The 56,687-nt window shown below is 60.6% G+C and carries 54 protein-coding genes (2 of these 54 running past the window's edge); 37 read left to right on the top strand and 17 right to left on the bottom strand.

All coding sequences use genetic code 11. From position 1 onward, the window contains the following. Window positions 1–291, top strand: the end of a protein-coding gene (yrfG, locus tag J3P90_RS01485) for a GMP/IMP nucleotidase (RefSeq protein ID WP_434649255.1). Its footprint begins 372 nt before the window's first position; the window shows 291 of its 663 coding nt (coding positions 373–663); the start codon falls outside the window, past its left edge; the stop codon is at window positions 289–291. 111 nt (window positions 292–402) lie between these two features. Here yrfG and lysM read toward each other — a convergent pair whose 3' ends face one another. After that, window positions 403–843, bottom strand: a complete 441-nt coding sequence (gene lysM / locus J3P90_RS01480) for a peptidoglycan-binding protein LysM (protein ID WP_434608346.1) — start codon at window positions 841–843, stop codon at window positions 403–405. 135 nt (window positions 844–978) lie between these two features. Between lysM and J3P90_RS01475 the strand changes: the two genes are divergently transcribed. From J3P90_RS01475 to J3P90_RS01460, 4 genes are all read left to right on the top strand, one after another. Beyond that, entirely contained in the window at window positions 979–1,866 is an 888-nt protein-coding gene (locus tag J3P90_RS01475) for a LysR family transcriptional regulator (protein ID WP_420766422.1), read from the top strand. Between the two features lie 93 nt (window positions 1,867–1,959). After that, window positions 1,960–2,799, top strand: a complete 840-nt coding sequence (gene fdhD, locus J3P90_RS01470; RefSeq protein WP_420766423.1) for a formate dehydrogenase accessory sulfurtransferase FdhD — start codon at window positions 1,960–1,962, stop codon at window positions 2,797–2,799. Next, complete coding sequence (locus J3P90_RS01465; protein ID WP_434561194.1) at window positions 2,796–5,144, top strand: FdhF/YdeP family oxidoreductase; 2,349 nt, start codon at window positions 2,796–2,798, stop codon at window positions 5,142–5,144. Before fdhD ends, J3P90_RS01465 begins: the two co-directional genes overlap by 4 nt. 237 nt (window positions 5,145–5,381) lie before the next feature. Next, window positions 5,382–5,864 carry a glycine zipper domain-containing protein gene (locus J3P90_RS01460; RefSeq protein ID WP_420766425.1) on the top strand — a complete coding sequence of 161 codons (483 nt, stop codon included), beginning with the start codon at window positions 5,382–5,384 and terminating at the stop codon, window positions 5,862–5,864. Between the two features lie 72 nt (window positions 5,865–5,936). Here J3P90_RS01460 and J3P90_RS01455 read toward each other — a convergent pair whose 3' ends face one another. From J3P90_RS01455 to J3P90_RS01425, 7 genes are all read right to left on the bottom strand, one after another. Next, window positions 5,937–6,356 carry an acyl-CoA thioesterase gene (locus J3P90_RS01455; RefSeq protein ID WP_420766426.1) on the bottom strand — a complete coding sequence of 140 codons (420 nt, stop codon included), beginning with the start codon at window positions 6,354–6,356 and terminating at the stop codon, window positions 5,937–5,939. A gap of 46 nt (window positions 6,357–6,402) precedes the next feature. Continuing rightward, a complete protein-coding gene (locus tag J3P90_RS01450; protein WP_434675736.1) occupies window positions 6,403–7,629 on the bottom strand; it encodes a 3-hydroxyacyl-CoA dehydrogenase NAD-binding domain-containing protein in 1,227 nt (408 codons plus the stop codon). A gap of 729 nt (window positions 7,630–8,358) precedes the next feature. Further along, on the bottom strand, window positions 8,359–8,592 hold the full coding sequence (locus tag J3P90_RS01445) for a DUF7683 domain-containing protein (RefSeq protein ID WP_434561200.1): 234 nt from the start codon (window positions 8,590–8,592) through the stop codon (window positions 8,359–8,361). Then, a complete protein-coding gene (locus J3P90_RS01440; RefSeq protein ID WP_434675735.1) occupies window positions 8,589–9,788 on the bottom strand; it encodes a colicin E3/pyocin S6 family cytotoxin in 1,200 nt (399 codons plus the stop codon). The genes J3P90_RS01445 and J3P90_RS01440 overlap by 4 nt, the downstream gene beginning before the upstream one ends. Window positions 9,789–10,018: 230 nt before the next feature. Then, entirely contained in the window at window positions 10,019–11,563 is a 1,545-nt protein-coding gene (locus J3P90_RS01435; protein ID WP_420766430.1) for a phosphoenolpyruvate carboxykinase, read from the bottom strand. Window positions 11,564–11,741: 178 nt separating this feature from the next. Next, on the bottom strand, window positions 11,742–12,644 hold the full coding sequence (hslO, locus tag J3P90_RS01430; RefSeq protein ID WP_434675734.1) for an Hsp33 family molecular chaperone HslO: 903 nt from the start codon (window positions 12,642–12,644) through the stop codon (window positions 11,742–11,744). Between the two features lie 258 nt (window positions 12,645–12,902). Continuing rightward, window positions 12,903–13,307 (bottom strand): RNA-binding S4 domain-containing protein, encoded by a 405-nt coding sequence (locus J3P90_RS01425; protein ID WP_420766432.1) that lies wholly within the window; start codon window positions 13,305–13,307, stop codon window positions 12,903–12,905. A gap of 295 nt (window positions 13,308–13,602) precedes the next feature. Between J3P90_RS01425 and J3P90_RS01420 the strand changes: the two genes are divergently transcribed. Together J3P90_RS01420 and rimK are read left to right on the top strand one after the other, a co-directional pair. Then, window positions 13,603–14,025, top strand: a complete 423-nt coding sequence (locus J3P90_RS01420) for an ATP-dependent zinc protease family protein (protein WP_230633425.1) — start codon at window positions 13,603–13,605, stop codon at window positions 14,023–14,025. Next, on the top strand, window positions 14,022–14,927 hold the full coding sequence (gene rimK / locus J3P90_RS01415; protein WP_215003541.1) for a 30S ribosomal protein S6--L-glutamate ligase: 906 nt from the start codon (window positions 14,022–14,024) through the stop codon (window positions 14,925–14,927). The genes J3P90_RS01420 and rimK overlap by 4 nt, the downstream gene beginning before the upstream one ends. Window positions 14,928–15,057: 130 nt before the next feature. On the opposite strand, the gene J3P90_RS01410 is transcribed toward rimK, so the two are convergent. Beyond that, window positions 15,058–16,371: an ATP-binding protein gene (locus J3P90_RS01410; protein ID WP_039592640.1), complete on the bottom strand. Its 1,314-nt coding sequence runs from the start codon at window positions 16,369–16,371 to the stop codon at window positions 15,058–15,060. A gap of 111 nt (window positions 16,372–16,482) precedes the next feature. Then, a complete protein-coding gene (gene ompR, locus J3P90_RS01405; protein ID WP_003196691.1) occupies window positions 16,483–17,223 on the bottom strand; it encodes an osmolarity response regulator transcription factor OmpR in 741 nt (246 codons plus the stop codon). A gap of 356 nt (window positions 17,224–17,579) precedes the next feature. Between ompR and J3P90_RS01400 the strand changes: the two genes are divergently transcribed. The 7 genes from J3P90_RS01400 to tauD all read left to right on the top strand — a co-directional run bounded on the left by J3P90_RS01400 (window position 17,580) and on the right by tauD (window position 25,842). Continuing rightward, window positions 17,580–19,904, top strand: a complete 2,325-nt coding sequence (locus tag J3P90_RS01400) for a Tex family protein (protein WP_434649252.1) — start codon at window positions 17,580–17,582, stop codon at window positions 19,902–19,904. Further along, a complete protein-coding gene (locus J3P90_RS01395) occupies window positions 19,904–20,287 on the top strand; it encodes a PaaI family thioesterase (protein ID WP_420766434.1) in 384 nt (127 codons plus the stop codon). The genes J3P90_RS01400 and J3P90_RS01395 overlap by 1 nt, the downstream gene beginning before the upstream one ends. A gap of 269 nt (window positions 20,288–20,556) precedes the next feature. Then, window positions 20,557–22,140, top strand: a complete 1,584-nt coding sequence (gshA, locus tag J3P90_RS01390; protein WP_434675733.1) for a glutamate--cysteine ligase — start codon at window positions 20,557–20,559, stop codon at window positions 22,138–22,140. A 183-nt stretch (window positions 22,141–22,323) separates the two neighbouring features. Then, a complete protein-coding gene (gene tauA, locus J3P90_RS01385) occupies window positions 22,324–23,301 on the top strand; it encodes a taurine ABC transporter substrate-binding protein (RefSeq protein WP_434675732.1) in 978 nt (325 codons plus the stop codon). Window positions 23,302–23,320: 19 nt separating this feature from the next. After that, entirely contained in the window at window positions 23,321–24,115 is a 795-nt protein-coding gene (tauB, locus tag J3P90_RS01380) for a taurine ABC transporter ATP-binding subunit (RefSeq protein ID WP_434675731.1), read from the top strand. Further along, window positions 24,112–24,951: a taurine ABC transporter permease TauC gene (gene tauC / locus J3P90_RS01375; RefSeq protein ID WP_434675730.1), complete on the top strand. Its 840-nt coding sequence runs from the start codon at window positions 24,112–24,114 to the stop codon at window positions 24,949–24,951. The genes tauB and tauC overlap by 4 nt, the downstream gene beginning before the upstream one ends. Window positions 24,952–24,999: 48 nt before the next feature. Continuing rightward, the gene (gene tauD / locus J3P90_RS01370) at window positions 25,000–25,842 is read left to right on the top strand and encodes a taurine dioxygenase (protein WP_420766439.1); all 843 of its coding nucleotides are present in this window, start codon (window positions 25,000–25,002) and stop codon (window positions 25,840–25,842) included. A 186-nt stretch (window positions 25,843–26,028) separates the two neighbouring features. Here the strand turns inward: tauD and mgrA are convergent, their stop codons facing one another. Both mgrA and J3P90_RS01360 read right to left on the bottom strand, forming a co-directional pair. After that, a complete protein-coding gene (gene mgrA, locus J3P90_RS01365; protein WP_434561220.1) occupies window positions 26,029–27,066 on the bottom strand; it encodes an L-glyceraldehyde 3-phosphate reductase in 1,038 nt (345 codons plus the stop codon). A 206-nt stretch (window positions 27,067–27,272) separates the two neighbouring features. Beyond that, on the bottom strand, window positions 27,273–28,163 hold the full coding sequence (locus J3P90_RS01360) for a LysR family transcriptional regulator (protein ID WP_434561222.1): 891 nt from the start codon (window positions 28,161–28,163) through the stop codon (window positions 27,273–27,275). Between the two features lie 125 nt (window positions 28,164–28,288). Here J3P90_RS01360 and J3P90_RS01355 point away from each other — a divergent pair, with 125 nt between their 5' ends. After that, on the top strand, window positions 28,289–29,029 hold the full coding sequence (locus J3P90_RS01355) for an SDR family oxidoreductase (RefSeq protein ID WP_434675729.1): 741 nt from the start codon (window positions 28,289–28,291) through the stop codon (window positions 29,027–29,029). 120 nt (window positions 29,030–29,149) lie between these two features. Here J3P90_RS01355 and betT read toward each other — a convergent pair whose 3' ends face one another. Further along, window positions 29,150–31,111, bottom strand: coding sequence for a choline transporter BetT (gene betT, locus J3P90_RS01350; protein ID WP_434611683.1), 1,962 nt, complete (start codon window positions 31,109–31,111; stop codon window positions 29,150–29,152). 389 nt (window positions 31,112–31,500) lie between these two features. Between betT and J3P90_RS01345 the strand changes: the two genes are divergently transcribed. The 12 genes from J3P90_RS01345 (at window position 31,501) to J3P90_RS01290 (ending at window position 43,598) form a co-directional block, all read left to right on the top strand. Then, window positions 31,501–32,493, top strand: a complete 993-nt coding sequence (locus J3P90_RS01345; RefSeq protein WP_434675728.1) for a D-cysteine desulfhydrase — start codon at window positions 31,501–31,503, stop codon at window positions 32,491–32,493. Window positions 32,494–32,696: 203 nt separating this feature from the next. Further along, the gene (tcyJ, locus tag J3P90_RS01340) at window positions 32,697–33,497 is read left to right on the top strand and encodes a cystine ABC transporter substrate-binding protein (protein WP_434608375.1); all 801 of its coding nucleotides are present in this window, start codon (window positions 32,697–32,699) and stop codon (window positions 33,495–33,497) included. Next, entirely contained in the window at window positions 33,497–34,162 is a 666-nt protein-coding gene (gene tcyL, locus J3P90_RS01335; RefSeq protein ID WP_420766445.1) for a cystine ABC transporter permease, read from the top strand. The genes tcyJ and tcyL overlap by 1 nt, the downstream gene beginning before the upstream one ends. Before the next feature lie 3 nt (window positions 34,163–34,165). Beyond that, window positions 34,166–34,927, top strand: a complete 762-nt coding sequence (gene tcyN / locus J3P90_RS01330; RefSeq protein ID WP_420766446.1) for an L-cystine ABC transporter ATP-binding protein TcyN — start codon at window positions 34,166–34,168, stop codon at window positions 34,925–34,927. A gap of 436 nt (window positions 34,928–35,363) precedes the next feature. Then, entirely contained in the window at window positions 35,364–36,125 is a 762-nt protein-coding gene (locus tag J3P90_RS01325) for a hypothetical protein (protein WP_434675727.1), read from the top strand. Between the two features lie 250 nt (window positions 36,126–36,375). Beyond that, the gene (locus J3P90_RS01320) at window positions 36,376–37,617 is read left to right on the top strand and encodes an SfnB family sulfur acquisition oxidoreductase (protein ID WP_434675726.1); all 1,242 of its coding nucleotides are present in this window, start codon (window positions 36,376–36,378) and stop codon (window positions 37,615–37,617) included. A 23-nt stretch (window positions 37,618–37,640) separates the two neighbouring features. Beyond that, entirely contained in the window at window positions 37,641–38,834 is a 1,194-nt protein-coding gene (locus J3P90_RS01315; RefSeq protein ID WP_434608381.1) for an SfnB family sulfur acquisition oxidoreductase, read from the top strand. After that, complete coding sequence (locus tag J3P90_RS01310; RefSeq protein ID WP_434675725.1) at window positions 38,834–40,222, top strand: LLM class flavin-dependent oxidoreductase; 1,389 nt, start codon at window positions 38,834–38,836, stop codon at window positions 40,220–40,222. Before J3P90_RS01315 ends, J3P90_RS01310 begins: the two co-directional genes overlap by 1 nt. Before the next feature lie 109 nt (window positions 40,223–40,331). After that, on the top strand, window positions 40,332–41,141 hold the full coding sequence (locus J3P90_RS01305) for a MetQ/NlpA family ABC transporter substrate-binding protein (protein ID WP_420766451.1): 810 nt from the start codon (window positions 40,332–40,334) through the stop codon (window positions 41,139–41,141). A 2-nt stretch (window positions 41,142–41,143) separates the two neighbouring features. Beyond that, window positions 41,144–42,268 (top strand): methionine ABC transporter ATP-binding protein, encoded by a 1,125-nt coding sequence (locus J3P90_RS01300; RefSeq protein WP_434628075.1) that lies wholly within the window; start codon window positions 41,144–41,146, stop codon window positions 42,266–42,268. Further along, a complete protein-coding gene (locus tag J3P90_RS01295; RefSeq protein WP_434561238.1) occupies window positions 42,258–42,902 on the top strand; it encodes a methionine ABC transporter permease in 645 nt (214 codons plus the stop codon). Before J3P90_RS01300 ends, J3P90_RS01295 begins: the two co-directional genes overlap by 11 nt. Before the next feature lie 69 nt (window positions 42,903–42,971). Continuing rightward, complete coding sequence (locus J3P90_RS01290) at window positions 42,972–43,598, top strand: class I SAM-dependent methyltransferase (RefSeq protein ID WP_434561240.1); 627 nt, start codon at window positions 42,972–42,974, stop codon at window positions 43,596–43,598. Window positions 43,599–43,783: 185 nt separating this feature from the next. On the opposite strand, the gene J3P90_RS01285 is transcribed toward J3P90_RS01290, so the two are convergent. Further along, window positions 43,784–44,350, bottom strand: a complete 567-nt coding sequence (locus J3P90_RS01285; RefSeq protein WP_434675724.1) for a transporter substrate-binding domain-containing protein — start codon at window positions 44,348–44,350, stop codon at window positions 43,784–43,786. Window positions 44,351–44,481: 131 nt separating this feature from the next. Between J3P90_RS01285 and J3P90_RS01280 the strand changes: the two genes are divergently transcribed. Further along, entirely contained in the window at window positions 44,482–44,907 is a 426-nt protein-coding gene (locus J3P90_RS01280) for a DUF4399 domain-containing protein (protein WP_420766456.1), read from the top strand. Between the two features lie 194 nt (window positions 44,908–45,101). Here the strand turns inward: J3P90_RS01280 and serA are convergent, their stop codons facing one another. Beyond that, window positions 45,102–46,331, bottom strand: a complete 1,230-nt coding sequence (gene serA, locus J3P90_RS01275) for a phosphoglycerate dehydrogenase (RefSeq protein WP_039592617.1) — start codon at window positions 46,329–46,331, stop codon at window positions 45,102–45,104. Window positions 46,332–46,535: 204 nt separating this feature from the next. Between serA and J3P90_RS01270 the strand changes: the two genes are divergently transcribed. The 4 genes from J3P90_RS01270 (at window position 46,536) to J3P90_RS01255 (ending at window position 50,822) form a co-directional block, all read left to right on the top strand. After that, window positions 46,536–47,930, top strand: coding sequence for an FAD-binding oxidoreductase (locus J3P90_RS01270; protein WP_434675723.1), 1,395 nt, complete (start codon window positions 46,536–46,538; stop codon window positions 47,928–47,930). 42 nt (window positions 47,931–47,972) lie between these two features. Further along, a complete protein-coding gene (locus J3P90_RS01265; protein ID WP_420766458.1) occupies window positions 47,973–48,638 on the top strand; it encodes a fumarylacetoacetate hydrolase family protein in 666 nt (221 codons plus the stop codon). A 222-nt stretch (window positions 48,639–48,860) separates the two neighbouring features. Next, on the top strand, window positions 48,861–49,787 hold the full coding sequence (locus J3P90_RS01260; RefSeq protein WP_434561246.1) for an SdiA-regulated domain-containing protein: 927 nt from the start codon (window positions 48,861–48,863) through the stop codon (window positions 49,785–49,787). Window positions 49,788–49,907: 120 nt separating this feature from the next. Then, window positions 49,908–50,822, top strand: coding sequence for an SdiA-regulated domain-containing protein (locus J3P90_RS01255; protein ID WP_434608395.1), 915 nt, complete (start codon window positions 49,908–49,910; stop codon window positions 50,820–50,822). Window positions 50,823–50,875: 53 nt separating this feature from the next. Here J3P90_RS01255 and rpiA read toward each other — a convergent pair whose 3' ends face one another. Continuing rightward, the gene (gene rpiA / locus J3P90_RS01250; protein WP_181290264.1) at window positions 50,876–51,550 is read right to left on the bottom strand and encodes a ribose-5-phosphate isomerase RpiA; all 675 of its coding nucleotides are present in this window, start codon (window positions 51,548–51,550) and stop codon (window positions 50,876–50,878) included. Between the two features lie 251 nt (window positions 51,551–51,801). On the opposite strand from rpiA, the gene ilvA reads away from it, so the two are divergent. From ilvA to J3P90_RS01230, 4 genes are read left to right on the top strand one after another with little or no spacing between them, the layout of a single operon-like run. After that, a complete protein-coding gene (gene ilvA / locus J3P90_RS01245) occupies window positions 51,802–53,316 on the top strand; it encodes a threonine ammonia-lyase, biosynthetic (RefSeq protein ID WP_420766461.1) in 1,515 nt (504 codons plus the stop codon). A 37-nt stretch (window positions 53,317–53,353) separates the two neighbouring features. Beyond that, window positions 53,354–53,767 (top strand): DUF2269 family protein, encoded by a 414-nt coding sequence (locus J3P90_RS01240; protein ID WP_434675722.1) that lies wholly within the window; start codon window positions 53,354–53,356, stop codon window positions 53,765–53,767. 15 nt (window positions 53,768–53,782) lie between these two features. Beyond that, complete coding sequence (locus J3P90_RS01235) at window positions 53,783–55,039, top strand: SDR family oxidoreductase (RefSeq protein WP_434675721.1); 1,257 nt, start codon at window positions 53,783–53,785, stop codon at window positions 55,037–55,039. After that, a complete protein-coding gene (locus tag J3P90_RS01230) occupies window positions 55,036–55,503 on the top strand; it encodes a DUF2269 family protein (protein ID WP_420766464.1) in 468 nt (155 codons plus the stop codon). The genes J3P90_RS01235 and J3P90_RS01230 overlap by 4 nt, the downstream gene beginning before the upstream one ends. A gap of 39 nt (window positions 55,504–55,542) precedes the next feature. On the opposite strand, the gene J3P90_RS01225 is transcribed toward J3P90_RS01230, so the two are convergent. Next, entirely contained in the window at window positions 55,543–56,199 is a 657-nt protein-coding gene (locus J3P90_RS01225) for an HAD family hydrolase (RefSeq protein ID WP_420766465.1), read from the bottom strand. 143 nt (window positions 56,200–56,342) lie between these two features. Here J3P90_RS01225 and J3P90_RS01220 point away from each other — a divergent pair, with 143 nt between their 5' ends. Next, on the top strand, window positions 56,343–56,687 hold the 5' portion of the coding sequence (locus J3P90_RS01220) for an RNA pyrophosphohydrolase (RefSeq protein WP_003186867.1). The gene runs 135 nt beyond the window's last position; 345 of the gene's 480 nt are visible here — the first part of the coding sequence; the start codon lies at window positions 56,343–56,345; the stop codon falls past the right edge of the window.

The following is a 56,687-nucleotide window of genomic DNA, read 5'->3' as shown; positions in this document are numbered from 1 at the left end:
AAGCTGGAGCGTATCGAGCTCGCCCCGTATTTCGAGCGTTTGATCAGCTCTCACGATTACGGTTTCCCCAAGGAGAACCCGCAGTTCTGGGATGCCTTGCAAGCCGACCTGGACTTCGACCCCGCTCGCAGCCTGTTCATTGACGATACCTTGCCAGTCTTGCGCAGCGCCCGTGATTTTGGCATCGCGCATCTGCTGGCGGTCAGCGAACCGGACAGCCGCAAGGGGCCGAAGGATACCGGGGAATTCGAAGCGGTCGGGGATTATCGGGATTTGATTGCCGGGCTTTGAACCGCGCTGCCTTCATCGCGAGCAAGCTCGCTCCCACAATGGTTTCGCCGCGAACCAAAGCCTCTGTGGGGGCGAGCCTGCTCGCGATGAAGGCGCCGCAAATGCGGCAGTCTATTCCGGAATACGCAGCACCTGCCCCGGATAGATTTTGTCTGGGTGCGAAAGCATCGGCTTGTTGGCTTCAAAGATCTTGTTGTACTTGTTGGCGTCACCGTACTCGGCCTTGGATATGGCGCTGAGCGTGTCACCCTTCTTCACGGTTACGAAACGTGCGGCCTGCGCTACCGGCCCAGTCACGGTGATCTGATCGTCAACACTGCCGACACCTTGGATATTGCCCACAGCCAGCAGGACCTTTTCTTTTTCCTCCTGGCTCGAGACTTCACCGGTCACGATGACTTTGTCACCTTCAACGGTCGCTTGGATATTGGGGTTGCCCAGCCCGACTTTACTGATGTGCTCCTTCAATTGCTCACCGGCATTGGCATTACCGGGGGTCAGGAGATCGATAAGTTTCTCACCCGCCTCCTTCACAAAACTAAAAAGACTCATGGCGCTTGCTCCTTGGAATTGAATGTCCAGACACAAAGCCTAGACCAAGCCCACCGAGCCCGCCTTCCAACCGACCAATGACCCCAACACGCCCAAAGCGCTAGAATCCCAATCTTCCCGCGCCAAGGAGTGAAGATGGACATCAAGCAGCTGAAATTTCTCATCGCGCTCGACGAAACCCGCCACTTCGGCCAGGCTGCCGCCCGTTGTCACATCACCCAACCCACCCTGTCGATGCGTTTGCGCAGCCTGGAAGAAGAGCTGGGCCTTCCGTTGGTCAACCGCGGCCAGCGTTTCGAGGGTTTTACCGCGCCAGGCGAACGGGTGCTGGCTTGGGCACGCACAGTGCTGGCGGCCTATGACGGGCTTCAGGCCGAAGCGGCGGCCTGCCGTGGCAACCTGGTGGGTACGCTGCGCCTGGGCGTGGTGCCGCTGTCGGATTTCGACCCGCTGTCGATGATGCAACGCCTGCACACCGAGCACCCGAGCCTGCGCTTCGAATTATCGTCTTTGAGTTCGGAGCGCATCCTCGAACAATTGGCGAACAACCGCATCGACCTGGGCATTTCCTACATGGAACGCCTGGATAACGAGCGCTTCGAATCCTTGCCCTTCAGCCACACCCGCATGGGCCTGCTGTACGACCAGCGGTTTTTCTTTTTTGGCGAAGAACCGCTGAGATGGGAATCACTGGTTGAACTGCCCCTGGGCATGCTCACCAGCGGCATGCATTTTCGCCAATCCATCGATCACGCGTTTCATAGCCGAGGCCTTGCACCTCAACCGTTGCTGCAAACCGACGCCGTGCATCAATTGCTGCAAGCGGTGCATGGCGGATTGTGCTGCGCGGTGGTCCCATTGGACAGCGGACTGAACGTCATGACCGAGGACTTGCGCATCCAGCCCATCGAAAACGCCCAAACCCTTGTTCCGCTTGGGCTGATCATGCGGCGCGGGGCTCCGCGCTCGGCGTTGGCGGAGGCTTGTTTCGCCCTTTACCAGAAATCAATAACCTTTCCTTGATCGACGTCATCTATTGAAAGATCAGTAATAGCGATTAGACGTGGCAGATTGCCGCATTTAGTCTTAGCACTATTCCTACTTTCAGTGATGCCCATGAACGACAAGCCTCAGGCCTGTCCAGTGCCTGACGTGGAACCTTCCACGCCAGCCGCCAGCCAGAGCTATCGCTACTGCAACCTGGAGCACTTCGAATCGGCCAGCGCCGCGCTGGCCGAGGAAGTGGCGTTGGCCATTGCCTATAACGGCATCAGCCAAGCGGTGATGCTGGTCACGCCAACCGATCTCGAGGATTTTATCGTCGGGTTCAGCCTGGGCAGCGGCATCATCGAGGATCCAGCGGACATTTACGACTTGCAACTGAGCGGCGCCGGTTCGGCCCAATATGCCCAGGTCACCATCGCCAATCGCGCCTTCTGGAATCTCAAGGAGCAACGTCGCCAAATGGCCGGCACCAGTGGCTGCGGACTCTGTGGCGTGGAAGCCGTGGAACAGGCGCTGCCCGACCTCAAGTCGCTGCCCGGGGCACCCTTGCCACCAGCGCAATGGCTCGATGGCCTGCGTCAACGCATCAGCCAGTTCCAGCCCCTGGGCCAACACTGTGGCGCCGTCCATGCGGCATTGTTCATGAACGCCAACGGCGAGTTGCTGATGGGCCGCGAAGACATTGGCCGGCACAACGCTCTCGATAAATTGATCGGCGCGTTGATCCGTCAGCAAATCCCGGTGGCTGGTGGCGTGGCAATCGTCACCAGCCGTTGCAGTCTCGAATTGATCCAGAAAGTACTGCGCGCCGGCATCCAGACGTTGGTCAGCCTGTCGTCGCCCACGGGCCTTGCCGTGCAATGGGCCCGCCAACACAACCTCAACCTCATCCACCTGCCGCAAAAAAGTGCGCCGCGGGTCTATAGCCCTGCGATGGAGAAACAAGCGTGAGCAATTATCAACAAGCCAACCAGAAACCCGCACCGCGCTACAAACCCTACAAGGGCCCAGCCGGTGGTTGGGGCGCGCTGATCAGCGTTGCCCAGGCCTGGCTGACCAGCGATAACGCGCTGAAAAACATCCGCATGATGCTCAAGACCAACCAGAACGGCGGCTTCGATTGCCCTGGCTGCGCCTGGGGTGATTCGCCAGAAAGCGGCATGGTGAAGTTCTGTGAGAACGGCGCCAAGGCGGTGAACTGGGAAGCGACCAAACGTCGTGTCGACGCCGCTTTTTTTGCCAAGCACAGCGTCACGTCATTGCTCGAGCAGAGTGACTACTGGCTTGAATACCAGGGGCGCCTGACGGAGCCGATGCAATACGACGCGCAAACCGACCGCTACAAGCCCATCAGCTGGGATGCGGCATTTGCGTTGATCGGCAAGCATCTGCAGGGACTGTCCAACCCGAACGAGGCCGAGTTCTACACCTCGGGCCGGGCCAGCAACGAGGCAGCCTATCTGTATCAATTGTTCGTGCGCGCGTACGGCACCAACAATTTCCCCGATTGTTCGAACATGTGCCATGAGGCCAGCGGTGTAGCCCTGTCCCAGAGTGTGGGTGTCGGCAAAGGCACGGTGACATTTGACGACTTCGAGCATGCCGACGCGATCTTCGTCTGGGGCCAGAACCCCGGCACCAACCACCCACGGATGCTCGAACCGCTGCGCGAAGCCGTGAAGCGCGGCGCCCAGGTCGTATGCATCAACCCGCTGAAAGAGCGTGGCCTGGAGCGCTTCCAGCATCCGCAACACCCGCTGGAAATGCTTACCAACGGTGATAAACCCACCAATACCGCGTATTTCCGTCCAGCCCTGGGCGGAGACATGGCCGTGCTGCGCGGCATGGCGAAGTTCCTGCTGCAATGGGAGCGTGAAGCACAGAACAGCGGCGGCCCCGCAGTATTCGACCATGGGTTCCTCAACGAACACAGCGTCGATGTCCTGGAATACCTGGCGGTCGTCGATGACACCCCATGGGAACAAATCGCCGAACAATCAGGCCTGACCCTGGCCGAGATCGAGCAGGCCGCGCGCATGTACGCCAAAGCCAGCAACGTGATCATGTGCTGGGCGATGGGCATTACCCAGCACCGCCATTCCGTCGCGACCATCCAGGAAATCGCCAACCTGATGATGCTGCGTGGCAACATCGGCAAGCCAGGCGCGGGGCTTTGCCCGGTGCGAGGGCACAGTAATGTGCAGGGCGACCGGACCATGGGCATCAACGAGCGTCCGCCCGTTGCGTTCCTCGACGCGCTGGAGCGGCGTTTCCAGTTCAAGGTGCCGCGTGAAAACGGCCATAACGTAGTCGAGGCGATCCACGCCATGGCCGAGGGCCGGGCCAAGGTATTTATCGCCTTGGGCGGCAATTTCGCCCAGGCTACTCCCGATAGCCACCGCACCTTCCAGGCCCTGCGCAATTGTGACCTGACCGTACAGATCAGCACCAAGCTCAACCGCAGTCATCTGGCCCACGGGAAAGATGCGTTGATCCTGCCGTGCCTCGGTCGCACCGACATCGACCTGCAAGCCGAAGGCTCCCAGGCCGTGACCGTGGAAGACTCGTTCAGCATGGTCCACGCCTCCAATGGCCAATTGCAGCCGTTGTCGAACCAGATGCGTTCGGAGCCGTGGATCATCGCCGGCATCGCTGCCGCCACGCTGGGCAGCCGTCCGGTGGATTGGAACTGGCTCGTGGCCGATTACAGCCGCATCCGCGACCTGATCGCCGAGACCATCCCCGGCTTCAAGGACTTCAACCAGAAACTCAAGAATCCCGGTGGCTTCTATCTGGGCAACAGTGCCGGTGCCCGTCGCTGGAACACACCGTCGGGCCGCGCCAACTTCAAGCCCAACCGGTTGCCGACCGACCTGCTCCACGAGCGGACCCGAGCCACAGGGCAATTGCCGGACCTGATCCTGCAATCCATGCGCTCCCACGACCAGTACAACACCACCATCTACGGCCTCGATGATCGCTATCGCGGTGTGAAAGGCCAGCGTGACGTACTGTTCGTCAACGAAGCGGACATCATCCGACTGGGCTTCAAACCCGGGCAAAAGGCCGACATCGTTTCCCTGTGGGACGACGGACGCGAGCGGCGGGTCAAAGGGTTTACCTTGCTGGCCTTCGACATCCCGGCCGGACAGGCCGCCGCCTACTACCCGGAAGTGAACCCGCTGGTACCCTTGGAAAGTACCGGTGACGGCAGCCACACCCCGACCTCGAAGTTCGTGGCGATCCGTCTGGAAGCGGCGAGCGAGAACGGGCTGATCATGGCCAAATCGGCCTGAGTCAATCCTGGCGTTGTACTGGCCTTGCCGGGCACTTTCAGACGCCCATGAAAAAGGCCGTTTTCCAGTGAAAACGGCCTGTCTGAAGTAGCTAAAGACCGGCAAAATCTACTTAAGTTCCGCTATGAAAACAGTAACTTAGCGAATTGTGCACAAGTCGTGTTACTCGTCGGATTTCGATTGTAACCAAGCGAAGCCAGCCTCAGGATCGCGCCGTCATCCCTTTGAGGCTCCTCTATGAAGTTCTCCTCCATTCTCTTGTTGTCCCTTGGCCTGGTCAGTGGCGTCGCGTCTGCCGGCGGTACCGCCGAAGCAGGTGTAGGCGGCGCATTGGGCGGGGTTTTGGGTTCGGTCGTCGGCCAGTCCCTGGGCGGCAACACCGGCTCCACTATCGGCGCGGCCCTGGGCGGCGCGGGCGGTAGCGCAGTCGGCGCAGACAAACATAGCCGCGGCGAAGCGGCAATCGGCGGCGCACTGGGTGCAGCCGGCGGTAACGTGGTCGGCCGCAGCGTGGGCGGCTCCACGGGCAGCCTGATCGGTGCCGCAGCGGGCGGTGGCGCCGGTGGCGCACTGGGTAACTACATGGGCAAGGACGACGATGACGACCGTTACGAAGGTCGCCGTAGCGATCGCCGCTACTACCGCGATGGCCACCGGGGCCGCGGTCATGCCTACGGACATCGCAAGCACAAGCACAAGCATCGCTATCACGACGATTGACGGCCGGTTTGACCCGTACCGTTAGATGATCGCAGCCTTCGGGAGACTGACCGGAGGCTGCGATTTTTCGTTTCAGGGTACCAATCGTTCCAATGCCTCGCGTAGCCGACCCGGGATCGGCACTGGCTGATTCGACATCCGGTCCACGAACACATGCACGAAGCGCCCCGCCGCGCAGGCCTCCTGCTCGTTCTCCTTGAACACCGCCAGCTCGTATTGCACCGAACTGTTGCCCAGCTTGGCGACCCGCAGGCCGATCTCGATCCGGTCCGGAAATGCGACCGATGCAAAATAGTCGCAGGCTGAACTCACCACGAAACCCACTACTTCGCCGTCATGGATATCCAGTCCACCGGCCTCGATCAGGTAGGTATTCACCGCCGTATCGAAAAAGCTGTAGTAGGTGACGTTATTGACGTGACCGTACACATCGTTGTCGTGCCAGCGCGTAGTCACCGGCTGGAAATGAAAGTACTCGGTGCGCTGGGGCATCTCTTGTCCTTGGTTGTGCAGTGTTGTGGGGAAGACAGGCTGTCGGTTATCGCTGCGAGAAACCCTTGCCTTGCGCCGCCAACTCTCCGATCAGGCGAGCAGGCTTCCATTGATCCCCCTGCTTCGTCTCAAGGTCCACCAAGCGTGCATGGATGTCCGCAAGGCCTTGCTGATCAGCCCAGGCCATCGGGCCGCCCCTGTCAGCCGGGAAGCCATAGCCGTTGAGATACACCAGGTCGATATCGTGGGACGACTCGGCAATGCCTTCCTGGAGAATCTTCGCACCTTCGTTGACCAGCGCCAGCAAGCAGCGTTCGAGGATCTCATCGGCGTCGATGTCACGCCGCTGGAAACCCAGGTCCTCGCTGACCCGCTGCACCAGCGCATCGACTTCTACATCGTGTTCAGCCTGCCGGCTGCCCGGCTCATAGTGGTAATAACCGTTGCCACTTTTCTGGCCGAACCGACCCAACTCGCACAAGCGGTTGTCCACCTGCACCTCGGGGGCATCCTGCCCTTGGCCCGCCAGCTCCCGCGCGCGCCACTCCAGATCGATACCGACCACGTCGTACATGCGAAACGGCCCCATGGCGAAACCAAAGCCCTGCAGCGCCGCATCCACCTGATGGGGGAACGCACCCTCCAACAACATCTTTCGCGCCTCCAGCACATAGGGATGAAGCATTCGGTTGCCGATGAAGCCGTGACAATTGCCCGACACCACGCTCACCTTGCCCATGCGCTTGCCCAGCGCCAGGGCAGCGTCCAGCACAGCCTTGGCCGTTTGTGCGCCGCGCACGATCTCCAACAACTTCATGATGTGCGCCGGGCTGAAGAAGTGCAGGCCCAGCACTTGCGTTGGCCGACGCGTGGCGGCGGCAATGGCATCGATATCCAGCGCCGAGGTGTTACTTGCCAGGATCGCCTCGGGCTTGAGCATGCCGTCCAGCTCGCGAAATATCTTCTGCTTGAGTTCGAGGTTCTCGTAGACCGCTTCAATGACCAGGTCCACGTTGCGGATCGCCGCGTAGTCCTGCGCCCGCGCAATACGGGCGATCCTGGCGTCGGCTTCGCTTTGTTCGAGTCGGCCCTGGCGTACGTTATGGGCGTAGGTCTCGGCCACCGTGGCCAGCGCCTGCTCCAGCATTTGTGGATTGTTATCGACCCACTGCACCGTAACGCCAGCGTTGGCCAGGCACATCACGATGCCCCGCCCCATGGTGCCTGCGCCGACCACGGCGGCGCGCTGGATATCGAAGGATGTCTGGCTCATGTTTGCTCTCTTGTTGGCGATCCAAAGACTGCTTCACCTTAGTCAGCCATCGACATTTTTTGAAATTTATTCGTGTGATGGAGGGCATTCAGCGGATGGATGGAGCTCAGAGTTGCGCCAGGGTCCACCGACGAATCTCGGCGTATGGTTACTCTTCCAGCGCGGCAAATCCCCGGATCGTCCGGGCCTTCAGCTTGGTGAAGAGCGGCACACTGATGCCGCAGAGAAGCCGGGCGGTGTGCTACTCATGCTTGTATCGAGCAAAGGTAGGGGATGAAAAACGATACCGGATGATACAACCCGGAAGCCTTCTTCTTTTGCCACAGGGCGATACAAATCAGGGCTCTTTGATGTCTCGTCTCTGCTTCCTGGCCGCGTTAAGGTGCGCCGTCATGCTGGGAAATATTCCCCGTGCCAGACGAGCAGGACGCCCGTTACTTTGGAATTCAAGAAGGAAAGATAGTCATGTCGTACAAACTGACATTGCCCGCCGCCCTGATCATGTTTCTCTTACTGGGTGGATGCATGAGGCTACCCGAAGTGCCCCCGATGCTAGCGGGAGGCGAAACGCCGCTCGCGGCGTCTGGGACCTGCTGATTTATCGAACCACCCAAACCTTATTTCACCTATACAACCTCGCTTTCCTTGAACAAAGCCTAGTACCTTGAGTTCTTAGGACTTCGAGCGGGGTAATCATTCATGGTGTCGCACCTCGCATAAGTCGGCCTATCAATAGTCATTACAAGTGATTTGAAAAATACAGCTAGAACGGTAGATTTCTTTACCTAAAATCTCCTCGAACTTACTAAGCTGGGCTCTCGTTAGATTATAGCCCTCCCAGCCTTCCTGCTCGTTAGCCCATCCCATGATCTGCTTTGTACGTTCTTCCTGACCTTCAGGTATTTTTTCTTCAAAATCCAGGAATCCGGTTTTCCGATCGAAAGCTTCAATCATATAAATCATGGCTCGACACTCCTGGTTTTGTCTGCGGGTTTAGTTTGCTCTCCCGTGATCGGACTGTACTCGCCGAGATGTTGTCCACGCTTGGTATACATTTCGACTGTTCCGTGTTGAGAGTCCCATTCCAAAATAATTCCTTTTAGGGTCTTCCAGCGTTTCCTTAGGGCGCCCCCGCCCTTGACCCGAGTTTTACGATCAGCGCGCAATGCGTCTGGAAAAGCGATCAGCACCTCCGGAGCTTTATGATACTTGTGGTCCCCAGGAACACTGAGTACGACGTAGATCGGCGAAACCCCAGACCCCACCGGAAACACAAGAATGAAATCCTTGTATTCCGGTGGATAAATCGGATTGACGATAATGCTGTCCGCCATGGGTGTCGGCGGGAAGATCCAGATACGCGGCGCCTGTGGCGCAGCCTCCAAAGCTGGGATGCCCAACGTCGCGCAAGGGTCCACCGCCGGCGTCCAGATCAACTCGACCCCATCGCCAAAATCTGCCACTTGCTGCTCGCCACGCGCCTGGAATGTCACCACCGGGATCATCTCCCAGTCGCGTCTTGACTGGGTGTTGTAGCCATACCCTTTCAGCGTCCCGTCGGCCTGGGTTTCGACATGTAGGCGAACCCGGCTGCGCGCTTTTTCAAGGGACCTTAGTTGCTCTTCGGTGTACAGCGAACCATCGCCCAGGTTCGAAGGCATCAGCAGCCCCACCAACCCCACCAGCGCGCCGGCCGCCACGGGTGCCGTGACCGTCGCGCCAGCGCCAAGGGAGGCCAAAGCGGTCCCACCCAGTGCGAGCGTGCCAAAACTCGCCGGTAACGCTCCGCTGATGGTCTTCAGCGGTACGCAGCCTGACGCGTCAACCTCCCGACCGCCCAACAATTTGAACGCACCATAGGCGCTCAGCAGTTCCGTCGGGATGTAACCGGTTGGATTGTGATAGTCGATGATTGCATCGGGCAGTTCGCAGGATTTGGCGAACACACAGCCCTTGATGCTCGGTGCATCCCTCTGGCTTGTCTGGCCCAGCCGCTGGCTCATGTATTGCTCTTGCCGAGCGAGCATGTCCTCATGGGCTTTAAAATCGGCGTCTCTTTTTGCCAGCTCGCCCGGGGTCATGTCCCGCAGGACTCTGTAGCGCCTTTCGCCACCGCGGTACTCCCAGACTTGGGGGATATCGCTTTTACCTTTCGCCATGCTTCGTCCTTGCTCGGTCAGCGCCGGCTCAATACAAGCGGCGCGGCGAACCTTACCGAGTAAGCAAGGAAGTGATCACCAGACGGTTCCGAGACTGACGTGAGACTTTTCTTTTTGTTGGGATACGATTTCGCCCTCTACTTTCCAGGGATAAACAGGCGCTGGAAGAAAAATAGTCACCCACAAAAAAGCCGCCCTTAAAGGGCGGCTTTCTCATGTATCGGCAAGCCTTACAGCTGTGGACCTGCCGCCTTGATCGCGTCGCTCACTTCGAACTTCTTGAAGTTTTCGATGAACAGACCGGCCAATGCCTTGGCCGCTTCGTCGTAGGCAGCCTTGTCGGCCCAGGTGTTGCGTGGGTTCAACAGGCCAGTCTCGACGCCTGGGACGGCCAGCGGCACGTCCAGGTTGATGATGTCCAGGTGTTCGGTTTCAGCACCGATCAGCGCGCCGCTCTGGATCGCTGCGATCACCGCACGGGTGGTCGGGATGTTGAAGCGCTTGCCGACGCCGTAGCCGCCGCCGGTCCAGCCGGTGTTGACCAGGTAGACCTTGGAGCCGAAACCACGGATGCGCTTGATCAGCAGCTCAGCGTATTCACCGGCTGGACGCGGGAAGAACGGCGCGCCGAAGCAGGTGGAGAAAGTCGACTTGATGCCGCTGCCCGAACCCATTTCGGTCGAGCCCACCAGTGCGGTGTAGCCGGACAGGAAGTGGTAGGCGGCTTGTTCTTCGCTGAGGATCGACACAGGTGGCAGTACGCCGGTCAGGTCGCAGGTCAGGAAGATCACGGCGTTTGGCTCGCCACCGAGGTTTTTTGGTGCGCGTTTTTCGATCAGCTCACGCGGGTAGGCGGCGCGGCTGTTCTGGGTCAGGCTGTCGTCGGCATAGTCGGCTTTCTTGGTGACCGGGTCCAGGACCACGTTTTCCAGTACGGCACCGTGCTGGATGGCTTTCCAGATGACCGGCTCGTTCTTCTCGGACAGGTCGATGCACTTGGCATAGCAACCGCCTTCGATGTTGAAGACCACGCCCACGCCCCAACCGTGCTCGTCGTCACCGATCAGGTAGCGGCTTTCATCGGCGGACAGGGTGGTCTTGCCAGTGCCCGACAGGCCGAAGAACAGGGTCACGTCGCCTTCTTCGCCCATGTTCGCGGCGCAGTGCATCGGCAGCACGTCGGCGGCCGGCAGCAGGAAGTTCTGCACGGAGAACAGGGCTTTCTTCATCTCGCCGGCATAGCGCATGCCTGCAATCAGCACTTTCTTGGCCGCGAAGTTGATGATCACGGTACCGTCGGAGTTGGTGCCGTCGCGCTCAGGCTCGCAGACGAAGTTCGGCGCGTTGAGGATCTGCCATTCGTCCTTGCCGCCGGCGTTGTATTGCTCGGGGTTGATGAACAGGCAGCGGCCGAACAGGTTGTGCCAGGCAGTCTCGGTGGTCATCTTGACCGGCAGGTAGTGCGCAGGATCGGAACCTACATGCACGTGGGAGACAAAACGCTCGCGCTCGCCCAGGTAGGCTGCGACGCGGTTCCACAAGGCATCGAACTTGTCAGCCGGGAACTTGCGGTTGATCGGGCCCCAGGCAATGGCGTGCTGGGTGGTTGGCTCTTCCACAATGAAACGGTCCACTGGCGAACGACCGGTACGATGACCGGTACGTACAACCAGCGCGCCAGTATCGGCAAGCTCGCCTTCACCGCGATTCAGGGCTTCTTTAACCAGATCATCGACACTCAGATCGGTGTACACGGCGTTATTGGCTTGCGTCATGAGATTCCCCGTCGGCCCGTGGCCGAGTGCTCCAAACGTTTTGTAGTAGGAAGTCGCGCACTACTACCCGAAAAAAGTGGGCCGGATTATGCCAGAAAAGCCCAAAAAGAGTAGGGCCCTCCCGTCAGTACGGCGTAAATCCGGCGTTTGCCAGGAGATTTACCTGCGCTGAACCGATTTAGTGACGAGTATCTGACGGTGTGTCGACACCCGCACCGGCGAACAATTGGGCGATGTCCGCGGCATCGAACAGGTAGCGCTCATTGCAAAACTGGCAATCGATTTCGATGGCGCCGCCATGCTCGATCACCAATTGCTGCGCATCTTCCAGACCCAGACTGACCAACGCATTGCCGGAACGTTCACGGGAGCAACTGCATTTGAAGCGTAACGGCTGGCCTTCGAACAGGCGAACCTGTTCTTCGTGGTAGAGGCGATGCAGGATGGTTTCGTTGTCCAGGCCCAGCAGCTCATCGGCGCTCAAGGTGCTGGCGAGAGCGGTGACGTGTTGCCAGCTGGCATCACGTTCTTCCGAATCACGAATGCGGTCGGCCGGCAATTGCTGCAACAGCAGGCCGCGGGCACGCCGCCCGTCGGCGTACAGCCAGAAGCGTGTGTTGGTCTGCTGGGACATGACGAAGTAGTTGGTGAAGCACTCGGCCAGCGTTGCGCCGTCGAGATCGACAATGCCTTGGTAGCGCTTGCCATGGCTCGGGTCGACCGTCAGGGCCAAAACGCCATTGGGCATCAGGTCGGCGAGTGTCGCGTCGGGGGCGATCTGCTCGGCGTGATAACGGGCCAGGCCTCGGATCTCACGCTCGCTCGAACACTCGATCATCAACAATGGCACCGGGCCTTCGGAGCGGGCCTGGAGAATCAACAAGCCATCGAATTTCAAGGTACCCACCAGCAGCGCCGCGGCGGCCATCAACTCGCCGAGCAACTGCGCGACCGGCTCCGGATAGGGGTGCTTGGCGAGGACTTCGGCGTAGCTACGCTCCAACGCTACCAGCTCGCCACGGGCGTCGCTGTCATCGAAGATGAAACGTTGGGTGTAGTCGGTATCCGGTAAATCAGTCATAGGAGTCTGGTTCTGAGGTGATGGCAATGGATGGCTGGCATTTTATGGGCATTCAGGATGGGTTCCAAGCAAGCCATGATTTTGCTTTGTGGGAAGACTGAGCATCTATCCGCATGTGCAGCGCTGTTGTGGCGAGGGAGCTTGCTCCCGCTCGGTTGCGTAGCGACCGCAAGATTCTGGGGCCGCTACGCCCGAGGCGTCGGACCGGCCCAGCGGGAGCAAGCTCCCTCGCCACGGGTTACCGGTGTGGCCGATGCTTTACTCGCTGTTGCTACCATGGAACTTGAACAGGTCTCGCCGTTGTTTCTTGCTGGGCTTGCCATCGGTGCTCACACCCAGGGCACCGGCCTTGCGTTGGGCGGCTGCCGCTTCGCGCTTGGCGACGCTGGCTTCGGTCTCGCGGTATAGCGTTTGAGCCTGCGGCGCGCCGCGACGCACGATGGACAAAGCTTCGACGACCACCGTTTTTTCGTCGAAGCCTGTTCGAATGACGTATTCATCACCGATACGTGGCTCTTTGCCAGGCTTGCATCGTTCGCCCCGGTGATGGACCTTGCCGCTTTCAATGGCAGCCTTGGCCAAGGCACGGGTTTTATAGAATCGTGCCGCCCACAACCATTTATCGAGACGGACCTTGTCATCCTCTTCGCTTTTTTGTGCCACTTGGATTCCTCTTTCTAACCTATGGCTGGAACTGTACTACCGTTTTTGTCGGGCGCACGAATCCGTCCCGACGGATAGAATGCCCGCCGAACCGCCTGTCCGCATGGCATGCGTCGGCATCGGTTACACATGCAAACAAGTACGTAGATAACTGTCGTCATTTTGTGATTATTCTGCGTGAATACCGCGATTCGCGGGGCCCGCAATCCGATGCGCCAATTTCAGGTTGTTTTTATTGAAGACTTTCGACCATCTGACCGTTGTCGGTCTGCGCGAGTGGGTGGCGCTCCCTGATCTGGGAGTCGCCGGGCTACGGGCAAAAATCGACACCGGCGCCAGCACCTCGAGCCTGCACGCCACCGACATCGAGCCATTCGAGCGTGACGGCGAAAAATGGGTGCGCTTCACCGCGCACCTCGGCACCGTCGTGCAACTGCGCCATCGCCGCTGCGAAGCACCCTTGGTGGCGCGCAAGACCATCAAGAGCTCCAACGGCCACGCCCAGGTCCGCTATGTGATCAGCACCACGCTGGCGTTGGGCGATCGGTTCTGGCGGGTCGAATTCACCCTCGCCTGCCGCAAATCCATGCGTTATCGCCTGTTGCTGGGTTCCAAGGCCTTGATCGACGGCCAGTTGGTGGTCAATCCAGGCATCAAATACGTTCAAGACAAGCCGGCATTCCCGGTATCCACTACCTCTGCCACAGGTGTTGCATGAAGATCGCTGTGCTGTCGCGAAACCCGCGTCTGTATTCCACCCGCCGCCTGGTCGAGGCCGGGACCGAGCGTGGCCATGAAATGGTGGTGATCGATACCCTGCGCGCCTACATGAACATTGCCAGCCACAAACCGCAAATCCATTACCGCGGCAAGCCGCTGGAAGGCTTCGATGCGGTGATCCCGCGTATCGGCGCGTCGGTGACCTTCTACGGTTGCGCGGTATTGCGCCAGTTCGAAATGATGGGGGTGTATCCCCTCAATGAGTCCGTTGCGATTGCCCGCTCGCGAGACAAGCTGCGCTCGCTGCAATTGCTGTCTCGGCGTGGCATCGGCTTGCCCGTGACCGGCTTCGCCCACTCTCCAGATGACATTCCCGACCTGATCGCCATGGTCAATGGCGCGCCTCTGGTTATCAAGGTATTGGAGGGCACCCAGGGCATTGGCGTGGTGCTGTGCGAAACCGCAACGGCGGCGGAGTCGGTGATCGAAGCATTCATGGGCCTGAAGCAGAACATCATGGTCCAGGAATACATCAAGGAAGCCGGGGGCGCGGACATTCGTTGCTTCGTGGTCGGCGACAAAGTAATCGCGTCGATGAAGCGCCAGGCCAAGCCAGGGGAGTTTCGCTCCAACCTGCATCGCGGCGGCAGCGCAAGCCTGATCAAGATCACGCCGGAAGAGCGCATGACCGCCCTGCGGGCAGCCAAGGTCATGGGGCTGGCGGTGGCTGGCGTGGACATCCTGCGCTCCAATCACGGACCGCTGGTGATGGAAGTCAACTCCTCGCCAGGCCTGGAAGGCATCGAGACCACCACCAGCAAGAACGTGGCAGGGATCATCATCGAGCACTTGGAGAAAAACGGCGGGCCGAACATGACCCGGACCAAGGGCAAGGGGTAATCCATTTATAAATTACTGTGGGAGCGAGCTTGCTCGCGATGACGGTGTGTCAGCCAACATAAATTTGGCTGAGCCACCGCATCGCGAGCAAGCTCGCTCCCACAGGTTTTGCGCCTTCCGAGCGATTCCGCTACACCGCATCCCGAGGCAACATCAAGCCCAACGGCAGCCGCACCCGCGCTTCCAGTCCGCCGCCCACGCGATTGCGCAGCTCGACGTTGCCGCCGTGCATCGAGGCGATGCGCTTGACGATCGCCAGGCCCAGTCCCGTGCCCTTTCCCCCCCGGGCGCGATCGCCTCGGGTGAACGGATTGAAAATGGCCTCCAATTCCGACGGATCGATGCCGGCGCCTCGGTCCATGACGCTCAGAACGACGTAGGGCGCGCTGGTATCGCCCGAAACGTAGGCGGCCACTTCCACACCGGTGCCTGCATGGTTCAGGGCGTTGCCGATCAGGTTGTTCAGCAGGCGCTTCATCGATACGCGACGTAGCGGGAACGGCTGGATCGGCTCCAGGCGCAGGTGGACCTTCTCTTCGTTCTGGTTATAGGGTGCAGCCACCTCCCGAACCAGGTCGCTGAGATCGACTTCTTCCACCGACTCATCACGACCGTCGCGAATGAATGCCAGGAACTGGTCAAGAATCGCGTCCATGTCTTCGATGTCGCGGACCATTTCATCCGTCAGGTCGGTGTGCTCGCCCATCAACTCCAGCGATAACCGCAACCGGGTCAGGGGTGTGCGCAAGTCATGGGAGACCCCTGCAAGCATCAGCTCACGCTCGCGTCCGGCCTGCTCGACATCCTCGGCCATCTGGTTGAACGCTCGGTACACCTCGGTCATCTCGCTGGGCGTATCGCTGATCGGCAACCGTACACTACGCCCCTGGCCCAATTGCCGGGCGGCGTACACGAGGCGTTTGAGCGGTTGGTTGAGCTGGCTGACGAAGATCCACGCCGAAGCCGTCGAAAGCAGGCCGATCGCCAGGAACCAGCCCAGCACGTTCCAGATCTTCTGGCCCCGCAATGGATGGGGGTACAGCGGAACCTTCAGCCAACCATCCCCAAGGCTTGGAGCGCGCACCCACAATGCCGGCGGCGAGTGCATGCGCAATCGCACCTCGGTGTCGGCGCCCAACTCGGCCTGCATCTGCCGCTGATAGATCTCGCTGTATGGCCAGTGCTGCTCGCCTTCCGGCACGCCGGCTCCGACCACCCGGATCAATGTTGCCGCCTCGGCAATCTTTGCTCGATTGGTTTCGTCGGCCGCCCAGTAGGCCCGCAATGTCAAGGCAACGCCGTGACTGTATTGGCGGTCCACCAGCACGTCTTCGTTCATCAGCAGGTAGACCAACGTCAGCGCCTTGGAAAAAAGCACGACGATGAGCACCAGCCAGAGGGTGCGGGAAAAGAAACTCTGGGGGAACCAAACGGGGGTTTTCATGAATAGCCGCTACACACTTGCAGGAGCGAGCGATGCTCGCACAATGACGGACCGCGAGTCGCCTGGAAAAGACTTCAATCAACCAGGCTTCCCGCTCCTACAAATCGCCGATCACTTGCTGGCGGCGCCATCCGGCACGAATACGTAGCCTACGCCCCAGACGGTCTGGATATAACGCGGCTTGGATGGATCGGGCTCGATCATCCGGCGCAAGCGGGAAATCTGCACGTCGATGGAACGCTCCAGCGCATCCCATTCCCGGCCACGGGCCAAATTCATCAGCTTGTCTCGGGTCAGCGGCTGGCGAGCGTTCATCACCAAAGCCTTGAGGACCGCGAACTCACCGGTGGTGAGCATGTGTACCTCGTCGCCGCGCTTGAGCTCGCGGGTGGCCAGCGACAGTTCATAGTCGCCGAAGGTGACGCTTTCGTCTTCGCTGCCCGGCGCGCCCGGCACCGGCGCCGACTGGCGACGCAAGACCGCCTTGACCCGCGCCATCAGCTCGTCCGGATTGAACGGCTTGGCCAGGTAATCGTCGGCGCCCAGTTCAAGGCCCTTGATACGGCTCAGCTCGTCGCCCTTGGCGGTCAGCATGATGATCGGGATCTGGTTGTTCGCGCCGCGCAGGCGACGACAGGCGGTCAAGCCGTCTTCACCGGGCAGCATCAGGTCGAGGACGACGAGGTTGAAAACCTCACGGGCCAACAGACGGTCCATTTGCTCCGTGTTCGGTACAGTGCGGGCTCGGTAACCCTTGCTGACGAAAAAGCGCTCCAGCAGGCTGCTCAGCCCTGGATCGTCGTCAACAATCAGAATTTTTTCGCCTTCAGCAGTTTGTGCGGTGCTGCTCATAGGAAGCTCCTTTGATCTCGGCGCGCATTATGGCCTAGCTGCCGTTGTGCGTACCGTGTGCATTGTTAGCAGATTTTTCGCCTATCTCCAGCAATCCGCTGATCAAGCCCACGGGCGCGACGCACCCTAACGGTGGAACGCTGGTTATAATGCGCGGCCTTTGTGCCAGGACAGGGCCGGATCGTTACACCGGCGAAACACTTTTTCCCCCTGGCCAGGCAGCATTTTTTTGATTTCACGGGTCAACAGGCAGCCTTTTGACCCAGGCAGCGGCGCACGCCAGGCCGCTCAACCAGTCTCGCCGAGCCCGGCTTCTGCGGTGGCGAGCCTGATTTCACAATTTGTCAGGTGGTTTTATGGACAGCATCAACAGCCGCATCGCCGAGGAACTCGGCGTCCGCCCACAACAGGTCGAAGCGGCCGTCGCGCTACTCGATGAAGGCTCCACGGTCCCTTTCATCGCCCGTTACCGGAAAGAAGTGACAGGCAGCCTCGATGACACTCAATTGCGTCATCTGGAAGAGCGCCTGCGCTACCTGCGTGAACTCGACGAACGGCGCATCAGCATCCTGGCGAGCATCCAGGAGCAGGGCAAGCTGACCCCGCAACTCGAGCGCGACATCAAGCTGGCCGACACCAAGACCCGCCTCGAAGACTTGTACCTGCCCTACAAGCAAAAGCGCCGCACCAAGGGCCAGATCGCCCTGGAAGCCGGCCTCGGCGAGCTGGCCGACGGCCTGTTCAACGACCCGACCCTCGCCCCGGAAACCGAAGCCGCGCGTTTTATCGATGCGGAAAAAGGCGTGGCGGACGTAAAGGCCGCGCTGGAAGGCGCCAAGTACATCCTCATGGAGCGTTTCGCCGAAGACGCCAACCTGCTGGAAAAGCTGCGTAACTTCCTCAAGCAGGAGGCGACCCTCAGCGCCCGCGTCATCGCCGGCAAAGAGGAGGAAGGCGCCAAGTTCCGCGACTACTTCGAGCACGACGAACCGCTCAAGAGCATGCCGTCCCACCGTGCCCTGGCGATTTTCCGTGGCCGCAACGAAGGCATTCTCAGCTCCGCACTGAAGGTTGGCGAAGAACTGCCCGGCACCATGCACCCGTGCGAAGGCATGATCGCCCAGCAATTCGGCATCCAGAACCAGAACCGCGCCGCCGACAAATGGCTGGCCGAGGTGGTGCGCTGGACCTGGAAGGTCAAGCTCTATACCCACCTGGAAACCGACTTGCTCGGTGAGTTGCGCGATAACGCCGAGACCGAGGCGATCAACGTATTCGCCCACAACCTGCACGACCTGCTGTTGGCCGCGCCGGCCGGCCCCCGCGCCACGCTGGGCCTGGACCCGGGCCTGCGCACCGGTTGCAAGGTAGCGGTCGTCGATTCCACCGGTAAGTTGCTGGACCACGCCACGGTCTACCCGCACGTGCCGCACAACAAATGGGACCAGACCCTCGCGGTGCTCGCCGCCCTGTGCGCCAAGCATTCGGTGGACCTGATCGCTATCGGCAACGGCACCGCCAGCCGCGAGACCGACAAGCTGGCAGCGGAACTGATCAAGAAATACCCGGCCATGAAAATGACCAAGGTCATGGTCTCCGAAGCCGGTGCTTCTGTTTATTCGGCGTCGGAACTGGCTTCGAAGGAATTCCCGGACCTGGACGTGTCGATCCGTGGCGCGGTGTCGATCGCCCGTCGCCTGCAGGATCCACTGGCGGAACTGGTGAAGATCGATCCGAAATCCATCGGTGTCGGTCAATACCAGCACGACGTGTCCCAACTGAAACTGGCCCGTGGCCTGGACGCCGTGGTGGAGGATTGCGTGAACGCCGTGGGTGTGGACGTGAACACCGCTTCGGTGGCACTGCTGGCGCGGATTTCCGGCCTGAACGCGACACTCGCGCAGAACATTGTCACCCACCGTGACGAACATGGCGCGTTCAAGACCCGCGCCGCGTTGAAGAAAGTCCCGCGCCTGGGTGAAAAAACCTTCGAACAAGCCGCCGGCTTCCTGCGCGTCATGAACGGCGACAACCCGCTCGACTCCTCGGCGGTCCACCCGGAAGCGTATCCGCTGGTGCAACGCATCGCCGCCCAGACCGACCGCGACATCCGCTCGCTGATCGGCGACGCCGCGTTCCTCAAGCGCCTGGACCCGAAGAAATTCACCGACGAAACCTTCGGCCTGCCCACCGTGACCGACATTCTGCAAGAGCTGGAGAAGCCGGGCCGCGACCCGCGTCCGGAATTCAAGACCGCCGAATTCCAGGAAGGCGTCGAAGACCTCAAGGACTTGCAACCGGGCATGATCCTCGAAGGCGTGGTCACCAACGTGACCAACTTCGGCGCGTTCGTTGATATCGGCGTGCACCAGGACGGCCTGGTACACATCTCGGCACTGTCGGAAAAATTCATCAAGGACCCGCGCGAAGCCGTGAAGGCCGGCGACGTGGTAAAAGTGAAGGTCATGGAAGTCGATATCCCGCGCAAACGCGTTGGCCTGTCGATGCGCATGAGTGACACGCCGGGTGAGAAGGTCGACGGTGCCCGCGGTGCTCGCCCAGGCGCCGCCCCACGCCAGTCGCAGAACACCGCGCCCCGCAAGGAGACCGCCACGGCGGCCCCGGCGAACAACGCCATGGCCTCGCTGTTCGCCAACGCCAAGCAATTGAAAAAACGCTGATGGACGCGCCAGCCGGGTTGGTGGAGAGCGCGTTTTTCAAGCTGCTCGGCTGCCGCTTGCACAGCCTTGGGGACGGGGTGGCGCAGGTCACCCTGGACCTGGCCCCCGAGTTGCGTAATCGCGGCGGCAAGCTGCACGGCGGTGCGCTGTTCAGCCTGGTGGACATCGCCATGGGCCTGGCCTGCTCCAGTGTCCATGGCTTCGACCAGCAGTCTGCGACCATCGAGTGCAAGATCAACTACATCCGCGCCGTGTCCGACGGCGAGGTGTTGTGCACCGCCCGGGTCATCCACCCGGGCCGGCGCACATTGGTGGTCGAGGCCGATGTGATGCAAGGCGACAAGCTAGTCGCAAAAGCGCAAGGCACGTTCGCTGTCCTATAGCTCCTGGTCATCGATTTGAGTTAATTTCGACGCCACGAATGCGGTGTCGGGCTTTCCTGTGGGAGCGAGCTTGCTCGCGATGGCGATGGACCTGTCACATTTAGTTGACTGATATACCGCTATCGCGAGCAAGCTCGCTCCCACGAGGGACGGCGGCGATCTTCTTTGACCGTATGTAAACCAGGCGAAAACGCCAGTTTTAACTTCACCCTTGTAGACCGTCTTGCCCACCCCCATATTGGGGCGACTGACGCGTGAAGGAATTCAACTTGAGCGACCTTTTAAACCGCCGCCTGGCCCTGCTCGGCGAGCGCGCCAACCTCTCCCTGCTCGAGCAGTGCCTGCACGGTATCGAACGTGAATGCCTGCGTGTCACCGACAACGGGCGCCTGGCGCAGACGCCGCACCCGCAAGCCCTGGGCTCGGCGCTGACCAACGAACAGATCACCACCGACTATTCCGAGTCGCTGCTGGAATTCATCACGCCGGCCCTGGCCAACCCGGCTGATACCCTGCGCAGCCTCGACAGGATCCACCGGTTTGTCTACAGCAAGCTCGGCGACGAATACCTGTGGAGCCCTTCGATGCCGTGTCCGCTGCCGGCTGAGGAGGAGATTCCGATCGCCTATTACGGCACCTCGAACATCGGTCGGCTCAAGTATGTCTATCGCAAGGGTCTGGCCCTGCGTTACGGCAAGACCATGCAATGCATCGCCGGGATCCACTACAACTTTTCCCTGCCGGAAAAGCTCTGGCCCCTGCTGCGCCAGGACGAAGCCAGCGATCTGAGCGACCGGGATTTCCAGTCGTCGGCCTATATCGCCCTGATCCGCAATTTCCGGCGCTACAGCTGGCTATTGATGTACCTGTTCGGCGCCTCGCCGGCCCTCGACGCCGGTTTCCTGCGTGGCCGACCGCATCAGCTGGAACAATTGGACCCGGACACCTTGTACCTGCCCTACGCCACCAGCCTGCGCATGAGCGACCTGGGTTACCAGAGCAACGCCCAGGCCGGCCTGACGCCTTGCTACAACGACCTGGCAAGCTACACCGATAGCCTGCGCAAGGCTGTGGCAACGCCGTATGCGCCGTATGTCGAGATTGGCACTCACCAGAACGGCGAATGGGTGCAGCTCAACACCAACATCCTGCAGATCGAAAACGAGTACTACTCCAACATCCGCCCCAAGCGCGTGACCTACACCGGGGAGCGACCGATCCAGGCGCTGATGGCCCGTGGCATCCAGTACGTCGAAGTACGTTGCCTGGACATCAACCCGTTCTTGCCGATGGGCATCGACCTGACCGAATCGCGGTTCCTCGATGCGTTCCTCTTGTATTGCGGCCTCGACGACAGCCCGCAATTGGAAAACAACGAGTGCAGCAACGCCACCAGCAACTTCCTGACGGTGGTCAAGGAAGGCCGCAAGCCAGGCCTGCAATTGCAGCGCCAGGGTGAATCGGTGGACATGCAAGCCTGGGCCCTGGAATTGCTGGACAAGATCGCCCCGCTGGCGGCACTGCTCGACCAAAGCCAAGGTGGTGATGACCACCGCCAGGCGCTGGACGCCCAACTGGCAAAAGTCCGCGACCCATTCCTCACGCCATCCGCCCGGGTACTGGCGGCCATGGCCGAACACAAGGAAAGCTTCGCCCAGTTCTCCCTGCGCCAGAGCAAGGCCCACGCCGAGTTTTTCCGCGCAGAGCCACTGTCGGCCGATGAAATAATTGCCTTCGAGGAAAATGCTCGGCGATCCCTGGTCCAGCAAACCGAGTTGGAGCAGAACGAAGTGGGTGATTTCGACGTGTTCGTGGGGTCGTACCAGGCGAGCATTCTAGCGATCAGTAACTGATTCGCCGCTGGCAAGAACACTCTGTGGCGTGGGAGCTTGCTTCCTTGCCACAGGGGTTTCGTGGCTTCTCGATAGACTTTTTCGCAGATAAGCTAATGCGAAAAAGTTATTTATTTTAGAGTTCTTAGATCGTTTAGTCTCCTCCAACGCCGACTCTCCGGCGGCTGGTTGAGGAGCTTTACCATGTCTTTGAGTTTCCCCCTTCGCCTTCTCGCAGCCGCCTCCCTGGCCGCGGCGAGTTTTTTCGCACAGGCAACCGACCTGACCGTCGCCTACCAGACCACCGTGGACCCGGCGAAAGTCGCCCAAGCCGATGGCGCGTATGAAAATGCCACCCAGGCCAAGATCGCCTGGCGCAAGTTCGACAACGGCGCCGATATCATCGCCGCCATCGCCTCGGGCGATGTGCAGATCGGCTACCTCGGCTCCAGCCCGCTGACCGCCGCGATCACTCGTAAGGTGCCAGTAGAAACATTCCTCATCGCGACGCAGATCGGCGCCGCCGAAGCCTTGGTGGCCCGTGACGGCTCCGGCATCAAGACCCCGCAAGACCTGATCGGCAAGAAGATCGCCGTGCCGTTTGTTTCCACCGGCCATTACAGCCTGCTCGCCGCGCTGAAACACTGGAATATCGACCCATCGAAAGTCACCGTGCTCAACCTCGCCCCACCGGCCATCATCGCGGCGTGGAAACGCGGCGACATCGACGCCACCTACGTCTGGGACCCAGCCCTGGGCGTGGCCAAGGAAAACGGCAAGGTGCTGATTACCTCTGCGGAACTGGCGCAATTTGGCGCACCGACCTTCGACGCATGGATCGTGCGCAAGGACTTCGCCCAGCAGCACCCTGAAATCGTCACGGCTTTCGCAAAAGTCACCCTGGATGCCTATGCCCAATACCGCAAGGACCCACTAGCCTGGCTGGCCGATGCGTCCAACATCGACAAGCTGGTGAAGCTATCCGGGGCCAAGGCCAGCGATATCCCGCTGTTGTTGCAAGGCAACGTATTCCCCCTGGCCGCAGACCAGGTGCTGAGCCTCGGCGCCCCAACCACCCAGGCGATAACCAACACCGCCGCGTTCCTCAAGGAGCAAGGCAAGGTCGAAGCCGTACTGCCGGATTACGCACCGTACGTCAGCGCCAAGTACATCACTCGCTGATCAAAAAGGAGACACCGAAATGGCCTTGCTACAGCTGGAGCGCATCAGCGCACAGTACCCCGGCGCCACGAAACCGGTACTGGCGGATATTTCGTTGACCCTGGGTCCACAGCAGTTGCTGGTCGCCCTCGGGCCATCCGGCAGTGGCAAGACGTCGTTGCTGAACCTGATTGCCGGGTTCGTCGAGCCCAGCGCCGGGCAAATCACCTTGGACGGCGTGCCAGTGTCAGGCCCGGGCGCCGAACGTGGCGTGGTGTTCCAGGACGATGCGTTACTGCCTTGGCAGGACGTGCTGGCAAACGTCGGGTTTGGCCTGGAACTGGCCGGGGCCGCGAGAGAAAAACGCGAGGCTAGCGCCCGGGAAATGCTTGCCTTGGTGGACCTGGCCGGGTTCGAAAAGCGTCGCGTCTGGCAGCTGTCTGGCGGTCAGAAGCAACGCGTCGGCCTGGCCCGCGCGCTGGCGGCCGATCCACGGCTACTGTTGATGGACGAACCGTTCGGAGCCCTGGACGCCTTCACCCGCGAGCAGATGCAGGAACTGCTGCTGCAGGTCTGGCAGCGCACCGCCAAACCGGTGTTCCTGATTACCCACGACATTGAAGAAGCCGTGTTCCTGGCGACCGATCTGATTTTGCTGGCGCCCGATCCCGGGCGGATCGTCGAGCGGCTGAGCCTGGATTTCGGCCACCGCTACGGCGCTGGCGAATCGGCCCGGTCGATCAAGTCCGATCCACGCTTCATCGAGACCCGCGAGCACGTGCTTGCTAGAGTGTTTTCCCAACGCAGCGCCACTCGACAACAGGAGCGCGCATGAGCAGCTATGAAATTCCAGCCGTGGCCGGCGATGCCGTGAATTCGCACGCGGCCGCACCCGCTCGACGCAGGCTGAGCACACGCTGGATCAGCGGCCTGACATTGGTGGTGTTGCTGTTTCTCTGGTGGGCGATCACCGCCACCGGGCTGATCGAACCGCTGTTCCTGCCGCCGCCCTTCGCCGTGCTGCAGAAGGGTTGGCTGCTGGCAACCAGCGGCTACATGGACTCGACACTCTGGCAACACCTGGGCGCAAGCCTCGGCCGGATTGGCCTGGGCCTGTTGTTCGCGGTGCTGACAGCGGTACCGGTGGGCATCGCCATCGGCGCCAATCGTATTGCCCGTGGCGTGCTCGATCCGCTGATCGAGTTCTATCGGCCGATCCCTCCCCTGGCTTACTTGCCGCTGATCGTGATCTGGTGCGGCATCGGCGAGCTGTCGAAAGTCCTGCTGATCTACCTGGCGATCTTCGCCCCGATCGCCATCGCTACGGCCACCGGCGTGCGCACCGTCGACCCGGCCAGATTGCGCGCCGCGCAGTCCCTGGGCGCCTCGCGGACGCAATTGATTCGTCATGTGATCGTACCCAGCGCCTTGCCCGACATTCTTACCGGCATACGCATCGGCCTGGGCGTGGGGTGGTCGACGCTGGTCGCCGCTGAACTGATCGCAGCCACCAGCGGCCTGGGATTCATGGTGCAGTCGGCGGCGCAATTCCTGGTCACCGATGTCGTGGTTCTGGGAATCCTGGTGATCGCAGTGATCGCCTTCGCCATGGAGATGGGCCTGCGCGCCCTGCAACGCAAACTGGTGCCATGGCACGGCCAGGCTCACTGATACGCAATGACCACGCCGACCATTCGGCGCCCATCCGAGAGAATCAAAATGAGCCGCCCGACCATTACCCCTTTAAGCATTGCCCTCGGCGCGCAGATCAACGGGATCGACATCAGCCAACCGCTGAGTCCGCAAGACCGGGATTTCGTCGAGCAGGCATTGCTGGAACATCAGGTACTGTTTTTCCGCGACCAGCCGATCGAACCACCGCAACAGGCACGTTTCGCGGCGTATTTCGGTGACCTGCACATCCATCCGATCTACCCCAACATACCGGAGCAGCCTGAAGTGCTGGTGCTCGACACCGCCGTCACCGACGTTCGCGATAACGCGGTGTGGCACACCGACGTGACCTTCTTGCCGACACCCGCCCTGGGCGCGGTGCTCAGCGCCAAGCTGCTGCCGGCGTTTGGCGGCGACACGTTATGGGCCAGCGGCATTGCAGCCTACGAAGCGTTGTCGGCGCCGTTGAAAAGTTTGCTGGAAGGTCTGACAGCGACCCACGATTTCACCCGTTCATTTCCGCTGGAGCGCTTCGGCAACTCGCCTGAAGACCTGGTGCGTTGGGAGGAAGCTCGGCGCAAGAACCCGCCGTTGTCCCATCCAGTAATACGTACTCATCCAGTGAGCGGCCGCCGCTCGCTGTTCGTCAACGAAGGCTTTACCACCCGAATCAACGAGCTATCGGAAACCGAAAGCGAGGCGATCCTGAAACTGCTGTTCGCCCACGCCACCCGACCGGAGTTCACCGTTCGTTGGCGCTGGCAGGCCAACGACGTGGCGTTCTGGGATAACCGCGTGACCCAGCATTTCGCCGTGGACGACTACCGTCCCGCCCGGCGCGTGATGCACCGGGCGACGGTGTTGGGGGATGTGCCGTTTTTCAGGTGAGTGCCTTGCCCGAATGGTTTTCCGGGGTAACGCATATCCCCGTGGCGAGGGAGCTTGCTCCCGCTCGACTGCGCAGCAGTCGCAAAACCTGTCCCACTGCTTTTCCTGATACGCAGCGTTGAATGGGTTTGGGGCCGCTTCGCGGCCCAGCGGGAGCAAGCTCCCTCGCCACAGGGGTGTTCGGTGTTACTCCGCCGTCGAAGGCTTCTCCCACAGGTTAATCCCACCCTCCTGGGCAAACCGGTCGATCTCGGCCAGTTCTTCGGCGCTGAAGTTGAGGTTCTGCAACGCCCCGACGTTCTCGACGATCTGCTCCGGCCGGCTCGCGCCGATCAGGGCCGAGGTGACACGTGGATCGCGCAGCGTCCAGGCCAGGGCCATTTGAGCCAGGCTTTGGCCGCGACGCTGGGCGATTTCGTTGAGGGCGCGGACGTGGGCGATATTTTCATCCGACAGATGCGACGCTTGCAACGAGCCACCGCCCGGACGATTCACCCGCGCATCGGCCGGAATGCCCTTGAGATACTTGTCGGTCAGCAGTCCCTGGGCCAGCGGCGTGAAAGCGATGACGCCAGTGCCGAGTTCCTCGGTAGCGTCCAGCAGGTCTTTTTCCACCCAGCGATTGAGCAGGTTGTAGGCCGGCTGGTGGATCAGCAGCGGGACTTTCCATTCCTTGAGCAGCGCGGCCATTTCCCGGGTCTTCACGCCCGAATACGAAGAGATGCCTATGTACAAAGCCTTGCCCTGTTGAACGGCTGTGGCGAGGGCGCTGGCTGTTTCCTCCAGTGGCGTGTCGGGATCGAAACGGTGGGAGTAGAAAATGTCCACGTAATCCACGCCCAAGCGTTGCAGGCTCTGGTCGAGGCTGGCGAGCACGTATTTGCGCGAACCGCCGCCCTGTCCATAAGGGCCGGGCCACATGTCCCAGCCGGCCTTGCTGGAGATGATCAGTTCATCGCGGTACTGCTTGAAATCTTCACGCAACAGCCGACCGAAATTGATTTCGGCGCTGCCGTAGGGCGGGCCGTAGTTGTTGGCGAGGTCGAAATGGTTGATGCCCAGGTCGAATGCCGTGCGCAGCAAGGCTCGCTGAGTATCGATCGGCGTACTGTCGCCGAAGTTGTGCCACAAGCCGAGTGACAGGGCCGGAAGCACCAGCCCGCTGCGCCCGACGCGGCGATAGGGAATGGACTCGTAGCGGTTTTGCGCAGCGGTGTAGGTCATCGAAAAGGCTCTCTGTGCGAACGGCGAGTGGCAGAAGCTAACATTTCACAGACGCATCGGTCAGGCCGAAAGTTCGCATGGCAGGTGTGGAGCGAGCTTGCTCCGGGCGGCGATCCGACGATAGCGGTGGATCTGCCAACAAATCATCGACAGGTATGGCCTCATCGCGAGCAAGCTCGCTCCCACAGAGACCCGATAGCCTAGCCTTAACGCGCCTGCGCAAACACCTGGGCCACCCAATCCACGAATACTCGCACCCGTGGCGACATGTGTCGGTTGTGCGGATAGAGCACCGACACTGGCATGGAAGGTGGTGGAGTCGCGGCGAGGACTTCCTGGATCAGACCCTGCCGGATCGGCTCCTCCATCCGGTAATGCGGGCATTGGATCAGGCCCATCCCGGCGATGGCCGACGCGGCGTAGATTTCCGCGCCGGACACTGACAACGTGCCCCCGATCGGCACTTCCTTGAGTTCGCCCTCGACCATGAACTCGAACGGATACAGCTTGCCGGTACTGCGCGAGACGTAATTCACCGCTTTGTGATGTTTCAGATCCGCGAGGCTTTTCGGCTCACCGTGCCGGCGAAGGTAAGCAGGACTGGCGCAAGTGATCTGCCGAAGATTGGCGACGCGCCGGCCAATCAATGACGAATCCGCCAACGTGCCGGAACGCACGACGCAATCAACGCCTTCGGCAATCAGGTCGACGAAACGATCCGCCTCGCTGATGAACAATTCTATTTCGGGGTAGCGAGCCATGAATTGCGGCAGCGCCGGGATCACGAAATATCGCGCCTGGGTTCCGTGCAGGTCCACCCTCAGCTTGCCTTTGGGCGCCACGCCGCGAAACGCCAGTTCGGCTTCCTCCAGCTCGGCCAGCAACTGCACGCATCGCGGGTAATAGGCTTCGCCATCAAGGGTCGGGCGTACCTTGCGGGTGCTGCGCTCCAGCAAACGCACCCCCAACCAGGCCTCGAATTGATTGAGCGTGTGGGTCAGCGTCGCCCGGGGCATGCTCAAATCTTCAGCGGCCAGGGTGAAACTGCTGCGCTCGTATATGCGGACAAATACCCGCATGGCCTTGACCTGATCCATCGGAATCCTGCGCCCTGATTGTTGAGAGATATTGAACAGTCAAGGCAACTTTCCTGCATTTATCGCCAAGAGTAAACATGTGAATCTGGCTTCAACCTACCACGACATCTCAGGGGATTCTTGCCATGACTGTTCCAAACTCCAAAGTTGCCATTGTCACCGGCGCCTCGCGCGGCATCGGTGCAGAGATTGCCAAGCAACTGGCCACTGACGGTTTCGCCGTCGCCGTCAACTTCGCCAGCAGTGCCACCGAAGCCTCCAGGCTGGTCGTGCAGTTGCGCCAGGCCGGTCACCAGGCCATAGCGGTGAAGGCCGACGTGTCGGTTGCCGCCGATGTCAGCCGGATGTTCGATGAAGTCGAAGCACAGCTGGGCAAGGTCGATGTGGTGATCAACAACGCAGGCATCCTCCAGGTCATGCCCTTGGCACAGCACAGCGATGAGCTGTTCGACCGCACGTTTGCAATCAATACCCGGGGCACGTTCAACACCTTGCGCGAAGCCGCGACCCGGCTGAACGACGGCGGCCGAATCGTGAATTTTTCCAGCAGCACCGTGGGCCTGAACCTGCCTGGCTATTCGGTGTACATAGCCAGCAAGGCCGCGGTGGAGTCGCTGACCCAGGTGTTTGCCAAGGAACTGCGCGGTCGCCAGATCACGGTCAATGCCGTGGCCCCGGGGCCGGTCGCCACCGAGCTGTTCATGCACGGAAAAAGCGAAGAGCAGGTGCAGCACTACGCGAAGATGCCGCCCTTGGAGCGCCTCGGCCAGCCGGAAGACATTGCCAGCATCGTGTCTTTCCTGGTCAGCCCGGCTGCCGGCTGGGTGAACGGGCAGATCCTGCGGGCCAATGGTGGGCTGGTCTGATCGCCGCCCGGAGCAACCTCGCTCCCACAAGGGAATCCTTGACCTGTGGGAGCGAGCCTGCTCGCGTTGGGGCCGGTGGTGCCAGACCCTAAGCTCGTTGACGCCGTCCTTGGGCTTAGCTCAGCGCACCAGATGCAAGAACTGCATATGGCGTTCGTACTGATCGAGGATGTCGTTGATGACCTGCTCCTTGGAGTAGCCCACCAGGTCGTAATCCTGGCTGCCTTCGCTCAGGTGCACCTCGGCTCGGTAGTAACGCCGGTTGTTGATTTGCTTGGAGCCCATGCCGCCCCGGGCGAAGGACGGCGTGAAGTAGCCGCGCATCTGCACCTGGTAGATGAACGGATGCTGCTCGCCGTGGCCGATCTCCAGGCTGACGCTGTCGTTGGCCGGGTCTGGCTGGGTCATCACCGCCAGGCCTTTTTCAGCGAACACCGCTTTCACTTCTTCGATGGCAGGGCGCACCGTGGTGTCCAGGAAACGGTACACCTCGTCCCGGGAAGGGAAATGCACCGCCTGGCTCAGACGCTGGCGCCAGCCGCCCGTGCCCCGGCGAGATCCCGCCACCGGCGCGAGGGAATGCAATTGCGCAATCTGCTTCTGGGATTCGAGATAGAACGCCTTGTGCAGCCCCCACATCATCAGCAAAAGAATCATGGAGAACGGCAACGACGTCAGCACCACCGCTGACTTGAGCGCATCGATGCTGCCGGAAAACAGCAAGGCACTGGTCACCAGGGCGGTCATCGCCCCCCAGAACACACGCAGCCATTTCGGCCCGTCTTCATCGGGGCTGCCACCCTTGGCAGACAATGTCGAAAGCACCACGGTGCCTGAATCGGCGGACGTGACAAAAAACACGAAGCTGATAAACACCGTGACCGCGATCACCGTCTTGCTCCACGGATAGGTTTCCAGCAGCAGGTAAAGGCTCATCGACGGGTTCTCCAGGGCGGACATGCCCAAGGCACTCATGCCATGGTTCAGTACCTGGTCGAGGGCACTGTTGCCGAAGATCGACATCCACGCCAGGGTGAAACCCAGTGGAATCAAAAGCACGCCAAACACGAATTCGCGGATCGTACGGCCACGGGAAATCCGTGCGATAAACAGCCCCACGAACGGCGACCAGGCGATCCACCACGCCCAGTAGAAAACGGTCCAGCCGCCCAACCAGTCACTGGGCTTGTTGTAGGCGTACAGGTCGAAACTTTTCATCGGCAGCGCGCCGAGGTAGTCCCCCAAATTCTGAATCAGCGTGTTGAGCAGGTGCTGCGTCGGCCCGGCAAACAGCACGAACAGCAACAGCGCGCAGGCCAGCAGCATGTTGATGTCAGACATGACCCGCACACCTTTATCGACACCCGCCACGGCGACGATGATTGCCGCCCCCATCATCAGTACGATCAGGCCAACCTGAATCCACTGCGTGTGGGCGATGCCGAACAGGTAATCCAGCCCGGAATTGAGGTGCAGCACTCCAAACCCCATGTCCGCACCCAGGCCGAACACGGTCGCGATGATGCCGAAGCCGTCCACTGCATAACCGATCGGGCCATTGATGCGCTTGCCGATCAGCGGGTACAACGCCGACCGCAAGGCCAACGGCAAGTTGTGCCGGTAGGCGAAGTACGCCAGGGCCATGCCGACGAATGCAAAGACGCCCCAGCCGTGCAAGCCCCAGTGCAGGAATAGGATCTGCATGGCCTGGCGCGCCGCATCGGCGGTGCCGGCCTCCCCTTGGGGGGGCTGGACCAGATGGGTCAGCGGCTCCGAAACGCAAAAGAAGAACAACGTGATGCTGATCCCGGCGGCGAACAACATGCCGGCCCAGGACAGGTAACTGAACTCGGGTTCGTCGTGGTCGGCTCCGAGCTTGATCTTGCCGTAGCCGGACAATGCAGTGACTACCACGAAAATCAGATACAGGGTCATCGCCAGCAAGTAATACCAACCGACCGTGTTGGCCGCCCAGTTCTGGGCCGCCAGAAGCCACGCGCCGGCCTGCTTGGGCAGCGTGATGACAACCAGGCCGAACAGCAGGATGAAGGTCGCCGAGAAATAAAACACTGGCGGATTCATGCGGACCAGGCCGCTGGGTGGGAGGGACGAAGTGCTCATGGACAGAGCACCTCGCGAAGCGAAGCAGCGATGTGTACAAACGGACTCGGCAAAGGCAAGCCTCCTGTTGTGAGCGGGCAGCAAACCAATGGTTTAACTTGAATGAACGTTCAAGTTAAACATGAATAGGGAACTAGAGACTAATCGCCGGGCTAAATGGCACGTTTCATACACTAGCCTATGGCTGGGTATGACGTTGCCTGGCGCGCATTCGTTCAGTGTTGCCTCGAACCCTGTGGAAGCTTACAAACCCTTCTTCATCTCCATTCACGCCGGGTCGAAGATTGCTGGTTGCCGCCCGAATATCCACATGCCTATAGTCCGACATCGCCTACAACCAGTACGGACTCATGATCAAAGAACAGCTGTCCCGCTTTCATCGTCTCGACCTGCTCGGTCATCCGACACCGCTGGAAAAACTTGAACGCCTCTCCCAATGGCTCGGCCGCGAGGTCTACATCAAGCGCGACGACCTGACGCCCTTGGCACTGGGCGGCAACAAGCTGCGCAAGCTTGAATACCTGGGCGCCGACGCGTTGGCCCAAGGTGCCGACACCCTCATCACCGCGGGCGCGATCCAGTCCAACCATGTCCGCCAGACGGCTGCCTTGGCCGCCAGGCTGGGCCTGGGTTGCGTGGCGCTGCTGGAAAACCCCATCGGCACCGACGACAGCAATTACCTGGGTAACGGCAATCGACTGCTGCTTGACCTGTTCGACGCGAAAGTCGAATTGGTGGATAACCTGGAGAACGCCGACGATCAATTGCAGGCCCTCGCTGGCCGCCTGCGCAGCAACGGGAAAAAACCCTACCTGGTGCCGATCGGTGGTTCGAACGCCCTCGGCGCACTGGGATATGTCCGTGCTGGGCTGGAGCTGGCCGAACAGATCAAGGACACCGGTATCGATTTCGCCGCCGTCGTGCTGGCCTCGGGCAGTGCCGGAACCCACAGCGGCCTGGCGCTGGCCTTGAGCGAAAGCCTGTCCGCGCTTCCGGTCATTGGCGTGACGGTTTCCCGTAGCGAAGAAGATCAATTCCCCAAGGTCCAGGGCCTGGCCGAACGCACGGCGCAGCTGTTGGATGTCGCCGTCCCGCAAGCCTTCAAAGTGAACCTGTGGGATGAATACTTTGCTCCCCGCTACGGCGAACCCAGCGCCGGCACGCTGGCGGCGGTCAAGCTACTGGCGAGCCAGGAAGGGCTTTTGCTCGACCCGGTCTACACCGGCAAGGCCATGGCGGGCCTGCTCGACGGCATTGGTCGCGACCGCTTCGACGAGGGCCCGATCATCTTCCTTCACACCGGTGGTGCGCCGGCATTGTTTGCCTACAACGCGGCGTTTTGAGGTCCAGAAAACAATCCATGTGGTTATATAGGGAGGATTTAATATTATTTTCCAACCTATAAAAGCCACCCTATAGTCTCGCCGCAGGCGCATTTGCCGCGAGACGTCTTGGCTGCTTTAAGGCAGGATGTGGCAATCTTTTCGGAGCGCGGCGACGCCTTTCCATCCAAACGATGTCTTCTAAGAAAACACAGGGGCTTGTCATGAATTTTTCCGCATTACGTCGCAACCTGCTGGTGGGTTCGCTGGGCCTGGTACTGGGCGCCGGCCTGCTGGGGCAAGCGGTTGCCGGTGAGCAACTGCAAAACATCAAGGACGCTGGTGAAATCAAGATCGGCCTGGAAGGCACGTACCCACCGTTCAGCTTCGTTGACGCCGACGGCAAGCTGACCGGTTTCGAAGTGGAATTTTCCGAAGCCCTGGCCAAGGAGCTGGGTGTGAAGGTCAAGCTGCAGACCACCCCATGGGCAGGCATCCTCGCGGCACTGGAATCCAAGCGCCTGGACGCTGTGGTCAATCAGGTGACCATTTCTGAAGAACGCAAGAAGAAATACGACTTCTCGGAGCCGTACACTGTTTCCGGCATTCAAGCGCTGGTCCTGAAGAAGAAAGCCGACGAGCTGAACATCAAGAAAGCCGCTGACCTGGGCGGTAAAAAAGTCGGCGTTGGCTTGGGCACCAACTACGAACAGTGGGTCAAGGCCAACGTGCCTACCGCCGATGTACGCACTTACGAAGATGACCCGAGCAAGTTCCAGGACCTGCGCGTTGGCCGCATCGACGCCATCCTGATCGACCGCCTCGCCGCGCTGGAATACGCCAAGAAAGCCGAGGACACGACCGCCGCCGGCGAAGCCTTCTCTCGCCAGGAGGCCGGTATCGCCCTGCGCAAAGGCGAGCCTGAGTTGTTGGCCGCCGTGAACAAAGCCATAGAAAAACTGCGCGCCGACGGCACGCTGAAAAAACTGTCGGAAAAATATTTCAACGCTGACGTCACCCAATAATGGAAGCAGCTCTTCAACTCGCGTTGGACTCCGCGCCCTTCCTGCTCAAGGGCGCGTATTACACCGTCATCCTCAGCCTGGGCGGGATGTTCTTCGGCTTGTTGCTGGGGTTCGGCCTGGCGCTGATGCGCCTGTCTCGTCTCAAGGTGGTCAACTGGATAGCCCGCGCCTACGTGTCGTTCTTTCGCGGCACGCCGTTGCTCGTGCAGTTATTCCTGATCTATTACGGGTTGCCGCAGCTGGGGGTCGAGCTGGACCCGCTTCCAGCGGCGCTGATCGGTTTCTCGCTGAACATGGCGGCCTATGCCTGTGAGATCCTGCGGGCCGCCATCAGCTCCATCGAGCGCGGCCAGTGGGAAGCGGCGGCGAGCATCGGGATGACCCGTGCCCAGACTCTGCGTCGGGCCATTTTGCCGCAAGCCGCGCGTACGGCCCTGCCACCGCTGGGCAACAGCTTCATCTCCCTGGTCAAGGACACCGCGCTGGCGGCGACTATCCAGGTGCCGGAGCTGTTCCGTCAGGCGCAATTGATCACCGCCCGTACCTTCGAAATCTTCACCATGTATCTTGCCGCCGCGCTGATCTACTGGGTTCTCGCCACCGTGCTTTCGCACTTGCAGAACGTATTGGAAGCTCGGGTCAATCGGCACGACCAGGAGTCCTGACCCATGATTGTCGTGGAAAAACTGACAAAGCAGTTCAAGGGCCAGGTGGTGCTCAACGGCATCGACTTGAAGATCGAAGAAGGCGAAGTGGTTGCGATCATCGGCCCCAGCGGTTCGGGCAAGACGACCTTCCTGCGCTGCCTGAATTTCCTCGAAGAGCCCAGCAGCGGTCGGATCAAGGTCGGCGACATCGAGATCGATGGCAGTCGCCCTTTGAACCAGCAGCAGGGCCTGGTGCGTCGTTTGCGCCAGCAGGTCGGTTTCGTGTTCCAGAACTTCAATCTGTTCCCCCACCGCACCGCGCTGGAGAACGTCACCGAAGGCCCGATCGTGGTGAAAAAGACGCCCCGTGCCGACGCCGAAGCGCTGGGTCGCAAACTGTTGGCGAAAGTCGGCTTGGCCGGCAAGGAAAACGCCTATCCAAGGCGCCTGTCCGGTGGCCAGCAACAGCGCGTGGCAATCGCCCGGGCGCTGGCGATGGAACCGGCGGTGATCCTCTTCGACGAGCCCACCTCGGCCCTCGACCCGGAACTGGTGGGTGAAGTATTGGCAACCATTCGTGGCTTGGCCGAAGAAAAACGCACCATGGTCATCGTGACCCACGAGATGGGCTTCGCCCGGGATGTGGCAAACCGCGTGGTGTTCTTCGACAAAGGCGTGATCGTTGAACAAGGCGAAGCCAAGGCATTGTTTGAAGCACCGAAAGAAGAGCGTACCCGACAGTTCCTCAGCAAGTTCCTCTCAGCAGGACACGGCACGCACTAAAGCAGCACAATGTCGTTACTTCCAAGGATGGAAGTAAGACAACTTGCAACATCCCTCATCCAAAGCAAAACGTGAACTTCCCGCCTTTACTTATCCAGCCAAGTTAGAAAGTTATTCAGTCGCGCCTCGACTGAGATCAGCCTATCCGCACCCTGCAAAGCCTCGAACCCCAACGCCCGAGGAAAAGTACGACCAGAACAACGTATTCTTAACAGCAATGCGTAGGACATTTCTGAAGCCTGACATTATCAACTTTTGCGCAAGCGCTTCTATTGACACTGAAACTCTCCAACCTTTATCTAGACGCAAACAGGCGAAGCGCTTTACTTATCTTCAATAAAAATCAACGAGCATCCTAAAACCAAGTAACGCGGCAATTATTCACGTCTTCGATATTTCCGGAACGTAGTGCGTTTAGACATCAAGGAGAACACCCATGACATGTACGTCGCATACCCCTGAGTTGCCCGCGCCCACCTTGGCCAGCAGCGGCATCAATATCACCAGCGCCGCGCACCTGGAGGTCGTTGTAGCGCCCTATCCCGGCATGGATCCGGGGGATCTGGTCGAATTATTCTGGGACAACTGCTACGTCGGCTCCCGCCTGCTTACAGAATCGGACCTGCGCGCAAGCATTTGCCTGCGGGTACCGGAGAGTTTCATCGTCAACGGGACCTCCCGCGTCCACTACCGCGTCATGCAAATCGGACGCGGGCCGGCGCTGTCCGCGGCGCGACAGGTTCAGGTCAAGCTGGACTGCCCCGGTGGCCAACCGTCGGCCTTGACCGGTGATGAAAACCAGAGCCTGGCGCCGGTGCGGATCCCGGAAACCATCCGCCGCCAAGGCGTGAACCCGAACCAGATCAGACGTGGCGTGCCGGTGACGATCGAGCCCTACCTGAACATGGCCGCCGACGATGCGATTACCGTGCGTTGGGGCGACGTGCGCATGGACCTGCCAAGGATCAAGCCTTGTGAAGTAGGCCAACCGGTCCACGTCTGGGTTCCGCCGGAAGTCATCATGGAAGCGGGCGAGGACCTGCGTCTGGAAGTGAGCTATTGCATCATCGACCGGGTGGGCAACAATTCCCGCTGGGCTCCGCCGCGTACGTTGAAGATCGGTTGCGCCAACCCGTATCTGAAGAATCCGCCGACAGACCTGCTCGTGGCCGCTGAACCGCGACGCCGGGCGCCGTGACGTTTCTCTTCCGTAGTCGTATTTGGAAAGGCCACGGCGGTATCACATCCAGCCTATGGTTATTCCTAAAAGTTAGTTCAAAAATAATATCTACGCGTTTAGGGTATATAAACCGGACCACCGGACATTCTTGATTTTGGTCGCCGCTTCATCGCGGCGTTTTCTTGAGATGTGAGGTGGGTATGGTACGGAATACAATCACCCCAATGCAGGGCGCCAAGGCACTGCGTGCAGCCACGGAGTGGCTGTGATGTCCGATCTGGCCCAGCCAAAGGTCCAGAGCGACCTGGACATCGCCCCATCACTGCTGCCGGCGCAGGTGCTGCGCACCGATGCCGAAGCAATCAAAGCTGCCCATGAACTGGCGCAATTGGCGCGCCAGCAAGCTGCGCGTCGCGACCAGCAACGCAAGCTGCCCTGGTCGGAAATCGAGCAATTCACCCGCAGCGGGCTCGGCAGCATTGCCGTGCCCCGCGATTACGGTGGCCCGCAAGTCTCCTGCGTCACGATCGCCGAGGTGTTTGCAATCATTTGCGCTGCCGATCCGGCCCTTGGTCAGATTCCCCAAAACCAGTTCGGCGTGCTCCAGCTGATTCTTGCCACGGGCACCGAGCGGCAGAAGAGATTGCTTCTCCAAAGCGTGCTGGAAGGCTGGCGCATCGGCAATGCCGGACCGGAGCGCGGCACCCGCAACACCTTGGAACTCAAGGCACGGATCACGGCCGACGGTGACGGCTATGTCATCAACGGGCAGAAGTTCTATTCCACCGGTGCGCTGTTCGCCCATTGGGTCGCCGTCAAGGCCTTGAACGAGGAGGGTCGCCAGGTATTGGCGTTCGTGCGGCGCGGCACACCGGGCCTGCGGATCGTTGATGACTGGTCGGGCTTCGGCCAGCGCACCACGGCCAGTGGCACGGTGCTGCTGAACGATGTGCGGGTCGACGCCGAGCTGGTACTGGACAACTGGCGCATCAACGACACGCCCAACGTGCAAGGAGCATTTTCGCAACTGATCCAGGCCGCTATTGACCTGGGCATCGCCCGCGGCGCCATCGACGATGCCATCGACTTCGTGCGCAAACGCTCGCGCCCCTGGATCGACGCCAACGTCGAGCGGGCCAGTGACGATCTGTATGTCATCGCCGATGTCGGCAAGCTGAAGATCGAACTGCACGCCGCCGAGGCTTTGCTGCGCAAGGCCGGGCAGGTGCTTGACCAGGTCAACGCCGCGCCGATCACCGAACAGTCCGCCGCCCGCGCCTCGATAGCCGTCGCCGAAGCCAAGGTCCTGACCACCGAAATCGCCCTGCACGCCAGCGAGAAACTGTTCGAGCTGGCCGGCAGCCGCGCCACCCTCGCTGAATTCAACCTGGATCGCCACTGGCGCAACGCACGGGTCCACACCCTGCACGACCCCGTGCGCTGGAAATACCACGCGGTCGGCGATTACCGCCTGAACGGCACCTTGCCTGCCCGGCACTCCTGGATTTGACGACCCCGACTCTGGAGCAGCACATGACGTTTTCCCAACACGTCGCGGTGATCACCAGCGATGAACAAGCCTTGATTGTCGCCAGCGACCTGGCTGATGACTTCAAACGCGACAGTGCCCTGCGCGACCGCGAACGGCGTCTGCCTCTTGCGGAGCTGGAAGCGTTCACTCGCGCGGGCCTTTGGGGCATCAGCGTGCCCAAGGCCTACGGCGGTGCGGGCGTATCCAACGTCACGCTGGCCAAGGTCATCGCGCTGATCTCACAGGCCGATGGTTCGCTCGGCCAGATTCCGCAAAATCATTTCTATGCATTGGAAGTGCTGCGGGTTAACGGCAGCGAGGCCCAGAAGCAACGGCTGTACGCCGAGGTGCTGGCCGGCCAGCGGTTTGGCAACGCCCTGGCGGAGCTCGGGACGAGGACGGCCCATGACCGCATCACCCAACTGCGTCGCGACGGCGAGGCCTATCGCATCAATGGCCGCAAGTTCTACGCCACCGGGGCGATCTATGCCCAGCGCATCCCCACCTCGGTGGTGGATGAAAACGGCGTGCAACAGTTGGCGTTCGTCCCGCGCAGCAGCAAGGGCCTGACGGTGATCGACGACTGGAGCGGTTTCGGCCAGCGCACCACCGGCAGCGGCTCGGTGGTGTTCGAGGATGTCCTTGTCGATGCCGAAGACATCGTGCCCTTCCAGAGCGCCTTCGAACGCCCAACGCCGGTAGGCCCGTTGGCGCAGATCCTCCACGCCGCCATCGACGCCGGCATCGCCCGCGCCGCCTATGAAGACGCCCTGCATTTTGTCCGCAGCAAAACCCGTCCGTGGATCGACGCCACCAGCGACGTCGCCACCCAGGACCCGCACACTCTTAAAAGCTTTGGCCACCTGAGCATTCGCCTGCATGCCGCCGAAGCCTTGCTGGAACGCGCCGGTGAACTTCTTGACCGCGCCCAGGCCGACACGAACGCAGAAACGGTGGCGGCGGCCTCGATCGCCGTGGCCGAAGCCCGGGCCCTCAGCACTGAAATTTCCCTCGCCGCCGGCAGCACGCTGTTCGAACTGGCCGGCAGCCAGGCGACCCTGGCCGAACATGGCCTCGACCGCCACTGGCGCAACGCCCGAGTGCACACCCTGCACGACCCGGTGCGCTGGAAATATCACGCGGTCGGCAACTTCTACCTCAACGATGAAAAACCGCCGCTGCGGGGGACGATCTGATGGCGGCCGGCAAGAAAAAAATCCTCCTCAACGCGTTCAACATGAACTGCATCGGGCACATCAACCACGGTCTGTGGACCCATCCAGAGGACACTTCGACCCAGTTCAACACCATTGAATACTGGACCGGGCTGGCCCAGTTGCTGGAGCGAGGTTTGTTCGACGGGTTGTTCATTGCCGATATCGTCGGAGTCTATGACGTTTACCAGCGGTCCGTGGACGTCACGCTGAAAGAATCGATTCAACTGCCGGTCAACGACCCGTTGCTGCTGGTATCGGCAATGGCCGCAGTGACGAAAAACCTCGGCTTTGGCCTCACCGCCAACTTGACCTACGAACCGCCGTACCTGTTCGCCCGGCGCATGAGCACGCTGGACCACCTGAGCCGCGGACGGGTTGGCTGGAACATCGTCACCGGCTATCTGGACAGCGCCGCCAAGGCCATGGGCCTTACCGCGCAGGTCGAGCACGACCGGCGCTACGACCAGGCCGACGAGTACCTGCAAGTGCTCTACAAGCTATGGGAAGGCAGTTGGGAAGACGACGCGGTCATCAACGATCGCGAGCAGCGGATTTATGCCCGGCCAGAGAAAGTGCACAAGGTCCAGCATCAGGGGGAGTTCTATCAGATCGAGGGTTATCACCTCTGCGAGCCCTCGCCACAACGCACGCCGGTACTGTTCCAGGCGGGCAGCTCCGAGCGGGGCCTGCTGTTCGCTGGGCGCCATGCGGAGTGCGTGTTCATCAGTGGCCAGAACAAACCGGCGACCAAGGTCCAGGTGGACAAGGTCCGCGCCAGCGCCCTCGCGGCTGGGCGCCATGCCGAAGACATCAAAGTGTTCATGGGCCTGAACGTGATCGTCGGCGAAACCGAAGCGGCGGCCTGGACCCAGCATGCCGAGTACCTGGGCTACGCCAGCGCCGAGGCCGGAGTGGCGCATTTCTCCGCCTCGACGGGCATTGATTTTGCCGAGTACGAACTGGACGAACCGATCCAGTACGTGAAGAGCAACGCCATCCAGTCCGCCACCAAGACCCTGCAAAACAACGACTGGACCCGACGCAGATTGCTGGAGCAACACGCCTTGGGCGGTCGCTACATCACGGTGGTCGGCTCGCCCGAACAGGTCGCCGATGAGCTGGAATCCTGGATCGCCGAAACCGGCCTCGACGGCTTCAACCTGACCCGCATCGTCACGCCGCAAAGTTACCTGGACTTCATCGACCTGGTGATTCCCGAGCTGCAGCGACGCGGGTCGTACAAGACCGAATACGACGATGGCACGTTGCGGGAAAAGCTGTTTCACGGGGGGGCTCGTTTGCCCGAACAACATACCGGCTCAACCTACCGGCACTCATCCTGTGGCGAGGGGGCTTGCTCCCGCTGATGGGCGAAGCCCGCCCAAAGAGTTTGGGGCTACTTCGTAGCCCAGCGGGAGCAAGCTCCCTCGCCACAAAGGCGCATCACTCAATTAATCGATGACTGGAATATCCGACATGACCAAGCACTTCCTCACTCTGCCAGTCAGAACCCTGGCCCTGGCTTTCGGCCTGTTCAGCTCGGCATTGTTCGCCGCCGACGCCCCGTTGAAAATCGGCACCACCGCTGCGTTCGCCATACCCTTGGAGGCCGCCGTCGAAGAGGCCGGCAAACAAGGCCTGAAAGTCGAACTGGTGGAATTCAGCGACTGGATTGCGCCTAACGTCAGCCTCGCTTCGGGCGACATCGACGTGAATTATTTCCAGCACATACCGTTCCTGGAGAACGCCAAGGCCGCCGCCGGTTTCGACCTGGTGCCGTTCGCACCGGGAATCATCAACAACGTCGGCCTCTATTCGAAGAAGTACAAAAGCTTCGACGAGCTGCCCGAAGGCGCCAGCGTGGCCATTGCCAACGATCCGATCAACAGCGGACGCGGTTTGCAATTGCTGGCCAAGGCCGGGCTGATCCAGCTCAAGCCGGGCGTCGGCTACAAGGCCACCGAAGACGACATCATCGCCAACCCAAAGAAGCTCAAGATCCTGCAAGTCGAAGCCGTGCAGTTGGTGCGTGCCTATGAAGACGCGGATCTGGTACAAGGTTATCCAGCCTACATTCGCCTCGCGAACACCTTCGACGCGACGTCTGCCTTGCTCTTCGACGGCCTCGACCACAAGGAATATGTCATCCAGTTCGTGATCCAGCCCAAGAGCGAGAACGATCCAAGGCTGATCAAGTTCGTCGACATTTACCAACACTCACCTGCCGTGCGCGCGGCCCTGGACAAGGCCCATGGCAAGCTCTACCAAGCCGGCTGGGAAGGCTGATCATGAGTGCCGTCAACGCTCGACTCCGTCATGAAGCCCCAGCGCCCCACGTCGCCGACCAGACCGAGCTGCATCCAGAACTGAACCGTGCCCATGTGCGCTTCATCGGCCTCGGCAAAACCTACCCTGGCACCCAGGGCCCGGTGCCCGCGCTGCAAGGCATCGACCTGGCGATCCAGCGCGGCGAGGTCTTTGGCATCATCGGCCGCAGTGGCGCGGGCAAGTCCTCGCTGATCCGCACCATCAACCGCCTCGAACAACCCACCAGCGGACGGGTGCTGATCGATCAGGTGGACATCGGCGAGTTCGATGAAGATCGTCTCGTGGAGCTGCGCCGGCGCATCGGCATGATCTTCCAGCACTTCAACCTGATGTCGGCCAAGACGGTGTGGCAGAACGTCGAGCTGCCGCTCAAGGTTGCCGGCGTGCCCAAGGAACAACGTCTGCACAAGGTTCGCGAATTGTTGGAACTGGTCGGCCTGCAAGGTAAGCACGGCGCCTATCCGGCGCAGCTCTCGGGCGGTCAGAAGCAGCGTGTCGGGATTGCCCGGGCGCTGGTCCATGACCCGCAGATCCTGTTGTGCGACGAGGCCACCTCGGCGCTCGATCCGGAAACGACTCAATCGATCCTCGGTTTGCTGCGTGAGATCAACCAGCGGCTGGGCCTGACCATCGTGCTGATTACCCATGAAATGGCGGTCATCCGCGAAGTCTGCGACCGGGTGGTGGTGCTCGAACAAGGACGGATCGTCGAACAAGGGCCGGTCTGGGAAGTCTTCGGCAACCCGCAGCATGCCGTCAGCCGCACGCTCCTGGCGCCGTTGCAGCACGCACTGCCCGAGGAACTGCAAAGCCGCTTGCAACCCCACCCGACCTCCGCGGACGCAGCCACTGTACTGCGCCTGCAATTCACGGGGCACAGCGGCGACGAACCAGACCTCGCGGCCCTGTTCAGTGCCCTGGGTGGACGGGTACGGCTGCTGCACGGCGGCCTGGAAAGAATTCAAGGCCACGGGCTGGGGCAGTTGCTGCTGGCGGTGAGCGGGTCGTCATGGGGCGCTGATGAACTGCGTCAACGTGCGGGCAACTGGGCACAACGGGTGGAGGTGTTGGGTTATGTGGTTTGACCGATTGCTGCAGGGCTTCATCGACACGTTCCTCATGGTTGGCGTGTCGTCGCTGATCGCGTTGCTGGCGGGCATTCCGCTGGCGGTGATACTGGTCACAAGCGGCAAGGGCGGCATCTATGAGGCGCCCGCCTTGAACAAGGCCCTGGGCGGGTTTGTGAATTTGTTCCGCTCGATCCCCTTCCTGATTCTCATGGTGGCGCTGATTCCGTTCACCCGATTGATTGTCGGCACCACCTATGGCGTATGGGCCGCGGTGGTGCCGCTGACGATTGCCGCCACGCCGTTTTTTGCGCGTATCGCCGAAGTCAGCTTGCGGGAAGTTGACCATGGCCTGATCGAAGCGGCCCAGGCCATGGGTTGCCGGCGCTGGCACATCGTCTGGCATGTGCTGCTACCCGAAGCGCTGCCCGGCATCGTCGGCGGCTTTACCATCACGCTGGTGACCATGATCAACTCATCGGCCATGGCCGGGGCGATCGGTGCCGGAGGCCTGGGCGACATTGCCTACCGCTACGGTTACCAGCGTTTCGACAGCCAGATCATGCTCACGGTGATCGTGTTGCTGGTGGCATTGGTGGCGATGATTCAATTGGGCGGGGATCGGTTGGCGCGGGGGCTGAACAAGCGCTGAGAGGCGAAACATTGTGGGAGCGAGCTTGCGGTATAGTCGTCAAACACTCCCCATCCAAAGCCAGCGACCATGAAACACACCGCCGACGATCTGCAGTCCATCACCGCCACGACCCTTGGCCATTACAACGCCGTGGCGGAGAGTTTTCGCGAAGGCACCCGCGATCATGACGTCAGCCAGAACATCGACGCCCTGCTGCGACACATCCAAGGCCAGGCGCCGTTCCATATCCTCGATTTCGGCTGCGGCCCTGGGCGTGATCTTCGCACCTTCACGGCCATGGGCCATGTCGCGGTGGGCCTCGACGGTTCGAGCGAATTCGCGCGCATGGCCCGCCAGGACAGCGGATGCGAGGTGTGGCAACAGGATTTCCTGCAACTCGATCTGCCGGCGGAGCGTTTCGACGGGATCTTCGCCAACGCCGTCCTGTTCCACATCCCTGTGCAGGAGCTGCCGCGCGTGCTCAAGCAATTACACGCCACGCTCAAGCCCGGCGGCGTGCTGTTCAGCTCAAACCCCCGGGGCGAAAACCAGGAAGGCTGGAACGGCCAACGCTTTGGCGCGTATCACGACCTCGCGGCCTGGCGCGTGTCGCTCACGCAGGCGGGTTTTGTGGAGCTGGAGCATTACTACCGGCCGGCGGGGCTGCCGCGAGAGCAGCAGCCTTGGTTGGCGAGCGTATGGCGCAAGATTTGAAAGCGGCTCTGTAACGAGGTTGTGCCTAGCTCTTGTGGCGAGGGAGCTTGCTCCCGCTGGGCCGCGAAGCGGCCCCAACCCGGTCAATCTGGTTTCCCGACAGACCGCGTCAACCGCGCTACGACGGCTGCGCCGCCGAGCGGGAGCAAGCTCCCTCGCCACAACGATTGCGTTTGACCACAAATTCACTCTTGCTTGAGCAACCACTTCTGCGACAACCGCTCCAGCCGCCCATCGTCCTTGATACGCGCCAAGGCATTGTCCAGGCTGGCCTTGAACGCCGGGTTGCCTTTCTGGAATGGAATGACCAGGTTCGGCGCCGGCCCCTTCTTTTCCTCGGGCTGGAAAGACTGCGCCAGGACCAGAGGACGTTGCGCCTCATCCTTGCTTGCCAGCAATTGCGCATCCGGTTGGCTATAAGTAGCGCTGGTATCGAAACGTTCCGCCAACTCCGGGGTCATTGCTATGTGGTTGATGGCGACGTCGTACTTGCCGCTTTCCACGCCGGACAACAGATCCGCCGCATCGGTGACGACAAAATCAGGGCGTACATCGAGCTCGCCCGCGAGCATTTCGCCCAGCTCTACTTCGAAACCGGTGAGCTTGCCGTCCTCCTTGAAATTGAACGGCGCGGTGTTGGCCTCGAGGGCGATTCGCAACTCGCCACGGTCGTTGACGTCGTCGATCAGTTCCGCATGGGCCAGAGGGCTCAACAGAGGTAGCAGGCAGATCAGGCCAGGCAGGAAACGCATGGTCACTCCTAGTATTTATACAAGCGACGCTCGTTTCAGGCTCGCTTTGCTATGGTTGTTGCAGGCTTCGACAACGATTAGTCATGAAGTTGTCATGACCCGACGGATTTATGGGAAAACTGGAGTAAAAAATGAAAAGTTTTATGTCACGTGCGGCGTTGGCCGGTTTGTTGCTCGGAACTTCGATGCTGGCGACAGCGGCAACCCCGGCGCCCAAAGGTGCAGAAGTATTCATCGTTTCTCCTGAAGACGGTGCCACCGTCAGCCAAGAGTTCAAGGTCAAGTTCGGCGTCAAGAATATTGCACTTGCCCCGGCGGGCGACGTGACCAAGAACACCGGCCATCACCACCTGCTGATCGATGTCGATGATCTGCCTGCCGAGGGCACGCCGATTCCGACCGACCCCCACCACATGCATTTTGGCAAGGCGCAAACCGAAGCCACGATCAAACTGGCGCCGGGCAAACACACCTTGCAATTGATCCTGGGCGACAGCGGCCATATGCCGTTCGACCCGTCGATCGTGTCCGAAAAGATCACGGTGAACGTCGAGTAACACAGCACTTAGAAGATAAATGCAGTATCCACTGTGAGAGCGAGCCTGCTCGCGAAGGCGGCATATCAGTCAACGTAAATGCGCCTGACAGACAGCTTTTGCTAGCAGGCTCGCTCCCACAGGGTTCCATTGTGTCGGACAGAAAAAACGGGAGCCCCTTCGGAGCTCCCGTTTTCATTGCAAGCCAGGCCCGCTTAGAACAGCACGCGGCAACGAATGGTGCCGTTGATGTGCTGCAACTTCTCTTGGGCCAGGTCCGAGTATTCGGCATCGACGTCGATCACGACGTAGCCGACTTTCTCGTTGGTCTGCAGGAACTGACCGGAAATGTTGATGCCGTTTTCCGCGAAGACTTTGTTGATCTCGCTCATCACACCCGGAATGTTTTCGTGGATGTGCAGCAGGCGGTGCTTGCCAGGGTGGGCCGGCAAAGCCACTTCCGGGAAGTTCACCGACGATACCGAGGTACCGTTGTCGCTGTACTTGACCAGTTTTTCAGCCACTTCCAGACCGATGTTGGCCTGGGCTTCAGCGGTGGAACCGCCGATGTGCGGGGTCAGGATCACGTTGTCCAGGCCACGCAGCGGGCTTTCGAAGATGTCATCGTTGGAGCGAGGCTCCACCGGGAACACATCGATCGCCGCGCCGATCAGGTGCTTGTCCTTGATCGCTTCGGCCAGTGCGTCGAGCTTGACCACGGTGCCGCGAGCGGCGTTGATCAGGATCCCGCCTTTCTTGATGGCGCGGATTTCCTTTTCACCGATCATCCACTGGGTGGCCGGGGTTTCCGGCACGTGCAGGGTGACGATGTCGGACATGCCCAGCAATTCGTGCAAGTCGTTGACCTGGGTCGCGTTGCCCAACGGCAGCTTGGTCACGGTGTCGTAGAAAAACACCTGCATGCCAAGGCCTTCAGCCAGTACCGACAATTGAGTACCGATCGAGCCGTAGCCGACGATACCCAGCTTCTTGCCGCGGATCTCGAAGGAATTGGCCGCGCTCTTGATCCAGCCGCCACGGTGGCAGGAAGCGTTCTTCTCGGGGATGCCGCGCAACAGCAGGATCGCCTCGGCCAGCACCAGTTCGGCAACGGAACGGGTGTTGGAATACGGCGCATTGAACACCGCGATACCGCGTTCGCGAGCCGCGTTGAGGTCCACCTGGTTGGTGCCGATGCAGAAGCAGCCGACCGCCACCAGTTTCTTGGCGTGGTCGAAGATCTCTTCAGTCAGTTGCGTACGGGAGCGAATACCGATGAAGTGAGCATCGGCGATCTTTTCCTTGAGCTGGGCTTCCGGCAGAGAACTGGTGATGTACTCGATGCTGGTGTAGCCCGCCGACTTGAGGACGTCGACAGCCGATTGGTGGACGCCTTCGAGAAGAAGGAACTTGATCTTGCTCTTATCGAGAGAAGTCTTGCTCATCTGCGTAAACCTGTGTCCCGGAGAAAAATGGCAGGGAATCGGACAGCGCATGCTGGCCCGACCGGCATGACAGCCGTCGCCGCAGAACAGCCGTTGGGCACTACGCTGCGGGGTCGGTATGCTAGCATATGCCCCCCGCAAACACCCATTCCTGCGACGTGAAGCGTTCTCAGGATGACCATGAATTGTTCGAGAGTTCTGTCGATGACCAATCCTGCCGTGATAGATGAGCTGAAGACCCTGGTTGAGCCTGGCAAAGTTTTGACCGATGCCGACTCCCTGAATGCTTACGGCAAGGATTGGACCAAGCATTACGCGCCCGCACCGACCGCCATTGTGTTTCCAAAGACCACCGAACAAGTCCAGGCCATTGTGCGCTGGGCCAACGCGCACAAAGTCGCGTTGGTGCCATCGGGCGGGCGTACCGGCCTCTCCGCCGCCGCCGTCGCGGCGAATGGCGAGGTGGTCGTGTCATTCGACTACATGAACCAGATCCTCGATGTGAACCTGACCGACCGCACCGCCGTATGCCAGCCGGGCGTGGTCACCGAACAGTTGCAGAACAAGGCTGAAGAACATGGGCTCTACTATCCGGTGGACTTCGCTTCGGCAGGTTCGAGCCAGATTGGCGGCAATATCGGCACCAATGCTGGCGGGATCAAGGTCATTCGCTACGGCATGACCCGCAACTGGGTGGCGGGCATGAAGGTCGTGACGGGCAAGGGCGACGTGCTGGAACTGAACAAGGACCTGATCAAGAACGCCACCGGCTATGACTTGCGGCAGCTGTTCATCGGCGCCGAGGGCACCCTTGGTTTCGTGGTCGAAGCCACCATGCGCCTGGACCGCGCGCCGAAAAACCTCACCGCCATGGTGCTCGGCACGCCGGACTTCGACTCGATCATGCCGGTACTGCACGCATTCCAAGGCAAGCTGGACCTGACCGCCTTTGAATTTTTCTCCGACAAGGCCCTGGCCAAGGTCCTCGACCGTGGCGACGTCCCGGCCCCGTTCGAAACCGACTGCCCTTTCTACGCCCTGTTGGAATTCGAAGCCACCGCCGAAGAAGTCGCCAACCACGCCCTGGAGACTTTCGAGCACTGCGTCGAACAAGGCTGGGTACTGGACGGCGTAATGAGCCAGAGCGAAACCCAACTGCAAAACCTGTGGAAGCTGCGCGAGTACATCTCCGAGACCATTTCCCACTGGACGCCGTACAAAAACGATATTTCGGTAACCGTCTCCAAAGTCCCGGGCTTCTTGCGCGAAATCGACGCGATTGTCGGCGAACACTACCCAGACTTTGAAATAGTCTGGTTCGGCCACATCGGCGACGGCAACCTGCACCTGAACATCCTCAAGCCGGAAAACCTGAGCAAGGATGAGTTCTTCGCTAAATGCGCGACGGTGAACAAATGGGTCTTTGAAACCGTCGAGAAGTACAACGGTTCAATCTCCGCCGAACACGGCGTGGGCATGACCAAACGCGACTACCTCACGTACAGTCGCTCTGCGGTTGAAATCGAATACATGAAAGCCGTGAAGTCGGTGTTCGACCCGAACGGCATCATGAACCCAGGCAAGATTTTCGCGGTTTGATCTATAACAACACTTGATGAAATCTCAAGGCAGGAGTCGGTAATGAGCTATCAGCACCAGTATGTCGACGGTACGCGTATTCATTTCCCGGTGGGCAAAGTAGTGTGCATCGGCCGCAACTATGCCGAACACGCCAAGGAACTGGATAACCCGGTGCCCACCGAACCGCTGCTGTTCATCAAGCCAGGCAGCTGCGTGGTGCCGTTGGAAGGCGGCTTCAGCATTCCCGCCGACCGCGGCTCGGTGCACTACGAAGCGGAAATCGCCGTGCTGATCGGCAAGCCACTGTCCACCAAGCCCAGCGTTGAAGAAGTACTGGACGCCATTTCCGGCTTCGCCCCGGCCCTGGACCTGACCCTGCGGGACAAGCAGGCCGAACTCAAGGCCAAGGGGTTGCCATGGGAAGTCGCCAAGTCCTTCGACGGCGCGGCAGTGATCGCTCCCTTTGTCTCGAACGCCACGTTTGCCGACCTGACCGATATTCCCGTTCGCCTGACCATCAACGGCGAAGTCCGCCAGGACGGCAACAGCAGCCTGATGCTCAACCCCATCGTGCCGATGATCCAGTACATGGCCGGCTGCTTCTCGCTTCAGGCCGGAGACGTCATTCTCACGGGCACCCCGGCGGGCGTCGGGCCGCTGAACATTGGCGATGAACTGGTGCTGGAACTGCCTGGGGCGAGCCGCTTCGAAAGCAGCGTTCGCTAAATAAAAGTCTTACCTCTGTGGGAGCGAGCCTGCTCGCGAAAGCAATCTGTTCGACACATCAACGTTGACTGACCCACCGCTTTCGCGAGCTGGCTCGCTCCCACAATGTGGAAAGTCACCTACGCCATTTACCGTTTTTTTCACATGCCATCCGGATAATTCCGGGGATTGCGGCATCTGAGCCTGCCGATCCCTCGCGCGAATTCCTGGAACGCATCCCCGATGGCCAAGACCCAAACCCTGCCCACCTCCGTCCGCCGTGCTCGCTTCGGCTTGCCCTGGTATGCCTGGCTGCTGCTGGCCGCAATCGCTGCCTATGGCCTGGCGTTCGCGATGCATTGGGATGACCGGGGCCGGCTCTGGGTGGCGGAACGCTTCGAAAGCCCGGCCCAACGCCAGGAAAGCATCTGGTTGCCCGACTATCGCGCCGTGATCGACGCCAAGCCCCTGCCTGGCATGGAAAAGGACGAGGCTTCCGACGTCACCTACAACCCGCAGACCAAGACGCTGTTCGCGGTCATGGGCAAGAATCCGTTCCTGGCGGAGCTGACCCTGCAAGGCGACGTGCTGCGCAAGATGCCATTGGTGGGCTGGAACAATCCCGAAGGCGTGACCTATATGGAAAATGGCCTGCTGGCCATTACCGATGAGCGAAACCACACCCTGTCGATCGTCCAGGTCGATGCGAATACCCAAACGCTGAACAGCAAGGACTTTCCCCAATACGACCTTGGCGCGTCACAGAACCAGAACAAAGGGTTCGAGGCGATCGTCTGGGATCCGCGCAATCAACAACTGGTGCTGGGCGAAGAGCGCCCGCCAGCCTTGTTCACATGGAAAAGTGACGGCAGCCAATTGCTCAAGGGCGACAAGCAGATCCATGTCAGCGATGAACTGGACCTGCGCAACCTGTCCGCCCTGGCGATCGATCCCCGTACGGGACATATGCTGTTGCTGTCAGCCGACTCCCATCTATTGCTGGAACTGGATGCAGAAGGCGAACAGGTCAGCTTCATGACGCTGCTGGGAGGCTTTAACGGGCTGAAAGATACGGTTCCCCGCGCCGAAGGCGTCACCGTCGATGAAGCGGGCAACCTATATATGGTCAGCGAGCCGAACCTGTTCTATCGTTTCGAAAAACAACGCTGATTGCGAAAACTCTGTAGGGAAATTCTTCCTTCGTTGTAGGGCGTGGCAGACGGCCATTAAGCTTCAGTTCAGACAGTCGTGGTATTTCCAACCACCTGTTCTTATCCGAGCCCACTCCCGATGCGCCGACTTGCCCGTCCAAGACCCCTGATCCTACTGTTGCTGTCGATTACCCTGATTGGATTAATCGCAGCCGGGCAATACCTGCGTCTGTTCGAGCGCGCCTGGTTCAATTTCAATACGCTCTGGCACACCCTTGGCGAGCAGGCCATTGCCCTGGACCAATACCAGGTCACGGTACAAGCTCAAGTCATCGAAGGCCTGGACGACGACGTTTCCGCGCTGACGTTCGATCCGATCCGCAAAAGCCTCTTCACCGTCACCAACAAGAATGCCGAGCTGATCGAGCTGTCACTGGACGGCAAGATTCTGCGACGCATCGCCCTGGTCGGCTTTGGCGACCCGGAAGCGGTGGAATTCATCAGCGAGAACATCTACGTCATTACCGACGAACGTCAGCAGCGCCTGATCAAGATCCACCTGGAAGAAGACACCCGCTTCCTGGACGCGGCCGATGCCGAGCAAATGACACTCGGCGTGCACATGAGCGGCAACAAGGGTTTCGAAGGGCTGGCCTATGACTCCATCGGCAAGCGGCTGTTCGTCGCCAAGGAACGCGACCCGATGCTGATTTATGAAGTACACGGATTTCCCCACCACAATCCGGAAAAATCCTACGCTGTCCACGTAATCAACAACCCCAAGCGCGATGCAGGACTGTTCGTGCGCGATCTCTCCAGCCTGCAATACGACGAACGCAGCGGCCATCTGCTGGCGCTGTCCGATGAGTCGCGGTTGATTATCGAGTTGGATATCGACGGTCGGCCGTTAAGCACGCTGTCGTTGAGCAAGGGCCGCCACGGACTGGAGAAAACCATTCCCCAACCGGAAGGCTTGGCCATGGATGACGATGGCAATCTGTATGTGGTGAGCGAGCCGAATCTGTTCTATGTGTTCAAGAAGCCGCAGCCTTGAACCACTCCTGACCCAGCTCGCACCCACAGGGTTTGGTGTTGAATCAGCCCGGATTATTCCGCCCGCAGGGTCTTCACGCCATCAGCAGTCCCCAACAACAGCACATCCGCCGGGCGAGCGGCGAACAAGCCGTTGGTGACTACGCCAACGATGGCGTTGATCTGGCTTTCCAGTTCTACCGGATTGGTGATCTGCAGGTTATGCACGTCAAGGATGATGTTGCCGTTATCGGTCAGCACGCCTTCGCGATACACCGGATCGCCGCCCAGCTTCACCAATTGCCGGGCAACGTGGCTGCGGGCCATCGGGATGACTTCCACCGGCAGCGGGAACGCGCCGAGCACCGGGACCAGTTTGCTGGCATCGGCGATGCAGATGAACGTCTTGGCGACGGCCGCAACGATCTTCTCGCGAGTCAGGGCCGCACCGCCGCCCTTGATCAGGTTCAAGTGCGCGTCGCTTTCGTCGGCGCCGTCGATGTAGAACTCCAGGTCGCTCACGGTGTTGAGCTCGTACACGGGGATCCCGTGGCCCTTGAGGCGCGCGGCGGTGGCTTCGGAGCTGGCGACCGCGCCGTCGAACGCGCCTTTGTGCTGCGCCAAGGCGTCGATGAAGCAATTGGCGGTAGAGCCGGTGCCGACCCCGACGATGCTCTTGTCATCCAGTTTCGGGAGGATGAGGTCGACAGCGGCCTGGGCCACGGCCTGTTTGAGTTGATCCTGGGTCATGCGGGCTCCGAAGGTGCCGAGAGAGAACGAAAGGCCGGCATTATAGGCGTAGAAACCGTGGCGAGGGAGCAAGCTCGCGCTTGAGTGCGAAGCGCTCATCGCTTTTTCTGGGGCCGCTGCGCGACCCAACGGGAGCAAGCTCCCTCGCCACGGGGTTCCTGCGCTCAAAGTGCCTTAATTCGTGTGGTCGCCCGGCCAAAAGCCGGGTTAGACTCCTTGGCCCTGCCCAACCCGCTCAGTGATGCTTTCCGATGCTTGAACAGTACGTCAAAAAGATCCTCACCTCGCGCGTTTACGACGTTGCCGTAGAAACCCCGCTGCAGACCGCCCGCCAGCTCTCCGAACGGCTGGGCAACGAGGTCTGGCTCAAGCGTGAAGACTTGCAGCCGGTGTTCTCGTTCAAGATTCGCGGGGCCTACAACAAGCTGACCCAGCTCACCGACGAAGAGCGCGCCCGTGGCGTGGTCACGGCCTCGGCGGGCAACCATGCCCAGGGCCTGGCGCTGGCCGCCAAGGTGTTGGGGGTCAAGGCCACCATCGTCATGCCCAAGACCACGCCGGAAATCAAAGTCGAGGGCGTGCGCTCCCGGGGCGGCAAAGTGGTGTTGCATGGCGATTCGTTCCCCGAGGCCCTGGCCTATTCGTTGAAACTGGTCGACGAAAAAGGCTACGTCTACATTCATCCCTATGACGATCCTCACACCATTGCCGGGCAGGGCACCGTGGCGATGGAAATCCTGCGCCAGCACCCGGGGCGCCTGGACGCGATATTCGTCCCGGTGGGCGGTGGCGGGCTGATCGCAGGCATCGCGGCCTACGTGAAATACCTGCGCCCCGAGATCAAGATCATCGGCGTCGAACCGGACGATTCGAACTGCCTGCAAGCGGCCATGGCTGCTGGCGAACGCGTGGTCCTGCCAACCGTGGGCCTGTTCGCCGATGGCGTGGCGGTGGCACAGATCGGCCAGCACACCTTCGATATCTGCAAGCACTACGTGGATGAAGTCATCACCGTCAGTACCGACGAGATCTGCGCAGCGATCAAGGATATCTACGACGATACCCGCTCGATCACCGAACCTGCCGGCGCCTTGGGTGTTGCCGGCATCAAGAAGTATGTCGAGACACGCAGCATCAGCGGCCAGACGCTGGTGGCCATCGATTCCGGCGCCAACGTCAACTTCGACCGACTGCGCCACGTGGCCGAGCGCGCCGAACTGGGCGAGGGCCGCGAGGCGATCATCGCCGTGACCATCCCCGAGAAGCCGGGCAGCTTCAAGGCGTTCTGCGAGGCCATCGGCAAACGCCAGATCACCGAATTCAACTACCGCTACAACACCGGCAGCGAAGCGCACATCTTCGTAGGCGTGCAGACGCATCCGGAAAACGACCCGCGCAGCAAGCTGATTGCCAGCCTGACCGAGCAAGGCTTCCCGGTGCTGGACCTGACCGACAATGAACTGGCCAAGTTGCACATTCGCCACATGGTCGGCGGCCATGCCGCTCACGTCATCGACGAAGTGGTCCTGCGTTTCGAATTCCCGGAACGCCCGGGGGCGCTGTTCAACTTCCTCAATAAACTGGGCGGGCGCTGGAACATCTCGATGTTCCACTACCGCAACCATGGTGCGGCGGATGGCCGCGTGGTCGCCGGGCTGCAAGTGCCTCACGATGAGCGCCACCTGGTGCCGGCCGCCCTGGAGGAAATCGGCTATCCGTACTGGGATGAAAGCGATAACCCGGCCTATCAGCTGTTTCTCGGCTGAAGGGCTACGCTGAAGGACACCAGCCTAAGGAAACCCCATGGAAACTCTGCTGACCTTGAAAATCCTGCACGTCGCGGCCACGGTCTTGCTTGTGGCTTGCGCTGCAAGCCTAGCCGTTGTGGCCTGGCGCAAACGCAGCGAGGCACCAAGCTGCACGCTGCGGCGCCCTTGGCTGCTGGCGTGGGGCACGATGCTGGTCTGCATGCTGAGCATGCCGTTTACCGGCTGGTGGCTGGTTCATCTGGTGGGCTGGCCGCTGGGGCAAACCTGGCTGCTGGGTTCCAGCGTGATCTACACCGTGGCGGCGCTTTGCGTTTTCTGGCTGCTGGCACGGCTCAGCCGCCTGCGCATGGGCAACGGTGGCGGCGGCAGGTTTACCCTGGCATTGGCGATCATCGGTGGCGTCGGCTTCCTGTCCATCGCCGCATTGATGGGTGCCAAACCGATCTAACCGACAAGGAACGTCATGAAAATCCTACTGGTGGGAGGCAGCGGCTTTATTGGACGCCACCTGCTGAGGGCGCTGCACGGCGCCGGCCACTCGATCATCGCGACCCGTCGTGAACCCGGGCCGCCGAGTTCGCCTGGGGTTGAATGGCGGCAGCTGGATCTCGGCGTATTGTCGGCCGACCCGGCACATTTCGTCCTCCCTACGGACGTTGATTTGCTGATCAACGCGGCCGGCTTGCTCAGCGTGGATGCCCAGGCGCTGAGTCTGGTCCAGGATCGTGGCGCGTGCGCGTTGTTCGAGCAGGCCGCACGCCGTGGCGTTCGCATCTTGCAGATTTCCGCACTGGGCGCGAGCGCTCAATCCGACGTGCCGTTCCTGGCAAGCAAGGGACGGGCTGACGAATATCTGTCCAGCCTCCACATCCCATCGGTTGTGCTGCGGCCTTCGTTGGTGGTGGGGCCAGGCGGCGCGAGCAGTGGCTGGATGGAGGGCCTTTCACCGTGGCCACTGATTCCCTTGCTGGATCTGACGGCGCGCATCCAACCCGTGCATATCGATGACCTGACGGGCGCGGTGCTCGCCCTGCTGCGGCAATGGCCAACCGAGTCGGTGGTGGTGCCGCTGGTGGGACCCCAGCCGATGACGCTGGCCCGGCTCATCGATCATTTGCGAGCCGCGCAGGGCTGGGAGCCGGCACGCTACATCAAGGCGCCTGCGCTGTTGACCGAAGTGGGCAGCCGGATGGGGGACCGGTTCGGCTGGCGAGCGTTGAACCGGCAAAGCGTGGCCCTGGCACAACGGGACAACCTGGCCGACCCCGAGGTGCTCGCATCAATCTGCGGATATCACGCCGCCCCCGTACAGACCCGCTTGCAGGGGTGGCCCGCCGTCGCCCAGAGCAGCCTTCGGGCGATCCGCCCGTTGATGCTGGCGGTGCTCGCACTCATCTGGTTGGGAACCGCCGTGGTATGCCTCGGCCCAGGCTTCGACTGGGGCCTGCGCATCATGGCCGAAGCCGGCGTGTACGGCGCCTGGGCCAAGCTTGCGGTCGTCAGCGGCGCGCTGCTTGATGGCGCGCTGGGCGTGGGCATGCTGTTCAAACGCTGGCGCCAACAGGCATTGCGGCTGCAGTTGGGTCTGATGCTCGGCTATACGCTGTGCATCAGCTTTATCCTGCCGCACTATTGGTTCGACCCTTTTGCGGCTGTCGCCAAGAATCTGGTATTGGTGGTCGCGACGTTATGGTTGCTTTGGACTGAGCCCCGCCGATGAGCATCTACTTGCTGTTGAAAACCCTGCACATCCTGTCTTCCACCATCCTGTTCGGCCTGGGCGCCGGGTCTGCCTACTACGCGCTCCGCGCCTGGCGCAGCGGCAAGGTTGAAGTCATCGCTGTCACCTTCAAGCATCTGGTTTTCGCCGATTGGGCATTCACCGCCACCACCGCCGTATTTCAGCCACTGAGCGGACTGGCCCTGATGCACATCGCCGGCTGGCAATTGCAACAGAGCTGGTTGGTGTGGAGCATTGGCCTTTATTGCCTGGCGGGCGCCTGCTGGCTGCCAGTGGTCTGGTTGCAGATCCGCGTACACAAGATGGCCGAGCAAGCCTTGCGGGACGGCACACCCATGCCAATCAAGGCCGCCACCTACATGCGCTGGTGGTTTGCGCTGGGCTGGCCGGCGTTCCTGGCATTCATGGCGATTTTCTACCTGATGGTAGCCAAGCCCGCGTAAGCGGCCCGCCGGTGTTTGCCCGGCGGGCCGCAGTGAGATTCAGTCGCGCAAACTGATGACCGGCCAACCACGCTTCTGGGCCTCGGCCCGAAGGTTCGGGTCCGGGTCGACCGCCACCGGATGCGTCACCGCTTCCAGCAGCGGCAGGTCGTTCATCGAATCGCTATAAAAGTAGCTATCGTCGAGGCAATACCCAGTCTCTTCCAGCCAACGGTTCAACCGGGTCACCTTGCCCTCGCGAAAGCAGGGAATATCGGTGCTGCGGCCACTGTAACGGCCATCGATCATCTCGCATTCGGTGGCGATCAGGGTTTCTACTCCGAGTCGCTCGGCGATCGGCGCGGTGACGAAGCGATTGGTGGCGGTGATGATCACCAGTTTGTCGCCGGCGTCACGGTGTTTCTTCAACAGCGCGATCGCTTGGGGCAATACGATAGGTTCGATGCAGTCGCGCATGTAATCGAGGTGCCACTGTGCCAGCACTTCCATCTCGGTACGACCCAGGATTTCCAGGCAAAAATTCAGGTACGCGGCGTTGTCGAGCTTACCCGCCAGGTAGTCCTGGTAGAACTCATCGTTGCGTGCCTTGTAGCTCACGGCATCGAGGAAGCCGCGTTCGCACAGGTAATCGCCCCAGGCGTGATCGCTGTCACCGCCCAGCAGCGTGTTGTCCAAGTCGAATAAAGCCAGCCGCATTGCAGTTACTCGCTGAAATATCTGAAGAAAGGCGCCCAGAATACGTACTTTTCACAAGAGTGCACATAAGCTCGGCAGTCTCGTTGCTGCTTTCACAACCTTTGTGGAACAATGCGGCGACATGCGTTTGCGAGGTTGTTGCCGTGATCGATCCCGATGGTTTCCGTCCCAATGTGGGGATCATTCTTACGAATGATGCTGGGCAGGTGCTATGGGCACGCCGTATCAATCAAGACGCCTGGCAGTTTCCCCAGGGTGGGATCAACCCCCAGGAGACGCCGGAAGAAGCTTTGTACCGTGAGTTGAATGAAGAAGTCGGGCTGGAGCGTGAAGATGTCGAAATACTCGCCTGCACCCGAGGCTGGTTGCGCTATCGTTTGCCGCAACGCCTGGTCAGGACGCACAGCCAACCACTGTGCATCGGCCAGAAGCAGAAATGGTTTCTCCTGCGCCTGATCTCCAATGAGCAGCGGGTGCGGATGGATTTG

It is taken from the genome of Pseudomonas sp. D3-10 (assembly GCF_051132175.1).
Classification (GTDB): domain Bacteria; phylum Pseudomonadota; class Gammaproteobacteria; order Pseudomonadales; family Pseudomonadaceae; genus Aquipseudomonas.
This window is presented reverse-complemented; position numbering and strand designations above follow the sequence as displayed.

What these genes read in the sequence shown, in the direction of transcription:
- lysM (WP_434608346.1), bottom strand. Translation starts at nt 843, where the DNA reads ATGAGTCTTTTTAGTTTTGTGAAGGAGGCGGGTGAGAAACTTATCGAT.
- J3P90_RS01475 (WP_420766422.1), top strand. Translation starts at nt 979, where the DNA reads ATGGACATCAAGCAGCTGAAATTTCTCATCGCGCTCGACGAAACCCGC.
- fdhD (WP_420766423.1), top strand. Translation starts at nt 1,960, where the DNA reads ATGAACGACAAGCCTCAGGCCTGTCCAGTGCCTGACGTGGAACCTTCC.
- J3P90_RS01460 (WP_420766425.1), top strand. Translation starts at nt 5,382, where the DNA reads ATGAAGTTCTCCTCCATTCTCTTGTTGTCCCTTGGCCTGGTCAGTGGC.
- J3P90_RS01455 (WP_420766426.1), bottom strand. Translation starts at nt 6,356, where the DNA reads ATGCCCCAGCGCACCGAGTACTTTCATTTCCAGCCGGTGACTACGCGC.
- J3P90_RS01450 (WP_434675736.1), bottom strand. Translation starts at nt 7,629, where the DNA reads ATGAGCCAGACATCCTTCGATATCCAGCGCGCCGCCGTGGTCGGCGCA.
- J3P90_RS01445 (WP_434561200.1), bottom strand. Translation starts at nt 8,592, where the DNA reads ATGATTTATATGATTGAAGCTTTCGATCGGAAAACCGGATTCCTGGAT.
- J3P90_RS01440 (WP_434675735.1), bottom strand. Translation starts at nt 9,788, where the DNA reads ATGGCGAAAGGTAAAAGCGATATCCCCCAAGTCTGGGAGTACCGCGGT.
- J3P90_RS01435 (WP_420766430.1), bottom strand. Translation starts at nt 11,563, where the DNA reads ATGACGCAAGCCAATAACGCCGTGTACACCGATCTGAGTGTCGATGAT.
- hslO (WP_434675734.1), bottom strand. Translation starts at nt 12,644, where the DNA reads ATGACTGATTTACCGGATACCGACTACACCCAACGTTTCATCTTCGAT.
- rimK (WP_215003541.1), top strand. Translation starts at nt 14,022, where the DNA reads ATGAAGATCGCTGTGCTGTCGCGAAACCCGCGTCTGTATTCCACCCGC.
- J3P90_RS01410 (WP_039592640.1), bottom strand. Translation starts at nt 16,371, where the DNA reads ATGAAAACCCCCGTTTGGTTCCCCCAGAGTTTCTTTTCCCGCACCCTC.
- ompR (WP_003196691.1), bottom strand. Translation starts at nt 17,223, where the DNA reads ATGAGCAGCACCGCACAAACTGCTGAAGGCGAAAAAATTCTGATTGTT.
- J3P90_RS01400 (WP_434649252.1), top strand. Translation starts at nt 17,580, where the DNA reads ATGGACAGCATCAACAGCCGCATCGCCGAGGAACTCGGCGTCCGCCCA.
- J3P90_RS01395 (WP_420766434.1), top strand. Translation starts at nt 19,904, where the DNA reads ATGGACGCGCCAGCCGGGTTGGTGGAGAGCGCGTTTTTCAAGCTGCTC.
- tauA (WP_434675732.1), top strand. Translation starts at nt 22,324, where the DNA reads ATGTCTTTGAGTTTCCCCCTTCGCCTTCTCGCAGCCGCCTCCCTGGCC.
- tauB (WP_434675731.1), top strand. Translation starts at nt 23,321, where the DNA reads ATGGCCTTGCTACAGCTGGAGCGCATCAGCGCACAGTACCCCGGCGCC.
- tauC (WP_434675730.1), top strand. Translation starts at nt 24,112, where the DNA reads ATGAGCAGCTATGAAATTCCAGCCGTGGCCGGCGATGCCGTGAATTCG.
- tauD (WP_420766439.1), top strand. Translation starts at nt 25,000, where the DNA reads ATGAGCCGCCCGACCATTACCCCTTTAAGCATTGCCCTCGGCGCGCAG.
- mgrA (WP_434561220.1), bottom strand. Translation starts at nt 27,066, where the DNA reads ATGACCTACACCGCTGCGCAAAACCGCTACGAGTCCATTCCCTATCGC.
- J3P90_RS01360 (WP_434561222.1), bottom strand. Translation starts at nt 28,163, where the DNA reads ATGGATCAGGTCAAGGCCATGCGGGTATTTGTCCGCATATACGAGCGC.
- J3P90_RS01355 (WP_434675729.1), top strand. Translation starts at nt 28,289, where the DNA reads ATGACTGTTCCAAACTCCAAAGTTGCCATTGTCACCGGCGCCTCGCGC.
- betT (WP_434611683.1), bottom strand. Translation starts at nt 31,111, where the DNA reads ATGAATCCGCCAGTGTTTTATTTCTCGGCGACCTTCATCCTGCTGTTC.
- J3P90_RS01345 (WP_434675728.1), top strand. Translation starts at nt 31,501, where the DNA reads ATGATCAAAGAACAGCTGTCCCGCTTTCATCGTCTCGACCTGCTCGGT.
- tcyJ (WP_434608375.1), top strand. Translation starts at nt 32,697, where the DNA reads ATGAATTTTTCCGCATTACGTCGCAACCTGCTGGTGGGTTCGCTGGGC.
- tcyL (WP_420766445.1), top strand. Translation starts at nt 33,497, where the DNA reads ATGGAAGCAGCTCTTCAACTCGCGTTGGACTCCGCGCCCTTCCTGCTC.
- tcyN (WP_420766446.1), top strand. Translation starts at nt 34,166, where the DNA reads ATGATTGTCGTGGAAAAACTGACAAAGCAGTTCAAGGGCCAGGTGGTG.
- J3P90_RS01325 (WP_434675727.1), top strand. Translation starts at nt 35,364, where the DNA reads ATGACATGTACGTCGCATACCCCTGAGTTGCCCGCGCCCACCTTGGCC.
- J3P90_RS01320 (WP_434675726.1), top strand. Translation starts at nt 36,376, where the DNA reads ATGTCCGATCTGGCCCAGCCAAAGGTCCAGAGCGACCTGGACATCGCC.
- J3P90_RS01315 (WP_434608381.1), top strand. Translation starts at nt 37,641, where the DNA reads ATGACGTTTTCCCAACACGTCGCGGTGATCACCAGCGATGAACAAGCC.
- J3P90_RS01310 (WP_434675725.1), top strand. Translation starts at nt 38,834, where the DNA reads ATGGCGGCCGGCAAGAAAAAAATCCTCCTCAACGCGTTCAACATGAAC.
- J3P90_RS01305 (WP_420766451.1), top strand. Translation starts at nt 40,332, where the DNA reads ATGACCAAGCACTTCCTCACTCTGCCAGTCAGAACCCTGGCCCTGGCT.
- J3P90_RS01300 (WP_434628075.1), top strand. Translation starts at nt 41,144, where the DNA reads ATGAGTGCCGTCAACGCTCGACTCCGTCATGAAGCCCCAGCGCCCCAC.
- J3P90_RS01295 (WP_434561238.1), top strand. Translation starts at nt 42,258, where the DNA reads ATGTGGTTTGACCGATTGCTGCAGGGCTTCATCGACACGTTCCTCATG.
- J3P90_RS01290 (WP_434561240.1), top strand. Translation starts at nt 42,972, where the DNA reads ATGAAACACACCGCCGACGATCTGCAGTCCATCACCGCCACGACCCTT.
- J3P90_RS01285 (WP_434675724.1), bottom strand. Translation starts at nt 44,350, where the DNA reads ATGCGTTTCCTGCCTGGCCTGATCTGCCTGCTACCTCTGTTGAGCCCT.
- J3P90_RS01280 (WP_420766456.1), top strand. Translation starts at nt 44,482, where the DNA reads ATGAAAAGTTTTATGTCACGTGCGGCGTTGGCCGGTTTGTTGCTCGGA.
- serA (WP_039592617.1), bottom strand. Translation starts at nt 46,331, where the DNA reads ATGAGCAAGACTTCTCTCGATAAGAGCAAGATCAAGTTCCTTCTTCTC.
- J3P90_RS01270 (WP_434675723.1), top strand. Translation starts at nt 46,536, where the DNA reads ATGACCAATCCTGCCGTGATAGATGAGCTGAAGACCCTGGTTGAGCCT.
- J3P90_RS01265 (WP_420766458.1), top strand. Translation starts at nt 47,973, where the DNA reads ATGAGCTATCAGCACCAGTATGTCGACGGTACGCGTATTCATTTCCCG.
- J3P90_RS01260 (WP_434561246.1), top strand. Translation starts at nt 48,861, where the DNA reads ATGGCCAAGACCCAAACCCTGCCCACCTCCGTCCGCCGTGCTCGCTTC.
- J3P90_RS01255 (WP_434608395.1), top strand. Translation starts at nt 49,908, where the DNA reads ATGCGCCGACTTGCCCGTCCAAGACCCCTGATCCTACTGTTGCTGTCG.
- rpiA (WP_181290264.1), bottom strand. Translation starts at nt 51,550, where the DNA reads ATGACCCAGGATCAACTCAAACAGGCCGTGGCCCAGGCCGCTGTCGAC.
- ilvA (WP_420766461.1), top strand. Translation starts at nt 51,802, where the DNA reads ATGCTTGAACAGTACGTCAAAAAGATCCTCACCTCGCGCGTTTACGAC.
- J3P90_RS01240 (WP_434675722.1), top strand. Translation starts at nt 53,354, where the DNA reads ATGGAAACTCTGCTGACCTTGAAAATCCTGCACGTCGCGGCCACGGTC.
- J3P90_RS01235 (WP_434675721.1), top strand. Translation starts at nt 53,783, where the DNA reads ATGAAAATCCTACTGGTGGGAGGCAGCGGCTTTATTGGACGCCACCTG.
- J3P90_RS01230 (WP_420766464.1), top strand. Translation starts at nt 55,036, where the DNA reads ATGAGCATCTACTTGCTGTTGAAAACCCTGCACATCCTGTCTTCCACC.
- J3P90_RS01225 (WP_420766465.1), bottom strand. Translation starts at nt 56,199, where the DNA reads ATGCGGCTGGCTTTATTCGACTTGGACAACACGCTGCTGGGCGGTGAC.